Below are 56,395 nucleotides of genomic sequence, written 5' to 3'. Positions count from 1 at the left end.
GCGTGGTCATCGAGAAGCCGTTCGGCCACGACCTGCAGAGCGCCCGCGAGCTGAACGCGATCACCAACGCGGTCTTCCCCGAGGAGTCGGTCTTCCGGATCGACCACTACCTCGGCAAGGAGACCGTCCAGAACATCCTGGCGCTCCGGTTCGCGAACACGCTCTACGAGCCGATCTGGAACCGCGGTTACGTCGACCACATCCAGATCACGATGGCCGAGGACATCGGCATCGGCGGCCGCGCGGGCTACTACGACGGCATCGGCGCGGCCAGGGACGTGATCCAGAACCACCTGCTCCAGTTGCTCGCGCTGGTCGCGATGGAGGATCCGATCTCCTTCGACGCCGACGCGCTGCGCCGCGAGAAGGAGAAGGTGCTGCGGGCCGTCCAGCTTCCCGCCGACCTCGGCACCGGCACCGCCCGCGGTCAGTACGCGGCGGGCTGGCAGGGCGGTGAGCCGGTCGTGGGCTACCTGGAGGAAGACGGCATCCCACCGGAGTCGATCACCGAGACCTACGCGGCGATGCGGCTGGAGGTGGCCAACCGCCGCTGGGCGGGTGTGCCGTTCTATCTGCGCACCGGAAAGCGGCTCAGCCGCCGCATGACCGAGGTCGCCATCGTGTTCGAGCGTGCGCCGCACCTGCCGTTCAGCAAGGACGACACCGAGATCCTCGGGCAGAACGCCCTGGTCATCCGGGTCCAGCCGGACGAGGGCATCACGGTGCGGTTCGGGTCGAAGGTGCCGGGCACCGCGATGGAGGTCAGGGACGTCAGCATGGACTTCGCCTACGGCGAGTCGTTCATGGAGTCCTCCCCCGAGGCGTACGAACGCCTGCTCCTCGACGTCATGATCGGCGACCCGCCGCTCTTCCCGCACCAGCGGGAGGTCGAGCTCTCCTGGATGATCATGGATCCGGTCGAGAAGTACTGGGCGGAGCACGGCCAGCCCGAGGGGTACCCCGCCGGTGGCTGGGGCCCCGCCTCGGCCGACGCCATGCTGGCCAGGGACGGCCGCGCCTGGAGGCGGATGTGAACCGGACGACGGCCGGCCATCCGGCAGGAACGCTGAACGAGCGGAGCGCACGGTGACGACCTTCAACCTGACAGAGACGACGGCGTCGAAGATCTCTTCGACGCTGACCCGGCTGCGGCACCAGATGGGCGCGCCCGCGGTCGGCATGGTGCTGACGCTGGTGATGGTGGTCGACGAGGCCGGCCAGTACGACGCGGTCCGTGCGGCGACCGACGCGGCGCGCGAGCACCCTTCGCGCATACTCGTGGTCATCAACCGCGATCCGGCCGAGGCCAACCGGCTCGACGCCGAGATCAGGGTGGGCGAGTCCTCCCCCGGCGAGATCGTGCTGCTGCGCCTCTACGGCAAGCTGACCGGGCACGCCGACTCGGTCATCACGCCGTTGCTGCTCACCGACACGCCGGTCGTCGTCTGGTGGCCGGGCGCCTCCCCCGCGGTTCCCGCGAAGGATTCCGTCGGGCAGCTCGCCAGCCGGCGCATCACCGACTCCCGCGCGGCGCGGGACTCGGTCAAGGCCATCACCACACGGCTCGACGGCTACGTCCCCGGGGACACCGATCTGGCCTGGACCCGGCTGACGCCGTGGCGGAGCCTGCTCGCCGCGGCCTTCGACCAGCCGGTCGGCACGATCGAGTCGGGGGTCGTGGAGGCCGCCGCCGGCAACCCCAGCGCGCCGCTGCTCGCGGCGTGGTTGTCGCAGCGGCTGGGCGCCCCCATCGAGGTCGCCGAGTCCCCGGGGCCGGGCCTCACCGCGGTGCGGCTCGCCATCGCGAGCGGCGGAGAGCTCAAGGTGAGCAGGTCCGACGCCCGCCTGGCGACGTTGTCGAAGCCCGGTCAGCCCGACCGGCGGGTCGCCCTGACCCGCAGGCCGCTCTCGGAGCTGCTCGCCGAGGAACTCCGGCGGCTGGATCCCGACGAGACCTACTTCTCGGCGATCCAGCAGCTGGCGAAGGTGTCCGCCCACTGACCCGCGGCCGGGGAGCCCGCACGGGCTCCCCGGCCACCACGCACGTGAAAGAGAAATCGTCATGAGCGTTCCCACCGTCATCGTCCACCGCGACGCCGAGGTGCTGGCCCAGGCCGCGGCCGCCCGCCTGATCACCCGGCTGGTCGACACCCAGGCCGCCCGCGGGTCGGCCCACGTCGTGCTGACCGGCGGCACCGTCGGCATCGCGACGCTCGCCGCCGTGGCCGCCACCGCGGCCCGCGACGCGATCGACTGGCGGGCGCTGGACATCTGGTGGGGAGACGAACGCTTCCTCCCCGACGGCCATCCCGAGCGCAACGAGACGGGTGCCCGTCAGGCCCTGCTCGACCACGTCGACCTCGACCCGGACCGCGTCCACCCGATGCCGGGCCCCGACTCGGGCCTGACCCCCGAGGAGGCGGCCGAGTCGTACGCCATAGAGCTCGCGAAGGCGGCCAGGCCGGAGGACCACGGCCCGGTGCCGCAGTTCGACCTCCTGCTCCTCGGCATGGGGCCGGACGGCCACGTCGCCTCGCTGTTCCCGGGCCAGCCGGCGCTCTACGAGAAGGACCGCTCGGTCGTCGCGGTGCACGGCTCGCCCAAGCCGCCGCCGACCCGGATCTCGCTCACGTTCCCGGCCATCAACGCCGCACGCGAGGTGTGGGTCGTGGCGGGCGGCGGGGAAAAGGCGCAGGCCGTCCATCTGGCACTGTCGACCGCGGGCCAGATGCAGGTCCCCGCGGCCGGAGCCAGGGGGCGGCACGGCACGCTCTTCCTGCTCGACCGGGCGTCCGCCGCCAAGATCCCGGCCACGCTGGGCCGCATCGCCTCTCCCTGACGTACGGCCGGAGCGCTCGGCGCTCCCCTCGCCGGGTCAGTGCGGGTGGTCGTCCGGATGGTCGTGCGCGTGGTCGTGGCCGTGCGTGTGGTCGTGGCCGGTGGGGCGCCGGGCCAGCGCCTGGGCCCGTGCGGTGACCTCGCCGGCGGACACGGTGCCGCCGCCGGCCAGCACGTCCTCCAGCGCGCCGAGCCAGTGCCGGTAGTAGCTCCAGCACTCGCCCGCCGGTGCGGCCTCCCAGGCCGCGATCCGGGCGATCAGCGCCGCCTGGAAGCCCTGCCAGGTGAACACACCCTCCTCGTACAGGGTGACGGCCATGCCGAACGCGCGGCTCTCCCACGGTTCGGCGAACACCAGTTCGCCGTTGGACCGGGGCGGCGCGGCCGGGCCCTCGACGCTCAGCGGGGCGGTCACGGCGCCTCGACCTTGGCCACGCCGACCATCGCGTCGCGGGTGACCAGGGGAACGAGCTGTTCCTCGGTCAGGCCCTCGGTGCCGGCCGGGCGTTCGGGGAGCACCAGCCAGCGCACCTCGCTGGTGGAGTCGCGGACGATGATCTGCACGTCGCCGGGGAGCTCCAGGCCCATCTCCGACAGCACCGTGCGCGGCTCCCGGACGATCCGCGCGCGGTAGGCGGGGTCCTTGTACCAGCTCGGCGGCAGGCCGAGCACCGGCCACGGGTAGCACGAGCACAGCGTGCAGACCACCACGTTGTGGGTGGTCGCGGTGTTCTCCACGACGACGATGCACTCGCCCTGCGGTCCCCCGAAGCCCAGCTCCGCGATGGCGGCCGTCCCGTCGTCGAGCAGCCGCCGCCGATACGCCGGGTCGGTCCACGCCCTGGCGACCACCTTGGCGCCGTTGAGCGGGCCCACGTTGGTCTCGTACCGGGTGATGAGCCTGTCCATCGCGTCCGGGTCGACCAGGCCCCGCTCGGTGAGCAGCTGTTCGAGAGCCTCGGTGCGCAGCGCCGGTGAAAGGCGTTCCGCGGATCCGTCGGAGGTCATGCGATCTTCTCCAGATAGCTCTCGAACAGGTCGACGGTGACGGCGAAGGGTTCGGCGCCGGCGCCCCACAGCTCACGCGAGTCGAACCGCACCGAGTAGACGTACTGCGGGTTCTCCCCCAGGAAGTGGGCGTTCGTGTCCGGCAGCACCTCGGCGGGCTGGACGAGCTCGACGACTCCGGTGTGCCCGCGCGCGTAGGCGGGAAGCCTGGTGTGCCCGGGCGGCGACATGTCCCTGGCGCGCACCCTCTCGCCCGCGGCGAAGGCCGGGGCGGCGTCCACGGTTCGCAGCGAACCCTCGGCGGCGGGGGCGTAGCCGGGCCTGGCGGGTTCGGGTGTCGGCGGCTCCTCGACGTGTTCGCCGCGCAGGTTGCGGGCCCGGGCGTCGATCGCGTCCGGCGCCAGGATGGCGCTCTCGGTGAGCATCAGCTCCGCGCTGTTGAGCCAGCGGCCGTAGTAGCCGTCGTCCAGGTAGGCGGTTCGGTCCAGGCGCTCCGTCGCGTGCCGGAACGCGTCCACGTTCCACCCGGCCACCGGAATGGCGAGGATCCCCAGCGCGAACGCCCGGCCCTGCCAGCGCTCCTCGAAGACCGGCTCGTCGATCCTCGGCGGATGAGTGAGACCCCACCCCCGGGTGCCCCCCATGTCGGCGATCCTGTCCATGCCATCACCCCTCGATCCACGATGGCAGACAGACCTTCAACACAGCGTCTAAGCGCGGGCGCCGAGTAATCATTCGTGCAGGTCAACATGGGTGACAGAGGTCGTCGTCCGGCGTTTCCCCTATGATGGCCGCGCCGGTGCGACCCCCCGCCGGCATGGCTGTGGCGGCCCCTGCCGCGGGAGACGAGTGACCATGCCCGACGAGCCCACGACCACCCGAGACCGGTCGCGACCTGAGCCTCGCACGGAGACCGCCGAGGGTCCTGGCCCCGAGAAGCGGACGCGTCCAAGTGTCTCCGATCGCCGCGGGCGGCGGGATGTGCCTCCCTTCCCCCTCCTCACCCCGGAGCAGTGGCGCGCTCCTGAGGAGGCTCTGCGGCAGATGTACGCCGGCGCCGAGGCCAGGGCGATCGCGAACGCGGATTGGTACCTCGCCGACCGGGTCCGCAAGCGTGTGGCCTCGCGGATCCTGCGCGGCCTGGCCATCGTGCTCGGAGCGGCGGGCGCCCTCCAGCCGCTGGCGACGGCGGGAAGCTCCGGCGGCAGCCTCGCCTGGGGCTATGTGCTGCTGGCCGCCGCCGGGGTGTGCATCGCCTTCGACCACTTCCTCGGCCTGTCGTCCGGGTGGATGCGCGACATGGTGACCACACAGCGGATCCAGCACCGGCTGGTGGAGTTCCAGCTCGACTGGGCCGCGATGAACGCCCGCGACGCCATCGGCCCGGACCAGTCGTCGGTTCACGACTACCTCGCGCTGCTCCGGACGTTCATGTCCGACATCTCGGTCATCACCGCTGAGGAGACCTCGGAGTGGGTGAACGACTTCCAGACCGCGGTGGCGCAACTCAACAACCAGACCGGCAATCGCTGAGGCCGCTCGAGCCGCGCTCGACGCGATTTCGGCCAGAATGACTCGGGTGAGGATCCGCGTGCTGGTCGGCCCGCTCGTCAGCGGCACGACCTACCGGCGCGGTGTCCATCTGTTGCTCGGGGCCGTCCTGCTGCTGCCGTACGTGCTGGTGGGCGCGGCCTTCGCGCAGTTGCTGACCGCTCCGCAGATGCCCCTGCAGCTCACCCTGCTCGTGCTCGCCGTCGCGCTCGTGGTCGCCGCGGTGCCGCCGTTCCTGCGGGGCACGCGAGCCCTCGAGATCGTGGCGGCGCGCTCCCTGCTCGGCGTCTGCCTGCCTGACCCTCCCGCGACGGCCGAGCCGGTACGGGAGGCGGGGGACACCAGGCTGCGTGCCGCGTTGTGGTTCACGCTGCATCTCACGATCGGGGGGCTGGTGGCGGCGCTGCTGCTCGTCCCCCTGACGACGGCCGTGCTCTTCATCGGGCAGCACCTCGGCATCGGCGGCGAGTCGCTCGCCGGTCTTCGGCTGGGTCCGCTGGACGAGCACGACTCCGGCTGGCTGGCGTTGCTCGGTGCCGTGATGATCGTCTGCGTCGGCTACGCCGTGGCCGGGCTGGGAGCGCTCGCCGCGATCATGGCCCCGGTGCTGCTCGGCCCGTCGCCCGCCGAGCGGATCGCCGCCCTGGAGGCCAGGGCCGTACGGCTCGCCGAGCGGAATCGCCTGGCCCGGGAGTTGCACGACTCCATTGGCCACGCGCTGACGGTGACCACGTTGCAGGCGGCGGCCGCGCGCGAGGTGCTCGACGACGATCCGGCGTTCGCACGCCGCGCCCTCGCCGCGATCGAGGACACCGGGCGCGCGGCGGCCGACGACCTCGACCGCCTGCTCGGCATGCTCAGGGACGGCGAGGCCGCCGAGCGTGCGCCGGGTCACCGGCTCGCCGACCTCGACGGGCTGATGACCCACGCACGCGGCACCGGCGTCGAGGTGAGCGCCGAGATCGAGGGACCGGTGGACGATCTGCCCGCCACCGTGTCGCGTGAGGGCTATCGCATCGTCCAGGAGAGCCTCACGAACGCGCTGCGCCATGCGGGCCGGGTGCCGGTGGCGGTGCGCATCACCGTCGGCGGCCACCTGCTCGTCATCGACGTGGCCAATCCGGTCACGCGTCCGGAGCCGCCGAGGGAGGGCGGCCGCGGCCTGGAAGGGATGCGCGAACGGGTACGGCTGCTCGGCGGCACCATGACGGCCGGGCCGGAAATCGGGCAGTGGCGGGTGACGGTGCGGTTGCCTACGGGAGGACGGTCATGACGATCAGGGTGGCGATCGCCGACGACGAGGAGCTGATCCGGGTCGGGCTCCGGGTCGTCATCGACGCGCAGCCCGACCTCGAGGTGGTGGGTGAGGCGGCCGACGGGGCGGAGGTGCCCGCGATGGTCGCCCGCACCAGGCCCGGCGTGCTGCTGATGGATGTGCGGATGCCCGCCATCGACGGCATCGAGGCCACCCGCCGGTTGCTGGCCTCGTCGGGCGAGCCGCCGAAGGTGCTGGTCATCACCACCTTCGAGAACGACGACTACGTGTACGAGGCGCTCCGCGCGGGCGCGAGCGGGTTCGTGCTCAAGCGCACCCGGCCGGCCGAGGTGGTCGAGGCGATCAGGGTGCTGGCGGGCGGGGAGTCGGTGGTCTTCCCCGCCGCCATCCGGCGCCTGGCCGCCGCCTACGGCTCCGGCGGGCCGGCCGGTGACCGGCTCCGCCGGGCCCGCCTGACCGAGCGCGAGACCGAGATCCTCCGGCTGATGGCGACCGGGCTGTCGAACGCCGAGATCGCCTCGGCCCTCGTGCTGGGGGCCGAGACGATCAAGACGCATGTGGGCAACGTGCTCGGCAAGCTCGGCGCCCGCGACCGCACGCAGGCGGTCATCGTCGCCTACGAGTCCGGGTTCGTCAGCCCCGCGGGCTGAGCGCTCCCCTGCCCGCAGGTGGCACAGGCCCCACGCCGCCGCAGGTGGTAGGCGTAGGCGGCGAGCGCGAGGGCGACTCCCCACAGAGGCCACAACATGTGCGTGACGACCAGCAGCTTGCTGTATCCGGGTGTGTGCCAGATCTTGGCCGAGGTCGCGATGCTCAGGCCCGCGGAGACGACGATGGGCGCGACATAAGCGGCCGGGATCACCGCGAGCTTGATCGGCACCCGCCGTCCGGCCAGGCCGATCATCCAGCGCGGGAACACCTCGCCCCAGCGCTGGATCAGCCCAAGGGTCAGGATCGCGCCGACGACGGCGAACGCCCCGAGTCCCGCGCCGGCCCAGACGCCTCCGCTGTCACGCAACGAGCGCAACATCTCGTCGCTGATGCCGAGCGGGATTCCCGCCAGCCAGGACAGGCGGCTCGCGGCGTAGAGCAGCGGCACCACGACGGCGACGAGGGTCGCCCTGCGGCCCCACGTGACGATCCGCGCGTGGTCGGCCGTGCCTCCGCGGCGGCCGCACCGGGCGCAGGCCCCGCGGCTGCGGCGCTGCCAGGACAACACCGCGAACCCGAGCAGGTAGCCCCCGGCCATGCACCACAGTTCGTTGGCCAGGGTCCAGTCGAGGACGCGCGCGTAGTCGACGTCCGGCGGCCAGCCGAACGGGGCGCCGATGATCAGCATGGGCGCGTATCCGGTCAGGGCCAGCGCGTCCGCGCTCGGCACCACCGCCAGCAGGACGACGGCCACGGTGTACCCGAAGCCCAGCAGGAGGGCTCGGGGAGCGCCGCTCAGCCGTACGGCGTGCCGCCCGGCCATGGCCAGGGCCGCGACGGCGGCGGCCAGCAGGACGGCGGCGAAGACGGGGGCGCCCACCTCCGGCCTGATGCCGTGAAGGAGTGCCATGGGGTCGTCGCGCCCGAATGGGAATCCGCTGCCGGTCAGCGTCCAGACGAGCGCGAGGATGCCGTACGTCGCCGCCCAGACGACGGCCGCGTAGCCGGTCCAGCCGACTCGGCGCGAGTCCGGCGGCGCGGCGCCCCCGTCGAGTCTCCGGCGTGCCGCGCCGGGGTCGCCGGCGGCCGAGGCGGCAGGGGTGATCGAGGGAGTCGGCATGACGGGCCCTTTCGTGGGAGGTGTGGTGTGCACATCCCACGATCGCCACGGGGCGGTTTCCGCGACTCCCCTCACGATGGGAACCGCCTCCCCCGCACGGGGGATCCCCGCGGGCCCAGGCCGGGACGCCCTTCACGCGGGCGGGCGGGAGCCTCGCGGCAATCCGATCATCCTGTCCCTCTTGCGGCGCTTCACGCGGCTCAGTCCTCAGCAGGCGGAAGATCCCTGAGCGCCGCCTCGGCCCGGTCGGCGCGGAGGCGGGCGGACTCGGCCGCCCGCCGGGCGCGGTCCTCCTCACGCCTGGCCACGTCGAGCCGGTGCCGCGCCACGGCCTGCCGGTCCTTCGCCGCGGCGAGCTCGCCGGAAAGCTCGGCCACCCTGTCCGCCAGCCGGTCGTGCTCCCCTACGGCTTCCGCCAGCTCGGCCTCCCAGGACGAGTGGCCCTCTCCTGCCTCGGCCGCGGCGTTCCGGGCGTCGGCCGCGGCCTTCTCCCGCTCCTTGCGCTCGCGCTCGGCCTTCTCTCTCGCGGCCCTCTCCTTCGCGGCCTTCTCTCTCGGGGGCCCACCGGCACGCCGTCCGCTCGAGGGCGCTCCGGCGCCGGCCTCCGCAGGACGCGCCCGCACCGGCCTGACCACCGGTGCCGGGGCGAAGCCGCTGTAGCTCAACCCCCGGGCCAGCCGTCCCTGCCGCACCTGGTCCGAGGCGGTCTCGTCGACGACCGCGGCGTCCAGTGTCTGCTCGATCTCGGTGCCGGCCGTTCCCGAGAGCGGCTGCCCGTCGGCCTCCGCGTCCTGCCGGATCAGGCGGGCGAGCCGGGCCGTCGCCGCCGACCGCTCCTGGGTGAGGGCGGCCAGGGCCTCGGCGTCCTGCCTCCGCCAGGCCTCGCGGAGGCGCGCGCCCACATCGAGGAACTCGTCGAGCTCCTCCGGGTGTCGCCGCGCCGCCTGGTTGACCGCCCAGCCGACGACCGTGGGCCGGCGCAGCGCGGAGATCTGACGGGCGAGCGCCGCGTCACCGGCCGTCTTGGCCTCCTTGGCCAGTGCGTCACGGGCGGCGACGAACTCGCCCGGCGCGAGGCCGTACAACCGGTCGGCTGCCGCGTCGAGATCCATGGGTCCACCTGTACCCGTCGTGGTGCCTCACGTCCACCGTCCCGCCGGTCCTCGCACCGCGTTCAGGCGCCGCGTCCCTCCCACCTCGTCCCTCCCGCCGCACTTCTCCCACCTCGTCCCCCGCGCCGCGTACGCCGCCCCATCGGCCGACCAGGCCGTACGGCGAAGCTGGAACGGCATTCTCCAGCGGTTCGCGCTGCCGTCGAGGGGTCCTCCTGACGCATAGTGGAAGCACCGCCAACGACGGAGGCCTCCCGTGTTCGAGCGCTTCACCGACCGAGCCCGCCGAGTCGTGCTTCTCGCCCAAGAGGAGGCGAGGATGTTCGACCACAGCTACATCGGCTCGGAACACGTCCTGCTCGGCCTCGTCCACGAGGGCGAGGGGGTGGCCGCCAAGATCCTCCACGAGGAGGGCGTCGAGCTTGACGCGTTGCGTGAAGACGTCAGGGAGATGATCGGAAGGGGGGCCGCCCCGGGTCCCGGCGAGCACATCCCGTTCACGCCGCGGGCCAAGAAGATCCTCGAGCTCTCGCTCCGCGAGTCCCTGAACCTCCGCCACAACTACATCGGCACCGAGCACATCCTGCTGGGCCTGATCAGAGAAGGCGGCGGGGTCGGCGCCCGGGTGCTCATCGCGCGCGGGGTGGACTTCGACCGGATCCGGCAGAAGGTCGTCGAGGAGACCCGGCTCCAGCGCGAAGCGGGCGGCCACTCCGGGGCCTTCCCGTCCGTGGGGCCCTCGCTCGTGGCCAAGGTCGACCGGCTGCAGGAGGCCGTGGAGCGCATCGAGCGCCGCCTCGACGCGATGAACGCGCCGCCGGACCCCGGCCCTCCCGGCTCCGCTGAGTGATCATCCTGGCCCGGTGTTCCCTGAGCCTCACCGGACCAGGATGGATCACATGTGACGGCTCAGCTCGAAGAAGCCGCCATCACACCCACGGCGATCCGCGCCTCCATCACACCGGGATCCTCGGTGTGGGTGAGCGTCGCGCCGAGGGAGGTCAAAAGCCTGCGCATGCGGGCGTTGTCGAACAGCAGGCTCGCCCGCACCTCGGCGAACCCGAGGTCGCGCGCCTCCTGCATGATCATGCGGGCCATCGCGGTGCCGATACCGCGTCCCTGCCAGCGGTCCTCCACCAGGAAGGCGATCTCCGCGATGCCCGGATCGGGGGTGAACATCAGGGAGGCCACCGCCACGACCTGACCGTCGTGCCCCGCCACCAGCGAGTGGCCGCGGCTGCGGTCGCAGAGCCGGTCGAACACCCTCGGCGGGAGCGTCGGCATGGCCGTGAAGTAGCGGAACCGCCGCGTCTCCGGTGAACAGCGCTCGTGCAGGTCGCGCAGCGCCTCCCGGTAGAGCGAGGTGAGGGGCCTGATCAGCACCTCTGCGCCGTCGGCCAATCGCAGGGGCCCCTCGGCGGGAGCGACCTCGGCGGGCGGCTGCGCGAGCCGTACGAGGGCGGCGGCCCGGGCCGCCTCGGTCAGGGTGAAGGGCAGCCCGGCACGGCGGAGCCGGATCGCCCGGCGCGGAGCCACGGGGACGACCAGCAGCGTGGGATCGGGCAGATCCCCGGCCTCGGCGTCTCCTCGGGGCCGTCCGGGGTCGGCTCCGTAAACCCAGCGGGAGTCGTCGGCCCGGAGCAACTCCCCGAGGACCTCGGGCAGCCGCCACGGCGTCGACCGAAGCCGGGCGGCGAGCAGCAGGGCGCGGGTCGGCTCGTCGGTCAACTCGTGCGCCGTGGCCGGCACGACCTGGACCCGGCGGCCTCCCGCGGCCTCCAGCGCCTCACGCACCACATCAGGCGAGGCCGGGATCTCCGTCACGAACTCGTCGACCGTGCCGTCCGTATCCGGCTGGACGGACAGGCCGAGGATGTTCCCGCCCTTCTCGGCGAGGGCCGCCGCGAGCGCGGCGAGACGTCCCGGCCGCTCGTCGACCGTCGTCCGGACCCGTAAGAACCCCATCGGTGCCGCTCCCTCCGTTGTGCTGACCCCAGCTTGACGCACCTCTGTTACGCGATTGCTACGCAACAGTGAGCCAGTCGTTTCGGATGGATAGACACTCATATAGCTGCTGTTATCCGCATAATCATCGCGATTGGCCAACGACTTCCGTTGCGTGATGCGCTGGACAGAACGGATATAGCAGGATGTCCACCATGAGTGCTCCACTTTCTCCGGGTTTCGTCAACGGTGATGTGTCGTTCTGGTATCGCTCGCTCGGACTCCCCGTGCCCGGCGATCCCCTGGGGGGCGACATCGAGGCCGACGTGGCCATCGTGGGAGCGGGCTACACGGGCCTGTGGACCGCCTACTACCTGAAGAAGGCCAGACCGTCGCTCAAGGTCGTGGTGCTGGAGAAGGAGTTCGCCGGCTTCGGGGCGTCCGGGCGCAACGGCGGGTGGCTCACCGGCGCACTCGCCGGCACGCCGGAGAGGTATGCCAAGACCCACGGCCCGGACGCGGCCAGGCGGCTGCAGCGCTCGATGTTCGGAGCGGTCGACGAGGTGGTCCGGGTGGCCGCCGAGGAGGGCATCGAGGCCGACATCGTGAAGGGCGGCATCACCACCGTGGCCAGGTCCGCGGCCCAGGCCGGGCGGTTGCGGGAGGACCTGGCCTGGCAGCGGGATTGGGGCTGGACCGAGGAGGACGTGCGCCTGCTCCCCCCTGAGGAGATGGACGCGCGCCTCCGGGTGAACGGCGCTGTCGGCGCGACGTGGAGTCCCCACTGCGCCCGGATCCAGCCCGCCAAGCTCGCCCGTGGGCTGGCCCGGGCCGTACGGGATCTGGGGGTGGAGATCTACGAGCGGACGCCGGTGACGGAGATCACCCGCGGCCGGGCGGTCACGCCGCACGGCACGGTGACCGCCGGCCACGTGCTGCGGTGCACCGAGGGATTCACCGCGACCATCCGCGGGCATCACCGCGACTGGCTCCCGATGAACAGCTCGATGATCGTCACCGAGCCGCTGCCCGAGAAGGTGTGGGACTCCATCGGCTGGGCGGGCCGCGAGTTGCTCGGCGACATGGCGCACTACTACATGTACGCCCAGCGGACCGCCGACGACCGCATCGCCTTCGGCGGCCGAGGCAAGCCGTACCTCTATGGATCGAAGGTCGACGAGCGCGGGCACACCCACGCCTGGACGGTCGACGCCCTCTGGGACCTGCTCACCTCGTTCTTCCCCGCCGTCGGCTCGTCGCGGGTGGCGCACGCGTGGTCCGGCGTGCTCGGTGTGCCGCGTGACTGGTGCGCGACCGTCCACGTGGATCACACGACCGGCCTCGGCTGGGCCGGGGGGTACACCGGGCACGGGGTGACCACCACGAACCTGGCCGGGCGCACGCTGTGCGACCTCGTCCTGAGGCGGGACACCGAGTTGACCGCGCTGCCGTGGGTCGACCGCCGTGTCCGCGCCTGGGAGCCCGAGCCCCTGCGCTGGCTCGGCGTGCACTCGATGTACCGCCTCTACCGCCTGGCCGACGCCCGCGAGAACCGGGGAATGACCAGAACATCCACCCTCGCCAAGATCGCCAATAAGATCACCGGCCACTGACCCACCCCCACCAACCTTTCGCCGTGATCATGCACACCTTCGGAGATGGGGCCGATGACCTCGCCAAACGTCGATCGTGATCATGCGCAGATTCGGCGCCGACTACTCTGACCTGAGAAAACACCATTCGTGATCATGCAGTTCGCACCACCCAGAAGGGCACCAGGCCTGTGAGCAGTGACATCCTTTTCCGTGGCGGCCGCGCCTTCACCCCGGACGGCTTCGCCGAGGCGGTCCTCGTCAGAAACGGCCTCATCGCGGCCGTCGGCACCGAGTCCGATCTCGTACGGCTCTCGCCCGGAGCCGAGCCCGTGGATCTCGCAGGCGGCCTGCTGACGCCGGGGTTCACCGACGCCCACATCCACCCCGTGCAGGCGGGGCTCGAGCGGGCGAAGTGCGAACTGTCAGAGATCTACGGCCTGGACGCGTACGTGGCGAAAGTCGCCGAATATGCCACGACAAATCCGGATAAGGAGTGGATCGATGGCGGCGGCTGGGACATGTCTGCCTTCCCCAACGGCCTCCCCCACCGATCCCAGCTCGACTTCCTCGACCGGCCCGCCTACCTGATCCAGCGCGACCACCACGCCGCATGGGTCAACACCCACGCGCTGGAAGTGGCCGGGATCACCCGGGACACCCCCGACCCCGCCGACGGTCGCATCGAGCGCGACCCCGACGGCAGTCCCAGCGGCGTCCTGCACGAGGGCGCCATGGACCTGGTCGGCCTGCTCACTCCGCGTCCGACCCCGGCCGACGCCGACGCGGCCCTCCTCGACGCCCAGGCATACCTCTTCTCGCTCGGGATCACCGGCTGGCAGGACGCGATCGTCGGCTCGTACGCCGGATCGGACGACAACCTGCCCACCTACATCGAGGCCGCCGCCGCCGGACGACTGAAGGCACGCGTCGTCGGCGCCCTGTGGTGGGACAGGACGCGAGGCGCCGAGCAGATCCCCGACCTCGTCGAGCGACGCGCGAAGGCCGAGGGTCTCGACCGGTTCCGCGCCACAGCGGTGAAGATCATGCAGGATGGCATCGCGGAGAACTTCACCGCGGCCGTCATCGAGCCCTACTGCCGTTGCGGCGGCACCGGCCTGTCGTACGTCGATCCGGGGTTGCTCAAGGGCTACGTCCAGGAACTCGACGCCCTCGGCTTCCAGGTCCACTTCCACGCCATCGGGGAGCGTGCCGTACGGGAGACGCTGGACGCCCTGTCCGGCACGCATCCGGAGAACCGGCACCACATCGCCCACCTGCAGATCATCACGCCGCAGGACGTGCCACGTTTCGCCGCGCTCGGCGTGACGGCGAACCTGCAGCCGCTCTGGGCGACCCACCACGCCCAGATGGACGAGTTGTGCATCCCCTTCCTCGGTGAGGAGCGGTCGGCCTGGCAGTACCCCTTCGCCGATCTCGTACGGCACGGCACCCGGTTCGCGGCGGGCTCGGACTGGCCCGTCTCGTCGGCGGACCCGATCCAGGGCATGCACGTCGCGGTCAACCGGACCGAGCCGGGCAGTTCGGTCCACGCGTCCTACCCGACCGCGCAGACACCCTTCCTGCCCGGCCAGAGCATCGACCTCAGGACGGTCATGAACGCGTACACGGCCGGCTCGGCCTGGTTGAACCGGTCCCCCGCGGGCGTGATCGAGGAAGGCCGCCCGGCCGACCTCGTCGTGCTCGACCGCGATCCCTTCACGCTCGACCCCGCCGAGATCTGGACGGCGCAGGCACGGATGACCTTCGTCGACGGCGAGCAGGTCCACGGCTGAGGACGAGGGTCACACGTACGTGTAGGGGACGCCCGGGGAACTCGCGCCGCCGGCCGTGGCGACCGTGACGAGGGCCGATCCGGCGCCGGCCGGCGCCGTGGCGACGATCCGCGAGTCGGAGACGACCGAGAAGGGGGCGCGCACGGCGCCGAAGAAGACGTCGGTGGCGTCGGTGAAAACCGAGCCCGCGATGGTGACCGAGTTGCTTCCTGCGACCGGTCCCTGATTCGGGTTCAGGGCCGTGACGACGGGGGTCCCCACGGAGGTGTAGGCGGTGCAGTCGCTCACCGGACTGGTCCCCCCTGGCGTGGTGACCGTGACATGGACGGGACCCGCACCACTGGGTGCCGTCGCGGTGATCTGCGTACCGGAGTTCACAGTGAACGAGGCCGTGGCCGAGCCGAACTTCATCCGAGCGGGGTGATGCTCAGGGGGTCGCCGTGATCTCGACGTCGCTGGTAGGCGGCGTGAGAGTGCCCGTGACCCCGCCGAACTGGACCCGGTTGGTGGTCAGCAGGGTCGCGCCGGTGGGGCTGACGACGTTGACGCTCGCCGCACCGCAACCGGAGGGGATGGTGCAGGTGACGACCGTTCCGCCGACGTTGGAACTGGTGGCGACGGTGCGCGACCCGATCTTCGCGCTGGTGGTTCCGGTCAGGCCCGTCCCGTTGATGGTGAGGGTCTGACCGTAACCTCCCTGGTTGGTGTTCTGGGGAGCTGCGCTGAGTGACGTGATGACAGGCGCCATCAGAGCGGCCTTTCTCTTGGAACGCTCCAAAAACTGCGGGCTGCCTTCATTTCCCCATGGGGCTCGCCCGGCCATGCCGGATGTATTCACGGCATGGAACCCGGCGATCGAAGAATTGTCCCGCGGAAATTCCGCACGGTGTTCACGACACGGAATTCACCGGAATTCCGGCTCGTGATCGCGACAGGACGCGATCATGCCGGATCATGAACGGCGGCCGGTGGAATCGAAATCGAGCCACCAGTTGAGAGCCGCGGACACGCGGTGCTCGAGGCCGCTACGGAGGAATGAATCGCATGGTGCCCCCCGGACCTCGCAGGAACGTCAGGCCGGACTGATCGGCAGAAGCCTCGCCGACCCTCTACCCCACGCGAAGCGGCGATCATCAACCCTTGCGAGCCCCCACGATGAGCCGAGACGCCGTGTCTGCGCGACCGAGGATTACTGCTGATGCGATCAGAATCCATGCAGCAATATCGAGTAAAGAGGAAATCCACCAAACGGTATGCGTGAATTACGATGCCGCCGCCGCGGCGAAACGTCATCTGCGATGGACGGGGGAAATCGCACCTGGGACGACGTCCGGGCAGAGGCCGAACATGACGGGAGGCCGCGACATGTCGTCACCGCCTCCCGAAGAATCTTTGCGCATCCCCCTCAAATTTGGGGTTCCAAGTGGCGGTCCAAAGTCATTTCCACCGCCATTTGATGATATTCATATGAATCAGTGTTGATAACGAAATACGACAGCCCGGTGATGTGCACGTCCCGATCACCGGAACGATCGGATGTCCACCCTCCGCCCTGGCTCTGGGACGCGTGAGCCGTTGCTGCTGAGGTTGGTCACGTAGGCGCGGGTGCCGCCAGGGCTGACGGCCACCCGGGGGGAAAGCCACCGACGGGGATCGTGGTCACGATGCTGTTGGCGCTGGTATTGATCACCGACACCGTGTTGGAGGCCGCGTTGGTCACGTAAGCCCGCGTGCCGTTGCCGCTGACCGCCACCGCGAAGGGAGCGCTCCCGACGGGAACGGTGGCGATGACGCGCCTGGCGACCCTGTCGATCACCGACACGGTGTTGTCACCCCCGTTGGCGACGTAGGCCCGGGTGCCCCCAGGCGAGACCGCCAGCTCTTCTGGACTCACGCCCACGGGGATGGTGGCCACGACGCTGTCGGTCGCGGTGTCGATCATCGAGACCGTGTTCGCGGCCGAGTTCGTCACGTAGGTGTACCCACGTGTCTCGGCGACCGCCACCCCGGCCCCGACCCCGACTTCATGTACGACCCGAGGCCGCGGGACCTCGGGTATGGATTCTTGGTCGCGACTCTCATCCAACCGCCAGCACGGGGGCCTCCACATCGACGATGATCGAGTTCCCCTTCTACGTCCGACAGCACCCCATCCCGGAACGTGGCACGCTGACTTGCACTCTCATGACCTGTCGCTTGGCCAATACAGCACTACCTGCCCTGAACACGCCGAAGTCCCCGCGACCGTTCCGTCGCGGGGACTTCTTGGCTTCCGTGCCGTACGACCTAGTAGATCGGGCGGGAGGACGAACGCAGGCGCTCAAGAGCCTCGGCGAGGATCTGCGCGCCGTCCGTGTCGCTACGACGCTCCTTCACATACGCGAGGTGCGTCTTGTACGGCTCGTTCCGCGGCGGGGCGGGCGGATTGGCCTCGTCCTGACCGGCCGGCAGCCCACACCGGGGGCAGTCCCAGTGCTCAGGGACGGCCGCGTCACTGGCGAAACTGGGGCGCGTCTCGTGCATGTTGGCGCACCAGAACGAGACCCGCACGCGGGGGGCTGCCTCGCCACGCTCGGCCTCCCCCATGGGGCCGGCTCCGACTCGGCTGCCACGGATCGCGTTGCCACTACCCACGGATGAACTCCTTGCTCGATCGCCCCGGGGACACGGGGAGGTGAATCCAGGTCACGCTTTGCCAGAGGAAGCCGCTACGGCTTGAGCAGCAGACCCAGCGCGATGATGCAGACGAACCAGACCACGCCCGTGATGACGGTCAGTCGGTCCAGGTTACGCTCGACCACCGACGACCCGCCGAAGGACGACGTGAAGCCGCCGCCGAACAGGTCTGAGAGACCGCCGCCCTTGCCCTTGTGGAGCAGGACGAGCAGCACCATCAGAGCGCTCGACAGGATGAGGGCGATGGAGATTCCGATTGTCACCGTAGACCTGTTCCTATTTACGGGCGTGTACACGACGCCATCGGCGTGACGATTCAATCTTGCACTATGAGGGTACGACTTGTTGTCAACTCGTACCCCCTAAACGGCCCAGCTAGCCAGACATCTCCCCAAAGCGGCAAATCCTGACGAATTCTCCCTGGTCGAGGCTGGCCCCTCCGACGAGGGCGCCATCGATGTCGGGCTCCGCCATGATGCCGGCGATGTTGTCCGCCTTTACCGAGCCTCCGTAAAGGATACGGACCGACGCGGCCACCTCGTCCCCATACAGCCCGGCGAGTCGCGTCCGGATGGCCCCGCAGACCTCCTGGGCGTCCTCACGGGTCGCCACCTCGCCGGTGCCGATCGCCCATACCGGTTCGTACGCCACCACGAGCGACTTGGCCTGCTCGGCCGTGATGCCCTCGAGCGCCCCGTCAAGCTGCGCGAGCGTGTGCTCGACGTGGCGGTCCTCCCTGCGGATCTCGAGCTTCTCGCCGACGCACAGGATCGGCGTGATCGAGTGCCGGTAGGCCGCCTTCACCTTGGCGTTGCAGAGGGTGTCGTCCTCATGGTGGTACTGCCGGCGCTCGGAATGCCCGACCAGCACGAAGGTCGAGCCGAGCTTCGCGAGCATCGCCCCGGAGATGTCCCCGGTGTAGGCGCCCGAGTCGTGATGGGACAGGTCCTGCCCGCCATACACGATCCGGAGCTTGTCACCGTCGATCAGCGTCTGGACGCTGCGCAGATCGGTGAACGGCGGGAGCACCGCGACCTCGACGGCGTCGAAGTCCTTGTCGGTCAGCGAGAACGCCAGCTTCTGCACCAGGTTGATGGCCTCGAGGTGGTTGAGGTTCATCTTCCAGTTGCCGGCCATCAGAGGCTTGCGCGCCACTATGCCTCCAGCGCCGCGAGCCCGGGCAGCGTCTTGCCTTCGAGGTACTCGAGGCTGGCGCCGCCGCCGGTGGAGATGTGCGAGAAGCCGTCCTCGGGGAGACCGAGCAGCCGCACCGCGGCCGCCGAGTCGCCGCCGCCGACGACGGTGAACGCACCGGACCGGACCAGCGCCTCCGCGACGGCACGGGTGCCACCGGAGAACGCCTCGAACTCGAACACGCCCATGGGGCCGTTCCAGAACACCGTCTCGGCGTCCGCCAGCTTCGCGGCGAACAGCTCACGGGTCTTCGGGCCGATGTCCAGGCCCTCCCGGTCAGCCGGGATCGCGGTGGCGTCGACCACCTCGTGGGGCGCGTCCACCGCGAAATGCGTGGCGGCCAGCACGTCCACGGGGAGCACCAGGTCGACTCCACGGGACGCGGCCTCGTTGAGGAAGCCGCGGACCTGGTCGAGCTGGTCCTCCTGCAGCAGCGAGTTGCCGACCTCGTGGCCCTGCGCCTTGAGGAAGGTGTAGGCCATGCCGCCGCCGATGAGCAGGCGGTCGACCTTCGCCAGGAGGTTGGCGATGACACCGAGCTTGTCGGAGACCTTCGCACCGCCCAGGACCACGACGTACGGCCGGGCCGGGTCCTCGGTGAGCTTCTTGAGCACCTCGACCTCGGTCAGCACGAGGTCGCCCGCCGCGTGCGGCAGCCGCTGCGGCACGTCGTAGACGCTGGCGTGCTTGCGGTGCACCGCGCCGAAGCCGTCGCCGACGTACAGGTCGGCGAGAGCGGCCAGCTTGTCGGCGAACTCGCCCCTGACCGCGTCGTCCTTGGACTCCTCGCCGGGCTCGAACCGCAGGTTCTCCAGCAGCGCCACCTGGCCGTCCTGGAGTGCCTCGGTCACGCTCACCGCCGACTCGCCGACCACGTCGGTCGCGAACGCCACGTCCTCACCGAGCAGCTCCGCAAGCCGCCGGGAGACCGGGGCGAGGGAGTACTTCGGCGTGGGAGCGCCCTTGGGGCGGCCGAGGTGGGCGCCCACGATCACCTTGGCGCCACGCTCGAGCAGCTTCTTGATCGTCGGCACCGACGCCCGGATCCGCCCGTCGTCGGTGATCGTCTCCCCGTCAAGGGGGACGTTGAGGTCGGCGCGCACGAAGACGCGCCGACCCTTCACATCGAGCTCGTCGATTCCGATCATCAGAGCGAGGCGCCCACGTACTCGATCAGGTCGGCGAGGCGGTTGGAGTAGCCCCACTCGTTGTCGTACCAGCCGATGACCTTGACCTGGTTGCCGATGACCTTGGTCAGGCCGGAGTCGAAGATGCACGACGACGGGTCGGTCACGATGTCGGAGGAGACGATCTCGTCCTCGGTGTAGGACAGGTAGCCCTTGAGCGGGCCCTCCGCGGCCGCCTTCAGCGCGGCGTTGACCTCTTCGACCGAGGTCTCACGCTTGACCTCGACGGTCAGGTCGGTCGCCGAGCCCGTGGGGATCGGCACACGCAGCGCGAAGCCGTCGAGCTTGCCCTTGAGCTCGGGCAGCACCAGGCCGATCGCCTTGGCCGCGCCCGTGGAGGTCGGGACGATGTTCAGCGCCGCCGCGCGGGCGCGCCGCAGGTCCTTGTGCGGACCGTCCTGCAGGTTCTGGTCCTGCGTGTAGGCGTGGATGGTGGTCATCAGACCCTTCTCGATACCGAAGGTGTCGTTGATGACCTTGGCCATCGGGGCCAGGCAGTTGGTGGTGCACGAGGCGTTCGAGATGATCGTGTGCGCCGCGGGGTCGTAGGTCTCGTGGTTGACACCCATGACGACGGTGACGTCTTCGTTCTTCGCCGGAGCGGAGATGATGACCTTCTTCGCACCGTTGTCGGCGTGCACGCGCGCCTTGGTGGCGTCGGTGAACAGGCCGGTCGACTCCACGACGACGTCGACGCCCAGGTCGCCCCAGGGCAGCTTCGCCGGGTCACGCTCGGCGAAGGCCTTGATCGCCTTGCCGTCGACGGTGATCTCGTCCGCCGAGGCCTTCACCTCGTACGGCAGGCGGCCCAGGATGCTGTCGTACTTCAGCAGGTGGGCAAGCGTTGCGTTGTCGGTCAGGTCGTTGACCGCGACGATCTCGATGTCCTTACCGCTGGCCGCCACTGCGCGCCAGAAGTTGCGGCCGATACGGCCAAAGCCGTTGACGCCCACGCGGATGCTCACGGATCCGATCTCCTCGTACGTCGTGCGCCGGCACTCCGGCGACATGGCTGGCGTGAAACCTCAATGACAGACCTTATCGGACGCAAATTGGACTAGACCACGCGCGGGTGGGTCATGCCACGGTCAGGTAAAGCGCACACCATGAGTCAGCGTCTGGGGTAAGGTGCCCGGCTTGTCGCAGTAATCATCCTCTCCCTCAGGAATCCCCCCATGTATGAGAATCCCCCGGCCCAGAAGAGCGGGCTGGTCCCCGGCATCGTCGCCGGTCTCGTCGCCGCGGTCCTCGGAGCCGGCCTCTACGCGGTGATCATCGACGTCACCGCGCGCGAGTTCAGCTACGGCACGATCGGCATCGCCATCCTTGTCGGGTTCGCCATGATGGCCGTCAAGCCCGCCCACCCCGCTCTGCCGGCCATCGCGGCCGTCATCGCACTCGCCGGCGGGGTCATCGGCACCTTCGCCGGAGACGTCGCGCTGGCCGTCAAGATGGCGACCGAAGTCGGCCTCACGCTGTCCTACGGGCAGGCATTCACCCTGGTCTGGGACAACATCGGCGAGCTCGTCGACATCATCACCGTGCTGATCTGGGCGGTCGGCGCGTCCGCCGGCTTCTCTTTTGTGAACGCTCGCGTCAAGTCCGCCCTGCAGGGCGCCGCGCCGGTCACCGTGGCCGTCGCCGACACCTCGGCGGCGGCACAGGGCGACGCGTCCCAGGTGGCCGACAACATCGCCCAGGGCGAAGCGACGGAGGCCGCGGCAACCGAGCCCGAGGCCGCCAAGGCCGAGACCATCACGGCTGACACCGCCGAAGCTGAGGCCGCCAAGGCTGAGACTGCCGAAGCTGAGTCTTCTGAAGACGATGCGCCGGAGAGCGAGCCGACGCCTGAGCCGGTCACCGAGCCCGAGGCCGTCCCTCAGCCCGTCGCCGTCACGGGTGACGTGGCGGACAGCGAGCCCACGCCCGAGCCGGACCTCGAGCCCGTCGCCGTCACAAGCGGTGCGGCGGGCAGCGAGCCGGAGAAGGTCAAGAGCTGACGCTCAGGGAGCGAGCATGTCGGGCGTGAGGTTGGCCTCGGTGTTGGCGATGCCGATGTCCTGAGCCCGCTTGTCCGCCATGGCCAGCAACCGCCGGATCCGCCCCGCGATCGCATCCTTGGTCAGGGGCGGGTCCGCGATCTGGCCGAGCTCCTCCAGCGACGCCTGCTTGTGGTCGACCCGCAGCCGGCCCGCCACCACGAGATGCTCGGGAGCGTCTTCGCCCAGGATCTCCAGGGCACGCTGCACCCGGGCGCCCGCCGCGACGGCCGCCCGGGCCGACCTGCGGAGGTTGGCGTCGTCGAAGTTGGCCAGCCGGTTGGCCGTCGCCCGGACCTCGCGGCGCATCCGCCGTTCCTCCCAGGCGAGGACGCTGTCGTGCGCCCCCAGGCGGGTCAGCAGGGCGCTGATCGCGTCGCCGTCGCGGACCACGACCCGGTCGACGCCGCGCACCTCGCGCGCCTTGGCGTGGATCTTGAGCCGCCGCGCGGATCCGACCAGGGCCAGCGCCGCCTCCGGCCCCGGACAGGTCACCTCCAGCGACATCGAGCGCCCGGGCTCGGTGAGCGAGCCGTGGGCCAGGAACGCCCCCCGCCACGCGGCCTCGGCGTCGCACGTCGCCCCCGACACCACCTGACGCGGCAGCCCGCGGACCGGCCTGCCGTGGTTGTCGATCAGTCCCGTCTGCCGGGCGAGGGCCTCGCCGTCCTTGTAGACCCGCACGACGTACCGCGAGCCCTTGCGCAGACCGGCCGGCGCCAGCACCAGCACCTCGGCCCGGTGACCGAACACCTCGCCGATGTCCTTGATCAGCCGGCGGGCCGTCACGTTCGTGTCCAGCTCGGCCTCGATCACGATCCGACCGCCGACGAGGTGCAGTCCGCTCGCGAACCGCAGCAGCGTCGATACCTCGGCCTTACGACAGCAAGGCTTGAGCACCGAAAGGCGGCTCAGCTCGTCCTTCACCACACCCGTCATGGCCATCTGCGCGTGTCCTCCCCGAACCAGACTTACGGGAGCCAGTCTCTCGCACCTTGACAGACGGGGATCACCGCTTCTCGTGGAAAATCTCGTCCAGGACCGTGGCAAGACGTGGTCCATCGTGCCTCGGAGATCCGTCAGAAGCGGCCACATCAGCCAAAACCAAACGGCCGCCGAGGGACACGGCGGCCTTCTCCAGGGCCCGCGGATCGTCGACGACGCTCTGGTCGGCCAGCACCGCGTCGACGAGCAGGGACGGCGCGTGCTCCCTGAGCACCTCCAGATGTTTCTCCGGGGAGAAGCCGTCGGTCTCCCCCGGCTGCGGCGCGAGGTTGAGGACGACCAGCCGCCTGGCACTGGTCGCGTGCAGAGCACGGGCCAGCTCAGGCACCTTGAGGTGCGGCAGCACGCTGGTGAACCAGGATCCGGGGCCGAACACCACCCAGTCGGCCTCCTCGATCGCCTCGACCGCCTGCGGGCAGGCGGGCGGGTCCGGCGGCACCAGTGAGATCGCCTGCACCCGCCCCGGGGTCAGCGCGCAGGCCACCTGCCCGCGGACGACGGAGATCACCCCGTCCAGCTCGACCTCGGCCTCGATGTCCAGGGGAACCGACGCCATGGGCAGGACCCGGCCGTGGGCGCCGAGCAGCCGGCCCACCCACTCCAGCCCCTTCACGGGGTCGTCGAGCAGCTCCCACAGGGCCACGATCAGAAGGTTGCCGATGGCGTGCCCGTGCAGCTCGCCCTCGCTGCGGAAGCGATGCTGGACGACCTCGCTCCAGGTCTTGCCCCACTCGTCGTCGCCGCACAGCGCCGCGAGGGCCATACGCAGGTCCCCGGGCGGCAGGACGCCGAGCTCGCGCCTGAGACGGCCGCTGGAGCCCCCGTCGTCGGCGACCGTGGCGATGGCCGTGAGATCGCCCGTGACCCTTCTCAGGGCCGACAGAGACGCGTACAGGCCGTGGCCGCCGCCGAGGGCGACCACCTTGGGCCCACGTGGGGGACTCGCGAACTCCCCGGGGACGGCGGACTCACCGAGTCCAAAGGCGAGCTCGTTCATGCTCCTCCTCGCCGCACGGCTCGCCTAACCCTAACGAAGCCCTTTTCCAGAAAGCCCTACTCTACGAAAAAGCTCCGGAAGATCCACAATTGCGCGATACAGCCTCACCCGGCGAGGGCGGTGCGGAACCGTGCCGCGAGATGCGAGGAGGTTTACTCGCGGCCCATGTCGCGATGGCTGACCTGCACGTCCATGCCGTCTTCCCGGAGCCGGGACCCGATCTCCTCGGCCATGGCGACGCTGCGGTGCTTGCCTCCCGTGCATCCCACGGCGAGGGTGACGTAGCTCTTGCCCTCGCGGGTGTAGCCCGCGGCCACGACACCGAAGACGTCCTCGTACCCGTCGAGGAACTCCTTCGCGCCCGGCTGGTTGAGCACGTAGTCCCTGACGGGCGTGTCCAGGCCGTTCATGGGGCGCAGCTCGGGCACCCAATGGGGATTGGGCAGGAACCGGCAGTCGACCACCAGATCAGCGTCCACGGGCATGCCGTACTTGTAGCCGAAGGAGACGACGCTGACCTTGAGGCCGGGCCGGTCCTCTCCGCCGAAGAAGGAGACCACCTTGTTGCGCAGCTCGTGCACGTTCAGCGACGAGGTGTCGATGACCAGGTCGGCGTTGGCCCTGACCTCACGGAGGATGCCGCGCTCCCGGCCGATGCCGTCGACCAGCCGGCCGTCCCCCTGCAGGGGATGGGGCCGCCGGACGTTCTCGAACCTGCGAACCAGCTCGTCGTCGCTCGCCTCCAGGAACATCACCCGGACGCCGACACCGCGGCCGTCGAGCTCCTCGATCGCCGCGTTGAGGTCCGTCGTGAAAGCGAGGCTGCGCACGTCGACGACGGCCGCCACCTTGTCGGCGGCCAGGTTGACCTTGCCCGCCTCCTCCGCCAGGGAGAACAACAGACCGGGCGGCAGGTTGTCGATGACGAACCAGCCCACATCCTCCAACGCCTTCGCCGCTGTGCTCCTGCCCGCACCTGACATGCCTGTGACCACAACGAACGCCGGCTCAGTCGTGCTCATCGCCCGCTCACCGTCCTGCCTGATTAATGGCCTCGATAACGGCCTCGTCCCATCGGCGCCCCCGCCTGGAGACGACATGCCCCTGCCCGGAGCATGACACCGCCGCACCACGGCGCGCCACCGGCTCGCCGCAACACGCGACCGTCCCGCCACCGCACGTGACCGTTCAGAGCCGGCCACGTGCCGGGCGAACGTCCCCCGACGTTCACGCGCTCTCTTCCTTGAAGGCCGCGACGATCGCGTCTGCGGTCGCCGGACCGATGCCGGGAACCTCGAGGATCTCGGTGGCGGTGGCGTCGCGCAGTCGCTTGACCGAGCCGAAGTGGCGCAGAAGCGCCTGCCTGCGAGACGGCCCGAGCCCCGGAACCTGGTCCAGCGCGCTTTCCTTCAGCGTTTTGGAGCGCTTTGACCGATGGTAGGTGATAGCGAAGCGATGGGCCTCATCGCGTACGCGCTGCAGCAGGTAGAGACTCTCGCTGGTCCGCGGAAGGATCACCGGCAGGTCCTCCCCCGGCAGCCAGACCTCCTCCAGCCGCTTGGCCAGACCGCAGACCGCGACGTCGTCGATCCCCAGCTCGTCCAGCGCGCGCTGGGCCGCGGCCGCCTGGGCCGGGCCGCCGTCCACGACGACGAGGTTGGGCGGGTAGGCGAATTTGCGCGGGCGGCCGGTCTCCGGGTCGATGGGCATCCCGGCCGCCGAATCGCCGCGGCTCCGGTCGGCGTGCTCGTCCGGTGGCCCGTCCCCCGCGGACTCGCCGTCGAGCTCGCCGGTGGCGACGCGCTCCTCCAGATAGCGCTTGAACCTCCGGCAGATGACCTCGTATATGGAGGCGACGTCGCCCTCGGCACTCTTGATCGAGAACCTGCGGTATTCACTCTTGCGGGCCAGCCCGTCCTCGAACACCACCATCGAGGCCACCACGTCCGATCCCTGGATGTGGGACACGTCGTAACACTCGATGCGCAGGGGGACCTGGTCCAGGTCGAGGGCGTCGGCGATCTCCTGCAACGCACGGCTGCGCGTCGTCAGATCGCTCGCGCGCCTGAGCTTGTGCTGGGCGAGGGACTCCTTGGCGTTGCGCTCGACGGTCTCCATCAGGCTCTTCTTGTCCCCCCGCTGGGGGACGCGCAGATCCACCCGCGAGCCCCGCTGCTCGCTGAGAAGCTCGATGACGGCCTCCATGTCGGGCGGCGCGGCCGGGACGAGGATCTCCCGGGGGATCGTGGCCTCGCCGTACATCTGGAGGAGGAACTGCTCCACGAGATCGCCGGACGTCGTCTCCTCGACCTTGTCGACCACCCAGCCGCGCTGACCGCGGATCCGCCCGCCGCGCACGTAGAAGACCTGCACGGCCGCCTCCAGCGCGTCCTCGGCCAGGGCGATCACGTCACAGTCGGTGCCGTCGCCGAGGACGACGGTCTGCTTCTCCAGGGCCCGCTGCAGCGCCTGGACGTCGTCACGCAGGCGGGCGGCCTTCTCGTACTCCTCGACGGCGGCCGCGGCACGCATCTCACGCTCGAGCCGCTTGATGAAGCGGGTGGTGTTGCCCGCCATGAAGTCGCAGAAGTCCTCCGCCAGGTCGCGGTGCTCCTCGGGGGTGACGCGGCCGACGCAGGGAGCCGAGCACTTGTCGATGTATCCCAGCAGGCAGGGCCGCCCGATCTGGCCGGCCCGCTTGAAGACGCCGGCCGAGCAGGTGCGCACGGGGAACACGCGCAGCAGCAGGTCGACGGTCTCCCTGATCGCCCAGGCGTGCGAGTAGGGCCCGAAGTAGCGCGTCCCCTTGCGCTTGGCCCCGCGCAGCACCTGCACCCGGGGGAAGTCCTCCCCCATGGTCACCGCGAGGTACGGGTAGGACTTGTCGTCGCGGTACTTCACGTTGAACCGCGGGTCGAACTCCTTGATCCAGGAGTACTCCAACTGGAGCGCCTCGACCTCGGTCCCGACCACGGTCCAGTCGACCGAGGCCGCGCTGGTCAGCATCGTCTGGGTCCGCGGGTGCAGCCCCGCGAAGTCCGCGAAGTACGAGTTCAGTCGTTGGCGAAGGCTCTTCGCCTTGCCAACGTAGATCACCCGGTCGCCGGGGTCGCGAAAGCGATAGACGCCTGGCGACTCGGGGATCGATCCGGGCGCCGGTCGATAGGTTGCCGGATCCGCCACAACCCAAAGCCTACTTGGATCCGCCGACAATTCCGGCTTCTGGAGACCGCGGTGACCCCCCTTCGCGAGACCGCGGTGACCGCCCCTCGCGAGATCGCGACGACCACCGCTTCATGAGATCGCGATGGCCGCCGCCGGGGTTCGTCCCGAGATGGAGGAGCCCGGCGGGATCGTGGCCGGCCGCCTCGTGTGCGGCCGGTCTCCGTGATCGCGCCGGGCGCGGGACTCACGCCAGGGTGATGTCGCTCCCACTCACGTTGATCTTCATCTCCGGGAGCGGCGCCGACGCCGGGCCGTTCACCACGGAGCCGTCCTTCACACTGAACCTGCTCCCGTGACACGGGCAGTCGATCGTGCCGTCAGTGATCTTGTCCACCATGCAGCCCTGATGGGTGCACACCGCGCTGAACGCCTTGTACTCACCGGCTGAAGGCTGGGTCACGACGAGCTGCGCAGCCAAGATGATCTTGCCGCCCCCCTCGGGGATGTCCGCGGTCTTGGCGATCGCGGCGCCGGCCTTGACCTTCGACGCGGCCCCGTCACCGGCCCCGTCCGCGGGTGGAGCGGGCGGGGCCGCCGCGTCCGTGCTGCCGGTGCCGTATCCGGCGCAGGCGGTCAGCGCGACCGCGAGGCCGGCCCCTCCCGTGCCGAAGATCACCGCACGACGTGTCGTCTCCGTCATGTTCTTCCTTCCGTTCTGCGAACAGGCCCGGGTCTTTCGTCCGCCCCATGAGTGACGTGTAACCCTACGTCGACTACTACGGATCCGATCCCTGACCTGGTTCAGCATGACGGACGACTGATCTGCGGAAAGTAAGCGGGTCCCCCGCCGACCCGCCCGAGTCCGTCACATTCCGAGGATCTTGCGAAGGAACAGGGCGGTGTGGCTGTCCTCGATCCGGGCGATGTCCTCGGGCGTTCCCGTGGCGACCAGCTTGCCGCCGCGGGACCCACCCTCGGGGCCCATGTCGATGATCCAGTCGGCCGTCTTGATGACGTCGAGGTTGTGCTCGATGACGATGACCGTGTTCCCGTTGTCGACGAGCCGGTTGAGCACCCCGAGCAGGCGCCGGATGTCCTCGAAGTGCAGACCCGTCGTCGGCTCGTCGAGGACGTAGACGGTGCGCCCGGTGGACCTGCGCTGCAACTCCGAGGCGAGCTTCACGCGCTGGGCCTCGCCGCCGGACAGCGTGGTCGCCGGCTGCCCGAGCCGCACGTAGCCGAGGCCGACGTCGTTGAGCGTCTGCAGGTGCCGCCGGATCGCGGGGATGGCCTCGAAGAACTCCAGGGCCTCCTCGATCGGCATGTCGAGGACCTCGGAGATCGTCTTGCCCTTGTAGTGGACCTCCAGCGTCTCCCGGTTGTACCGGGCGCCGTGACAGACCTCACAGGGGACGTACACGTCGGGCAGGAAGTTCATCTCGATCTTGATGGTGCCGTCGCCGGAGCACGCCTCACAACGGCCGCCCTTGACGTTGAAGCTGAACCGGCCGGGCAGGTAGCCGCGGATCTTCGCCTCGGCGGTCGCCGCGAAGAGCTTCCGCACGTGGTCGAAGACCCCGGTGTAGGTCGCGGGGTTGGACCTCGGCGTGCGCCCGATCGGCGACTGGTCGACGTGGACGACCTTGTCGACCAGATCGGTCCCCGTCACCCGGGAGTGGCGCCCGGGCACGGTGCGGGCGCCGTTGAGCTCCTTCGCGAGGGCGTTGTAGAGGATGTCGTTGACCAGCGTCGACTTGCCCGAGCCGGAGACGCCCGTCACCGCCGTGAAGACGCCCAGGGGGAACTCGACGTCCACGCCGGTCAGGTTGTGCTCGCGGGCGCCCTTCACGACGAGTTGCCGCTTGCGGTCCCGCTTGCGGCGCACGTCCGGTATGGCTATCGCCTTGCGGCCCGACAGGTACGCCCCGGTGAGGGACTGCTCGCTGGCGAGCAGTTGCTCGACCGTGCCGGAGACCACCACCTGGCCGCCGTGCTCGCCGGCGCCGGGACCGATGTCCACCACCCAGTCGGCGGCCGCGATCGTGTCCTCGTCGTGCTCGACCACGATCAGCGTGTTGCCCATGTCGCGCAGCCGGATGAGCGTCTCCAGGAGTCGCTGGTTGTCGCGCTGGTGCAGGCCGATCGAGGGCTCGTCAAGGACGTACAGCACGCCGACGAGGCCGGATCCGATCTGGGTCGCCAGGCGGATCCGCTGAGCCTCGCCACCGGCGAGCGTCCCGGCGGCCCGGTCGAGCGTGAGGTAGTCGAGACCGACGTCGAGCAGGAAGCCGAGCCGCGCGTTGATCTCCTTGACCACCCGCTCGGCGACGTGCATGTCCCGGTCGGACAGCTGCAGCTTGCCCAGGAACGCGGCGCACTCGCCGATCGACAGGCCCGAGACGTCGGCGATGGACGCGTCGCTCACGGTGACGGCGAGGGACACCGGCTTGAGGCGGCGCCCACCGCAGGCCGGGCACGGGACCTCACGCATGAAGCCCTCGAACCGCTCCCGGCTGGCGTCGCTCTCCGACTCGGCGTGCCTGCGCTGCACCCAGGGGATGACGCCTTCGAAGTTCGTGTAATAGGAGCGCTCGCGGCCGTACCGGTTCCGGTAGCGGATGTGGACCTGCTCGTCGTAACCGTTGAGGAGCGCCTTCTGGGCCTTCTTGGGCAGCCGCTCCCACGCCGTGTCGAGGTCGAACCCGAGCGCGTTGCCCAGGGCCTCGATCATCCGGACGAAGTAGTCGCTCGTGTGACCGCTGGCCCAGGGGCCGATCGCGCCGTCGCCGAGCGTGCGCTCCGGGTCCGGTACGACGAGGTCGGGGTCGACCTCCATCCGGGTGCCGAGACCGGTGCATTCGGGGCAGGCGCCGAAAGGCGAGTTGAACGAGAACGACCGGGGCTCGAGCTCCTCGAACGACAGGTCGTCGTAGGGGCAGTAGAGATGCTCCGAGTAGAACCGCTCACGGTTGGCGTCGCCCTCGGGGAGGTCGACGAAGTCGAGAGTGATCGTGCCGCCGGACAACTGCAGGGCGGTCTCCACCGAGTCGGTGAGCCTGCGCCGCGCGCCGTCCTTCACCGCGAGCCGGTCGACGATCACCTCGATGTCGTGCTTCTCGTACTTCTTGAGCGTCGGCGGCTCCTCCAGCCTGACGATCGTGCCGTCCACCCTGGCCCGGGCGAACCCCTTCGTCTGAAGCTCGCGGAACAGCTCGGCGTACTCCCCCTTGCGGCCGCGGACGACCGGGGCGAGCACCTGGAAGCGGGTGCCCTCCTCCAGCTCCAGCACGCGGTCGACGATCTGCTGCGGCGTCTGCCTCGCGATCGGGCGGGCGCACTGGGGGCAGTGCGGCTTGCCGATCCGCGCCCAGAGCAGGCGCAGGTAGTCGTAGACCTCGGTGATCGTGCCCACCGTGGAACGCGGGTTGCGGTTGGTCGACTTCTGGTCGATGGAGACCGCCGGGGACAGGCCCTCGATGAAGTCCACATCGGGCTTGTCCATCTGGCCGAGGAACTGCCGCGCGTAGGCGGACAGGGACTCGACATAGCGCCGCTGGCCCTCGGCGAAGATCGTGTCGAAGGCCAGGCTGGACTTTCCGGAGCCGGAAAGCCCCGTGAAGACGATGAGAGCGTCTCGCGGAAGGTCCAGCGAGACGTCCTTCAGGTTGTGCTCACGTGCGCCACGCACGATCAGGCGGTCAGCCACGGTGGTCCCGATAGGTCGATGGAGTCAACAGGAGGTGCACGGGCAAGCTATCCGGAGCCACCGACAATTCCGGGGGCGTCTTCCGGCGGCCGGCGCGGGCGGCCCGCTGAACGCCTCCGAAACGGTCACGCCCCCACTCATCCAGGGTATGAGTTCCGTCAAACCCACGTCCCGGACTCCGGCCGGAAACTCTCTCACTAGAACCGTCCAGGCCTGCGCGCTCTTCCCTGACACCCCCGGCCGGCCGTCCGGGGCACGGTCCGCGGGGTGGTCCATGATTGCCCTATGTCCGCTGTCGAGGAGTTCCAGACCGAACTGGCCGAATCCACGAGCCGGCTGCTGGCGACCGCCGCCCGGCTCACCGACGACGACGTCCGCGCGCCCTCTGTTCTGCCCGGATGGACCCGGGGGCACGTCCTGGCCCACCTGGCACGCAATGCCGACGGCCACGTCAACCTGCTGACCTGGGCCAGGACCGGGGTCAGGACGCCCCAGTACTCCGCGCCGGGAGTGCGGGAGGCCGAGATCGAGGCGGGAGCCGTACGGCCCGCGAAGGAGTTGCTCGCCGACCTCGAGGAGAGCGCCGGACGGTTCCGGGAGGCGGTGGAGGATCTGCCTTCCGAGGCCTGGTCGGCGATGGTGATCGGCATGCGCCCGCCTGAGCACCCGGCCTGGTACATCCCGGCCCGCCGGCTCCGCGAGGTCGAGGTCCACCATGTCGATCTCGCCGCCGGGTACGGCTGGGCCGACTGGCCGGAGACCTACGTCAGGCGGGAGCTGTACGACACCATGTTGTCGTGGCCCCGCGGCGACGGCCCGATCAGCGAGATCGTCTCCCGGGACCGGCGCGACGACGGCGAGCACATCCAGGTCTGGCGCGGTCTCGGCCACGGCCCCGCCGTGCACGGCTCGCCCCGCGAGCTTCTCGCCTGGCTCGTCGGGCGGGGGGACGGGCGGGGCCTGAGCGTGAAGCCGCCCCGTCCGGAGGCCGCGGGCACGCCGGTCCCCGGGAGCCTGCCGTCGCCGCCTCCGTGGCTGGTGCTGCCCGCGCCGCCGGAGCTGCCGGCGGAGCCGCCGCGCACATGGCCGCCCGACCGTGACTAGCGTGAGCCGTGAAGGATCTCAAGGAGGATCATGAGCTACACCGGAGACGTCACCCAGGGTGGCCCCGCCGACGTGCGTGAGCTGCCCGGGCTGACCATTTCCAAGATCGAGGTCGGCGGTTTCGGCAACAACGCCTACCTTCTGCGGTGCACGGAGACCGGCGACGGGCTGCTCGTCGACGCGGCCGCGGAGCCGGATCGCCTGCTCGAGCTGATCGGCGATCGGCCGATCAGCTCGATCGTGACCACCCACCGCCACCAGGACCACTGGCTGGCCCTCGAGGACGTGGCCAGGGCCACGGGAGCGCAGGTGATCGCCCACCCGCTCGACGCCCCCGAACTGCCGGTCGAGGTCACCCGGACGGTGGACCACGGCGACCAGGTGAGCGTGGGCAACGCCACATTGGACGTCATCCACCTGCGTGGACACACGCCGGGATCGATCGCGCTGCTGTACCGGGACTCCCACATCTTCACGGGAGACTCGTTGTTCCCCGGCGGCGTCGGGAACACCCAGAAGGACCCGGAGCGGTTCAGCCAGTTGTTCACCGACGTCGCAGAGCGGATCTTCGACCGGCTGCCCGACGAGACCTGGGTGTACCCGGGCCACGGCAAGGACACCACCCTCGGAGTCGAGCGCCCGGCCCTGCCGGAATGGAAGGCGCGCGGCTGGTGATCCGCGCCTGACGATTCCGGCGACACGGCAGAACACGGCCGCGTGCCCGATCCGGGCGCGCGGTCACCCGGCCGGGGTCCCCTTGGCGTGGTCCGCGGCCCGGTCGAGGAAGAGCGCGCGCTCCCGCCCGTTCCGCGTCAGCGCCGCGGCACGTTCGAACTCCAGCCGTGCCTCGTCGAGCCTGCCCAGCCTGGCGAGAAGATCACCGCGTACGGCGGGCAGCTGGGGGTAGCCCGCCAGCGTGCGCTCGGACACGAGTGCGTCCACGATCTCCAGGCCGTCGGCCGGCCCCGTGGCCATGCCGACGGCGACGGCCCTGTTCAGCTCCACGACCGGAGACGGCGAGACATGGGCCAGCACCTGGTAGAGCGCCGCGATCCGCTCCCAGTCCGTGTCCTCCCTGGACGGCGCGCGGGCGTGGCAGGCGGCGATCGCGGCCTGCAGGGCGTACGGGCCGAACATGCCGCCGAGCGCCTCGGCCCGGTCGATCGCCTCCAGGCCGCGACGGATGAGCAGCCGGTCCCACAGGCGCCGATCCTGGTCCATGAGCAGAACGGGGTCGCCCGACGGGCCCGTCCTGGCGCGCAGACGTGACGCCTGGATCTCCATCAGCCCGACCAGCCCGTGCACCTCGGGCTCGCCGGGCGCGAGCCCGGCGAGGATCCGGCCCAGTCGGAGCGCCTCCTGGCAGAGCTCCGGGCGCGTCCAGTCGTCCCCGCCCGTGGCCGCGTAGCCCTCATTGAAGATCAGGTAGATGACGCCGAGCACCGACGCCAGCCGGTCGGCCAGTTCGTGCGGCGCCGGCAGTTCGAACTCGACCTTCTTCGAGGCGAGTGTGCGCTTCGCGCGGACGATCCGCTGGGCGACCGTGGGCTCGGCGATCAGGAATGCCCGCGCGATCTCCTCGGTGGTGAGCCCGCCGAGCAGGCGCAGTGTGAGCGCGACACGGGACTCGGTCGGCAGGACGGGATGGCAGGCGGTGAAGACCAGGCGCAGCAGGTCGTCGCCGATCTGGTCGTCGATCGCCGCGTCCAGGTCCGGTTCCGCCCGCTGCCGGACGTCGAGATCACGGCCGACCTCCTCGAGCTTGTGCGCGTACCGCGTCTGGCGGCGCAGGAGGTCGATCGCGCGATGCTTCGCAGTCGCCATGAGCCACGCGCCCGGATTGTCGGGGACACCCGACTCCGGCCACTGTTCGAGGGCGATGACCAGCGCGTCCTGCGCGAGTTCCTCGGCCAGGCCGACGTCGCGGACGAGCCGGGCGAGTCCGGCGATCACCCTGGCCGACTCGATCCGCCAGACCGCCTCGATCGCGCGGTGGGTGGCCCGGTGGGGATCGGCGACCGTCATGGTTGCCGATCCAACCACCATCAGGCCCCCGTACGGGAGGCAAGGGACGAGATCCGCCGCGCCCGGCCGGGAATCTCAACCCCGGTGGCCTCAGGTCGCAGGAGGTCCGAAGTCCTCGGGACCGAGCACCTTCAGGACCGTGGACTCACCCTCCCAGCCCTCCCAGAGATCCCGGTGCAGCTTCATGAAGCGCGAGGTCCACTCGACGGCCTCCTCCTTCGACCGCACCTCGTACAGCGCGTAGCTGATGAGCTCCTTCGCCTCGGCGAACGGCCCGTCGGTCACGCTCAGCCGTCCCCCGGCCAGCGCGACCTGGGCGCCCGCCGCGCTCGGGGCCAGCCCCGCGGTGTCGAGCAGGGCACCTGCCGCGGTGGCCTCGCCGCCGAGCTTCATGATCGCTTCCATGAGCTCGGGGGGCGGCGGGGTCGTCGGCTGCTCCGCCTTAAGTATCACCAAGTAACGCATGATCTCTCCTTGCCTTCCTACGACGCTCTCCGAATGGGGGTTCAGCTGTGCGCGGCCCGGCGGTAGAGATGAACCGCCAGCGCCGATATCCAGGCGCAGACGAGCACCACCGCCGCGGTGAAGGCCAGATTGATCCACACGCTACCGCCGCCGGACGCGATGCCGGCGAAGCCCGCGAAGAACAGCACCCCGGTGATCCGGGAGAACGCCGCCCAGCCCCGGCGCCCATCGCGGCCGAACCGGGCTCCCATCACGAAGCACGCCACGATCAGGCAGGCGAAACCGATGCCGCCCGAGACGAAGTGCAGCGTGCCGTGCCAGGAGACCTCGCCCGCGCCCGCCGGTGTCCCCGTGGGGAAGCCCAGCGCCGGATCCGCGCGGAACGCCCCGGCGGCCACCATGCTCGCGCCGTACGCGCCGACCAGGCGAGGAGCCCAGGTGGCCCCCAATCCTGGCCGCAGGGCGCGTCCCAGACCGACCGCGAAGGCGACGGTCATCAGCCCGGTCACCACCAGATCGGCGACGTGGATCCAGCCGAAGTCGCCGTTGGCGAGCAGGCTCCACGCGTGGCGGGAGAAGTCGAAGCCCTCTCGGGTGAGGCCCTCGATCACGGACACCAGGACGTAGATCGGCCCGGCGATGACACCGTAGGCCAGCAAGGTCTTGGTGACGCTCGTCGCCGGATCGCAGCCCGCTCCGGCCTCGGCGCCGTCCGCGACCGAAGTCGCCTGCTGAGCCGTCATGTCGATTCCCTTCGGTTCCGGGCCGCTCGTTTCGGCCCTCCACCTGGGCCTCGAACGGGCCCGCCGGGAATCGACACATCGCAGGAAGTTTTTTTTCCGAGCAAGGTCCCCGGCCCATGACCTGGCGGTTTGCCCGTGCCGCTACGTCAGCGTCTCTCATGCGGGCAGCCCGTACGGCCGGCCGGCCGATACCGGGGACCACCGGCTTCCCACGCCCGCCGGCCCCGCTCAGACTCAGGCGTCTTCGAGGCCCGGATGCGGGCGAGGCTCACCGGTGGTGAAGACCTTGACGATGCGATCGGCCGCGGCGGCGGGCTGGTCGGCGCTCTCCACCACGTCGCCCCAGGACCAGCGGTAGAACCAGCCGTCGGACAGGGCGACGCAGTCGACGGTCTCGGAGAAGATCGCCGCGTCCGGATCACGGACCTTCAGCGAGGGAGGGTCGGGACGCAGGAATGCTTCCAGGCCCCTGAGCTCCAACTCCCGGGCGAGTTTGCCGAGGAAGTACGTCCGGGTGTGCTCACGAGGCATGGCGACCAGGGCTCCGTTTGGACTAGGCGATCTATCCACGTGAAGAAGAAGAGCCTGGGCCCACCTGACGATCATGCCCTGCAGACATGCCCGACGCTGAAGGGCCCGAGTGACCGTAGTCCCTGGTCAGGCCCTTGTTCAGCATCGGCGTCAGCCCACGCTCTCCTCGCGTCGTTCCCTCCGCTGCTGCTGTTTGAACATCAGAACGCGCAATGGGATCGCCGACACGATGGCGATCTGCATGACGGCGCCCACAGTGATGAGCTGGTCGCCTCCGGCCAGGCGGGCCGCCCAGATGATGAGGCACGCCACGTTGATCATCATCCAGGCGAGGACGACGGCGGCGAGGTTGCCCTTCGGCTTGGGGTACTCGATCCGGCTGACCATCAGCCACGCGACCGCCATGATCCCGGCGATCGTCAGATATCCCGGCTGGAAGAGCAGCACGATCGACACGACGGTCATCGCGCCCATCGGGATCGGCAGACCCATGAAGTCGCCGCTCTTGGTCTTCACGCAGGCGAAGCGGGCCAGCCGTACGACACCGGCGAGCAGGACCGAGGCCGCGGCGAACAACACGAGCCACAGAGGCACCCTGCCGGAGAACCCGCCCCAGATCACCACCATGAAGGCCGGAGCGAAGCCGAAGCTGATCACATCGGCGAGGTTGTCCAGCTCGGCGCCCATCGCCGACGCGCGGAACCTCCTGGCCACAAGGCCGTCGAACAGGTCGCACGTCGCACCGACGAGCAGCAGGACCACCGCGGTGCCGAAGAACCGTGGGTCGGGCTCGAACTTGCCGCTGGACTGCAGATCGGTGATCGCCGACCACGCGAGCAGGCAGACGGCGAGGAAGCCGCTGAGAGCGTTTCCGAGCGAGAGCGAGTCGGCGGCCGACAGCCGGAAGGCCTTGCCGACCGGACCCTGAGGCTCGTCGGCCAGCCCTTCGACCGGCCAGCTCGCGTCCGCACCGAGATCAGATGTGGTCAAGGCGAGTCACCCCCGCCACGGTCTTGTCGCCCACGGTGACCGCGGGGGTGATGCCCTCGGGCAGGTAGACGTCGACCCGGGAGCCCAGCCGGATCAGTCCGACCCGCTCACCCTGGGTCACCTTGGCCCCCGCCTCCAGATACGGCACGATCCGGCGGGCAACGGCGCCGGCGATCTGCACCATCTCGATGTCTCCGAGGTCGGAGTCGAAATGCCAGACCACGCGCTCGTTCTTGTCGCTGTCCTTGTTGAACGCGGGGACGAACCCGCCGGCCACGTGCTCGACCGACGTGATCGTGCCGGCCACCGGCGCCCGGTTGACGTGCACGTTCAGGGGGCTCATGAAGATCGCCACCCGTGTACGGCCATCGGCCCACGGATCGATGCTCTGAACGACTCCATCGGCCGGCGAGATCACCCTGCCCCGTCCCGGCGCTCGCTCGGGGTCGCGGAAGAACCAGAGCATCCCACCCGTCAGGGCCGCCAAAGGTGCGGCGGCCAGTGCCCACTTGGGGGACCTGCGGATGAGAAGGGTGGTGACAGCCGCCGCCGTGGCGGTAGGCGCCAGCCATGGCGACACCCCACGCGCGAGCCGGATCCGACCGGGACCTCCTGCGGCCTGGACGAGGTCGCGGGAAAATTCAGAATCGTTGGACACAGGGAACCTTTGTACTCTGTAGCGACTATGGACCGGTTTGCGCCTTAACGGACGATATTACCGACCGGTCGGTCATTGCACGGCACAACGAGACAAGCAAACAGTTTCGTTGCCCGTTTCGCTACCCCTGTGAGGCTTCCTACCCCTGTGAGGCTTCTTGACCCTGCGGGGCATCCTGTCCCTGCGGCACTTGCGCCGAAGCGGCCACCGCGTCGCGCCTGACCTTGATCAGGCTGGCGACGGTCGTGATCGCCATCGTGACGCCGATGACGGACAGGGAGAGCCAGATAGGGATCTGAGGCGCCCAGGAGACCCCGGTCTCGTGCAGTGCCTCCAAAACGAGCTTAACCCCGATGAAACCCAGGATGAACGCAAGCCCGTAGCTGATGTAGACCAGGCGCTGCAGCAGACCCCCCAGCAGGAAGTAGAGCTGACGCAGTCCCATCAGGGCGAACACGTTGGCGGTGAAGACGATGAAGGCATCCTTGGTGAGCCCGAAGATCGCCGGAATCGAGTCGAGCGCGAAGAGCAGATCGGTGGTGCCGATCGCGATCATGACGATCAGCATCGGAGTGACCATCCGCCGGCCGTTCACGCGGACGAACGCGCGCGAGCCCACGTAGTCGGGCGTGGTCGGGAACACCCGGCGCGCCCAGCGCAGGACGAGGTTCTCGGTGAACTCCTCTTCCTGCTTGTTGTGGTCCCGGACCAGCGTGTAGGCCGTGTAGACGAGGAAGACCCCGAAGACGTAGAAGAGCCAGCTGAACTGGTTGAGGACGGCCGCGCCGATGGCGATGAAGATGCCGCGCATGATCAGCGCGAGCACGATGCCCACCAGCAGCACCTTGTGCTGGTAGATCCTCGGTACGGCGAAGCGCCCCATGATGATGTAGAAGACGAACAGGTTGTCCACGCTGAGGCTGTACTCGGTCAGGTACCCGGCGAAGAACTCGCCTCCGGCCTGGGTCCCACCGAAGATCAATAAGATGACGCCGAAAAGGGCGGCCAGCGAAACGTAGAAACCGACCCAGAACCCCGCCTGGCGGAGCGAGAACTCCCGGGGCTCGCCGCGGTCGACGATCCACAGGTCGATCGCGAGGACGACGAGCATGCCGACGATGACGGCGACCCATGCCCACAGAGGAACACTCAAGATGAAGACCTTCCGGCGCGCGCGAAGACACTGCCGGAGGTCTCTCCCGCCCACCGAGGTGGACCGACAGTCCCGGGCGCGGACGCCGTGATGACGAGGCTGTCGCGAAGGGATACTCCCCCCCAACCCGCTCAGTATATGGATCAGGCTTAGGTTGACCTAATCCGGCGGACTAGCACTTCCATCAGCGCAGGTGGGCGAGGTGATCGGCCGCCGGCCAAGGCGGGGCCGCGGCTACGAGGGTGTCACCCCTCCGCCATCCCGGGACACCGCCCGGTAGGCCTCCATCGCCGAGCGGACGGCGTCGGCCTCGCCGGGAAGCTCCTCCCCGCGACGCGCGGAGGCCGCCGCGAGCCGTCCGGCCAAGGCGGAGTCGCCGAGGACGCGTGCGATCTCCTCACCCAGCGCCACGGCGTCGCCGGGTGGGACGAGAAGGGCGGCGTCCCCCACCATGGCGGGAATGCCGCCCACCCGGGTCGCGATGACGGGCCGGCCCGCCTTCAGCGTCTCGTGGAGGCTCAAGGGTTGGCCCTCCCACCTGCTCGGCACGACCACGGCCGTCGCCACCTGGAGCAGGTCGGGTGTGCTCGCCCAGCCGTACAGCAGGACCGGCAGCCCTTCGGCGTCGATCCGGGCCTGAAGCTCCGGCCGCAGCGGCCCGTCGCCGGCCACGACGAACAAGGGGCGGCTGTCGTACGGCCGGGCCGACGCGTCGAGAAGCGTCTCCAGCCCCTTCTGCTGGGCGAGCCTGGCCACCGTCAGCAGCACGGGCCTGCCGCCCGGGGAGGTGTCTTCCACCGACCGGTCGCCGGCCAGGCCTGCGAGCTCCTGCCGTACCTCCTCCGGGGTCCGGGACGGCCTCCCGAGCGGCGGAGCGGGGACCACGGCCGCGCTCACGTGGCGGGCTCCCCTGGCGCGCATGCGCTCGCCGATGTCCGGCGAGACGACCAGCACCTGGTCCGCCCTGCGGGCGACGATCCGCTCCAGCGCCCCGTAGACGGCCCCGATGGCGCCCCCCGTGGTGACGGCGTTGTGCAGGGTGACCACGAGGCCGGGACGGCGGCGCCCCCCGCTCAGGGCCACCGCGGCGAGAGCGCCCGCCCGCAGGCCATGGGCGTGTACGGCATGCGCCCCCCGGGTGATCCCCCTGAGCCGGGCGATCGATCTGAGGTCGTTCACTGGATGCGGGCGATCCGCGATCGGGACGGCGGCGAAGCCGGCGCCCACGCCGGTGAAGCCGAAGGACTCCTCCACGCTCGGCGGACCGGCCACGACCACCTCGTCGCCGTTGCCGACCAGTCCTCCCGCGAGCATCCGGACGTGCCTACCCACACCTCCCGCGCTGGTCCCCAGCACGAGCGCCACCTTCATGCCCACTCCCTTTCCACCCTGACGAAGGCCGCGCCCAGGTCAGGCGATCTTCGCGGGGTCCTGCGCGTCCCGGCGCCCGCGAAGCCGTGCGACGACGGCCAGCAGGTCTCTCCTGTCGACGGCGGCCGCGGCGAGCGTCCCCACGCACACCGCGCAAACGCCCGCCAGGGCCGCGACCGCGACACCCGCCCAGAGGCCGGAGCCGCCCAGCACGTGCACGACGCCGAGGCCGGCGAGCAGGCCTCCTCCGCCGCCCACGACGGCGGCCAGCGCCGCCCGGGGAACGCCGTGCAGCGCCTCCGCACCCCGGTCCCTGAACACCGACACCAGGAGGATCACGCCCCCCACCGTCATGCCGGCGGCCTGGCCGAGGGCGAGCCCGCCCAGCTTCCAGTCCGCGGGGAAGGTCCGCGCGAACGCCACCTGGGCCACGATGACGACCAGCCACCCGATGACCATGCCGCGGGCGGCGGCACGGCCACGCCCGCTCGCGTACAGGACTCTGCTCAGGTGCGCCATGAGGCCGTAGCCGATCAGACCGGGAGCGAACAACGCGATGGCCGAGGCGAACTGCGCCGGCGCGATCTTCGTGTCGGCCTGCCCGAGGAACACCTGCGCGACAGGCTCGGCGACTGCGGCGAGCGCGCCGGCGGCCAGACCGGAGACGACCAGGACCGCTCGCGTGGTCTGCGCCGACAGCGCCGCGAAGGGCCCGCCGTCCGCGTCCTGCGCCCGGGCGGAGAGCACCGGGAAGGCACTGGTCGCGATGGGGACGGCCAGCACGGCGTAGGGGACCTGATAGATGGCCCAGGCGTAGTTGTAGGCCGCCAGCGCTCCCCCGCCGACGTCCTGGTTGGCCAGTGGGATCACGATGGCCATCGCGGCCTGCTGCGCGACCAGCGCGCTGAGCCCGGCGAGGGCCAGCCGTCGCACCTGTACGGCCACGCCGTCGGGGAAACGCAGAGTGGGCCGCCATCTCACCCCGAGCCGGGAGGCCGGCCCGATGACGGTCACGACCAGCGCGAGCACCCCGAGCGTCGTCCCGACCGACAGGGCGATCTCCGCGGGGCCGGGCACGGACGCCGGATCGCTGTCCCCGCCGCTGAGCGGCACGAAGGCCAGATAAGCGATGATCACCACCACGCTCGACACGAGCGGGGCCACCGCCGGCCCGGTGAACCGCCGGTGCGCCTGGAGCACGCCGTAGAGGACGACGGCCAAGCCGTACAGCGGGATCTGGGGGGCGAAGGCCACCAGCATCCGCGCGGCGACCGCGGCCACCGCCCCGGGGTCACAGTCCCTGACGCCGCTGGTGAGCAGCCGCATCGCCGGACCGGCGAGGAGCGCCGTCAGGAGGCCGAGTGGGACCAGCAGCACGAGCACCCAGGTGAGCAGTGCCGACGAGATCCGGCCGACCTCCGCACGCGCGTCGGCCGTCTGCCGGCCGGCGGCGCCGGCGAGCACCGGCACGACCATCCCCGCCAGCGCCCCGCCCACCACGAGCTCGAAGATGATGTTGGGCACCTGGTTGGCCGTGTAGTACGCCGTGGCCAGGCAGTTGGTCCCCACCGCTCTGGCGAAGACCAGTTGCTTGGCGAAGCCGGTGACGCGCGCCAGGATCGTGATGACCCCGATCAGCACCGCGGCCCCGGCGATCCCGGCGCCGAACCGTCTAGACATGCGGCCGCGGCCTGCCGCGCACACCGGTCGGGCGTCCGCGTCGCGGGAGGTGGCGCTGTGTCACGCGGCGGGCCGTGCGGTCCCCGCCGGAGCCTGCGGGGGGCGGCGGCCGAGCATGTCGAGGCGGTTCAGGACGGGGTTGCCGGCGATGACCTTGGTGAAGCTGATCTTCTCGGAGGCCGCCGTGAGCGCGGCCACCGTGCCGAGCAGGACAAGCCGGCCGGGCCTGCCCAACTGCACCGTCGCGGCGAGGCCGAGCAGGGCGCCCAGGGCGTTGGCCCCGGAGTCGCCGAGCATCGCCCGCTCGCCGAGGTCCTCGGGGAGGAGGGCGACGGCCGCCCCCAGGGGGATCGCGGCCAGCGCGGCGGCACGGGAGTTCGCCCGCGCGGAGGCGGCCACCAGCGGGATGCCGGCGAGCAGGCCCACCTTGATCGCACGACCGGGCCGGAGATCGAAGAGGTTGGCCAGGTTGGCGCTTCCGGCGATCAGCGCGCCGTCGACCAGCGTGCCGAACGTGCGCGACACCACGCCCGCCTTCCGCGCGCCGTTGTCCGGCGTCGCCGAGGACATCACGGCCGCCGCGAGCCCGGTGGCGCCGATGCCCAGGATCTTCACGGCCCCGCTCGTGACCTCGCCGCGGCTGAGAGCGGCCAGGTGGCCCTTGAACCCCTTGGACGAGGTCGTGCCGAAGACGTCGTCGTACGCGCCGAGGACTCCGCTGCCGACGCCGGCGAGCACTCCCGCCGCCTTGAGACGCGCGGGAACCCCGGGCGCGAGCACGATGGCCGCGCCGGCGCCCGCGACGAACGCCGGGCCCTCCAGCAGCGTGACGGGCTCTCCCCGGTGGTTGGTCCTGGTCCAGTACTCCTCGGCGGTCTTCTCGTCGCCGAGGGGAGGACGCCTCTTGAAGGCGGCGTAGGCGGCCCGTGCGGCGACGGCGCCGAGGACGGCCCCGAACACGGCACCGGCCACAGAGCCGAGCGGGGAGCGATGGGCCACAGCTGGTTCCTTCTTCGTCAGGCGCTCGTCGTCGTCATCCGGACGCTTCGCGGAGGCTTTGCAGGCAGGTGACCGGCATCCACGCGCGTTCAGCCTCGCGCCGCCGGGCTGGGGCTGGCCGCGGCCTCAGGCTCGAACGACGTCGACCCGCTGCCGACGCCGTACGCCCCGGAACGACCGGTCAGTTGCTCCCGCAGAGCGTAGACCACCACGGCACGGCCCGCGGCCATATCGACGGTGTCGACGGTGGACACGTTCGAAGCGGCCTCTCCCGTGTCATGGAGCGCCGCGATGGCCCCACCCGCGCCGGAGGCGACGGTCGTGCCGGCGAGGACGGTGCCGAGGTCGAGTGCGTCCAGCCCCGCGGCCACCGAGACCACGGCGTCGGTCGCCTCGACCGCGTTTTCGTCCTCGTAGGCCTGTGCGGGAGCCAGGACGATGGCCATCGTCGAGCGCTGTCCGGGAGCGCCGTTCATGCTGAGCAGGCCGGCGGACTGGAAGGCGTCGAGCACTCCCATCGCGGTGGGATTCTCGCGGCCCGCCATCGTCCGGTCGTTCGTCACGATCGCACCCGCCAGGACCGTCGCCGCCTTGTCGTACGGCGTGGCCTCGTCGGGGAACTTGGTCCCCAGGGGGGCGAGCGAGTTGGCGAGCCCGTCCACGATCGCTTCCTGGTCGGCCGCGATGAACTTGTCGGTCAGGCTGACACGGCCCGCGAAGACCCCGCCGGCGTCGGTCACCAGATCCTCGATCGGGTCACGCAGGCCCGCGGGAGCCCCCGGCGCCTCGACGAGCACGACCCGCTCTCCTGGCAGGGCGCCCCGGACGAGATCGGACAGATGCGCCGTGACGAGGGAGTCGTTGCCGTTCTCCCGGGTCTGGAGTTCGGAGATCTGCGACAGGTAGTTCCCGTTGTTCTGCCGCAACGACGAGGTCGTCTCCTCGGCCGACTTGTAGAAGGCGGGCTCCAGGACCGTGCTGCCGAGCACGATGCCGACCGTGAGCGCGAGAAAGATCGCCACGATCGAAACGAGGTGGTACCGGAAATCGATCACGAGAAGAGTCCGACCAGCCAGAAGATGAAGCTGTTCCAGGCGTCGCGCAGACCGTTCAGCCAGACCTGGCCGATCGGCGACACCGACAGGACCACGCCGATGGTGATCAGTGTCGTCGCCACGAGCAGGAGCAGGGATGAAGTGGATATTCGGCTGCGGTAGAGCCTGCTGACGCCCTTGGCGTCCACGAGCTTGCTCCCGATCCTCAGCCGGGTGAGGAACGTGCTCGCCATTCCGGACCTGCCCTTGTCCAGGAACTCGTCCAGCGTCCAGTGGGTGCCGACGGCGACGATCAGGGTCGCGCCCTTGTCGTCGGCCAGCAACATCGCGATGTCCTCGCTCGTCCCGGTCGCCGGGAACACGATGGCCTGCTGGCCCAGCCGCTGGACGCGCTCGAGGCCGGGGGCCCGGCCGTCCCGGTAGGCGTGCACGACCAGCTCGGCGCCGCAGCACAGCGCCTTCTCCGAGACCGAGTCGAAGTCGCCGACGATGATGTGGGGCGTGTAGCCCGCCTCGATCAACGCGTCCGAACCGCCGTCGACGCCGATCAGCACCGGCCGGTACTCCCGGATGTAGGGCCGAAGTGTCGCGATGTCCTCTTTGTAGTGGTAGCCGCGGACCACGATCAGGACGTGCCGTCCCTCGATCACCGTGCGGATGTCCGGGACGCCCACGCCATCGATGAGCAGGTCGCGCTCGCGCTTGACGTACTCCATGGTGTTGGCGGCGAACGCCTCGATCTGGACGGCCAGCCCGGCCCGGGCCTCGGTCATCGCGGCGGCGATCGTCTCGGCGGTCTGGGCCTCACCCTTGCCGACGACCTCGTCGTCGAGGTAGACCATCCCCTCGTGGACGCGGATCACATCGCCGTCCGAGACGCGCTCGAACAGTTCGGGGGTCGCGTTGTCGATCACTGGGATGCCCGCGTCCAGCAGGATCTGCGGGCCCAGGTTGGGATAGCGCCCGCTGATGCCCGTGGCCACGTTGACCACGGCCGCGGCACCGCACGCGACCAGAGCCTCCCCGCTGACCCGGTCAACGTCGACATGGTCGATGATCGCTATTTCACCGGCGTTGAGACGCTTGGTCAGCCTCTTCGTACGCCTGTCGATTCTCGCCACAGCCGTTACCCCGGGAAGGTCGTCGACCTTCCTGCGGCGGAGGCCCGGAACATTCAAGCTCAGGACCTTCATCAAGAACCATCCTGCCAGAGGCGGCGGCCGGAATGGTCACGCACCCCGCAGTGTGTTGTTTTTGTCACACGGTGTTATGCCGACGATCAAGTGTTAATCGGCGGCCTTGTCCGCCGCGGCGATGGACAGCAACTCCGTGGCGTGTGCCCGGCCGAGCTCGGAATCCTCCAGGCCCGCGAGCATCCTCGACAGCTCCCTGGCGCGGCCCTCATGGTCGAGGGCGACCACGCCGCTGCGGACCACGCTGCCGTCGCGGGCCTTCTCCACGACGAGGTGCTGATCGGCGAAGGCCGCCACCTGGGGCAGGTGGGTGACCACGATGACCTGGGCGGTACGCGCCAGCTTGGCCAGGCGCCTGCCGATCTCGACGGCCGCCTTGCCGCCCACGCCCGCGTCGACCTCGTCGAAGACGAACGTCGGCACGGGATCGGCGCCGGCGAAGACCACTTCGATGGCCAGCATGACGCGGCTGAGCTCGCCGCCGGACGCGCCCTTCGTCAGCGGCAGCGCCGGAGCCCCCGGGTGGGAGGCCAGGCGCAACTCCACCTCGTCGACGCCGTGCGGGCCGAAATCGTCGCTCTGCGACATCGCCACGCTGACCCTGGCGTACGGCATCGCCAGGGCGGCCAGCTCGGCCGTCACCGCGTCGCCGAAGCGTTCCGCCGCCGCCGTCCGGATACCCGTCAGCTCGCCGGCCAGCTCCTTGAGCCGGTCGGTCAGCTCGGTGTGCTCACGGGTCAGCTCGTCGATCCGCTCGTCGTCGCCGTCGAGGTCGTTGAGCCGCTCCGCGGCCCGCTGGGCCCAGGACAACACCGCCGTGACGTCCTCGCCGTACTTGCGGATCAGGCCGGTCAGGACCGACCTGCGCTCCTGTACGGCCGCCAGCCGCGCCGGATCGGCGTCGACGGACTCGGCGTAGGCCGCCAGCTCCGTCGCCACGTCGGAGATGAGGTAGCCGGCCTCGGCCAGCCGGTCGGCCAGACCGGCCAGGGCGGGGTCGAACTGCCGCACGGCCTCGACGGCCGACTTGGCCTCCCCCACCAGGGAGACCGCGTCGTGGACGGCCTCGGTGCTCGACATGGGATCGCCCAGGAGAGCGGTGTGCGCGGTCGTGGCCGCCGTCCGCAACGCGTCGGCGTGGGAGAGCCGCTCGGCCTCCTCCTTCAGCTCCGCGTCCTCGCCCGCCCTCGGCTCCGCCTTTTCGATCTCCTCCAGGCCGAAGCGGAGGACGTCGGCCTCCTGTGCCCGCTCCCTGGCCTTGACCGTCAGCTCGTTGAGCAGGTCGGCCACCTGCTTGTGCCGCTTGTAGGCCTGTTCATAGGCCCGGAGCGGCTTGAGGAGCTCGTCGCCGGCATAGCGGTCGAGCGCCGCCCGCTGGCGGCCCGGCTGGAGCAGCCGCTGCTGGTCCATCTGCCCGTGCACGGCGACCAGGTCATCGGCGAGGAACGTCAGGGTCCCGACCGGGACGGTGCGGCCGCCGAGCCATGCCCGCGAACGGCCCTCGGCGGAGACCGTACGGGAGATGATCAGCTCGCCTTCCTCGATCTCGCCGCCGACGTCGACCACCTGCTGGGCCACCCGGCCGTCCGGATCGACGATCAGCGTGCCCTCGACCGTGGCCTTGTCCGCGCCGGGCCGGACTCTCGCGGGATCGGCGCGGCCGCCGAAAAGCAGCCCCAGTCCCGTGACGACCATCGTCTTACCCGCACCCGTCTCACCCGTGACGACGGTGAAACCGGGTGACAGCTCCAGGACGGCTTCGTCGATCACGCCGAGTCCCTGGATGCGGACCTCCTCGACCCTTGGTCGCACTGGTCCCTCCATTCCGCCGACCGATTCCGCCAGAGATCCTACGCGCAACTCGCCAAGATTTTCGAGGACTGGGCTCCCTTGTGGGGATCGGCGGACGACCGCGCCGGGGGGTCACTGGGACCGGACCCGGCCGCGCCACCCCTCCACAGGCAGGCCGAACTTCGCGACGAGACGGTCGGTGAACGGGGCTCCCGTGGTCTCGGCCGCCAGCAGGCGGGCCAGCCGTACCGAGGTGTCGGCCCGGCGGACCTCGACCCTGGCGCCCGGCGGGATGTCGAAGCGGCGGCGGCCGTCGCACCAGAGCACGCCCGCCCCGGTCTCCGGGACGATCTCCACCGCGAGCGTGGACCGGGGAGAGACCACCATCGGCCGCGCGAACAGCGCGTGGGCGCTGTTGGGCACCAGGAGCAGCGCCTCCACCTCGGGCCAGACCACGGGGCCGCCGGCGGAGAACGCGTACGCCGTCGACCCGGTCGGCGTCGCGCAGATCACCCCGTCGCAGCCCCAGCGGGACAGGGGGCGCCCGTCGATCTCGGCGACGACCTCGAGCATGCGGTCGACCTTCTCGACTGAGGCCTCGTTGAGCGCCCAGGTCGTGGCGAGGGTCTCCCCGTTGAGGCGGATCGTCACCTCGATCGTCATCCGCTCCTCGACGTCGTAGCGGTTCTCGACGACCCGGTCCACGGCCGTGGCGAGGTCCTCCACCTCGGCCTCAGCCAGGAACCCGACATGGCCGAGGTTGACTCCCAGCAGGGGGACCCCGGCCGGACGGGCCAGTTCGGCGGCGCGCAGCAGCGTCCCGTCGCCGCCGAGCACGATGATCAGTTCGGCGTCGCCGATCGCCTCCGGTGTCTCGGGGACCATCCCCGCGCCCGCGCAGCCGATCTCCTCCGCCTCGCCGTCCAGCACGCGGACGCTCAGCCCGGCGCCGATCAGGCGGTCCATCACCAGGCGGGCGCTGCGCACCGCCGGCTCCCTGCCCGTGTGGGCCGTGACCACGATCGTGCGCTTGGTGTTCGCGGGGTCGCTCACCGGGGTCCCACCCTCATCGCATCCGTCGCCGTCATGCCGTCACCGCCGTCCGCGTGTGCCTGCTCACCGTTGTGGCCGCCGCACCGATGTCACTGGGGTCCCTCCGTCACCGCCCGTTCGATGGCCGGGTCGAGCGCCGGTACCGGATCGTGCCCCGGGCCCTTCCCGAGCCATAGAAGGTATTCCACGTTTCCCGACGGGCCGGGCAGCGGACTCGCCGTCACACCCTTCACCGTCAACCCGAGCGCCTGGGCCGACAAGGCCGCGTCCCGTACGGCTTGCGCCCGCAGAGCCGGGTCGCGGACGACGCCTCCCGCGCCGACCCGGTCCTTGCCCACCTCGAACTGGGGCTTCACGAGCATGGAGAACTCGGCGACGTCCGCCGCGCAGTTCACCAGTGCGGGAAGGACCAGGCGGAGGGAGATGAAGGACAGGTCGCCGACGATCAGCGTCGGCGGCTCCCCCACCATTTCAGGCGTCAGATCACGGACGTTCACGCGTTCCATCACGGTGACGCGGTCGTCCGTGCGCAGGGACCAGGCGAGCTGGCCGTAGCCCACGTCCACGGCGAGCACATGCGCCGCCCCGCGCCTGAGCAGCACGTCGGTGAAACCACCGGTGGAGGCGCCCGCGTCCAGGCAGCGCCGGCCCTCGACCGTCAGCCCCTCGAACGCGTCGAGCGCGCCGAGAAGCTTGTGCGCCCCTCTGGAGACGTAGTCGGGGCCCTCCGGGGCCTCGGCCACCACGATGGCGGCGGCGATGTCCACCTGGGTCGCGGCCTTGGCCGCCACCCTGCCCGACACCGACACCCTGCCCGACCCGATGAGCTGCGCCGCCTGCTCACGCGAGCGTGCGAGCCCTCGGCGGACGAGTTCGCTGTCCAGCCGCATCCGCTTCACCTGGCATGCCGCCCGTCGGCGGAGGCCGAACTCGGCATGGTCACCGCTCGCCGTCGGGAAGGGGCTCGTCCACGGACGTCAGGACCGCCTCCAGCCCCGTCAGGACGTCTTCGAAGATCCCGACGTGCTCGGAAACAGGCGCCTCCGCCAGCCGCCCCAGGGGGGACAGCGCCGACTCGACGCCACCTGCGGCGTCCTGGTCCTCACCCGGGTGGGGACCCGCGCCTGGAACCCCGGCTGGGGCCGCGCCCGGGACCGTGCCGGGGATGCCCGAGACCGTGGCCGGAAGCCCGCCCGGGGCCGCGCCGGGAACCGTGGCCGGAACCTCGCCGGGGACCGCGCCCGGGGTCTCTCCCGTCCGAGCGTTCGGGACCGCGAGCCAGGCGGGCGCTTCGCTTCCGATGTCCGTCATGGTTCCCTCCTGGGACCCGGCCCTGCCCGGTGCCGTCCGCCCTTCCGCCGGCCGTACGGCCCGCGTCCGGTGACGGCGATCGCGCGCCGGGGATGGTCCTGGGTCCTGCTCGTGCTCGTCGTCTCGGGAGCCGGGCATGCAGCGCATCCACCGGCCACCCCGACGGTATCGGACGCCGCCCGATGCCGCGCCCTCACGCCCGTACAGGCCGCGGCGGACCTGGTCGCCGGCCCGGACCCGCTGTGTAAGCTGTGCGCGGCCCGCCTCGCCATGCGAGGGGGCCCGCGTGCCCCGCGGCCGTGCCGGGAGAGGCGGTTTCCCACCGGCCCCGGACTGCGGCCGTCCACCTCCCGAGGCGCGTGACACCCCGCTCGAGAACGTTTTTCGCCGCGCCCCACGTGCCGGATCTCGCGCGCGGTTCATGTGGAACGCTACCGTCCCTGGTAGCCGGTATCTGATGTTGGTCCGTGGGAAGGGAGAGGGCGCACATGGCGACCGTCGAGGAGTGCCGGGCGGCGCTGGAGAAGCTCGTCGAGCAGTTCGGCGAGGTCAGCGCGGAAGATCGCGCCAAGCACGTGGTCGAGCGCAGGCTGGCCTGCCGCATCTCCGACCTCGGCGTGACCTTCTACGGCCGGATCCACCGCAACGGGCTCGACCCGTTCAAGGAGGTCGCCCCCGAGGACGGCCGCCCGGCGGAGGTCAAGCTCACCATCTCCAGCGAGGACCTGATCTCCCTGGTCAACGGCGAGCTCGACATGGGACGCGCCCTGCTCGGCGGCCGCGTCAAGATCGACGCCAGCCTCGGCGACCTCCTGCGCCTGCGTAAGCTCCTCTGACCGCCCGTTCTCCCGGGGGTCAGAATCCCAGGGTCGCGGGCACGTCCTTGACCGCGTCCTCGTCCGCGCGTCCGTCGCCCGCCGCCTCCCAGGCGGCGGCGCAGGCGGCACGCAGGCCGTCCACGGGGTCTCCTCCTCCGTCGATGTCGAGGTGCCCGTCCTTCCAGGTCGCGGTCCAGCCGCCGCACGCCCAGCCCGAGCCCTGCCCGTGGACGTCGGCCGCCGGTGCGTGCAGGCCCGACAGGTCGGCGGCGACGTGCGACGGGCGGTGTTCGGGCCCGGCGGTGAGCAGGTCGAGGGGACCGGTCACCCCGGTGAGGACGAGGAGGCTGTCCACTCCCGCGCGGGTGGCTCCCTCGATGTCGGTGTCCAGGCGATCCCCGATGATCAGAGGCCGCTTCGCGCCTGTCCGGATCATGGACTCGCGGTGCAGCGGGGGCTCGGGCTTGCCCGCCACCACCGGTTCGACTCCGGCGGCCGCGGCGATGACCCGGCTCATCGCGCCGTTCCCCGGCAGTTCGCCCCTTTTCGTGGGCAGGGTCGTGTCGCCGTTGGCGGCCACGAACCACGCGCCCTGCCGTACAGCGAGGGCGCCTTCCGCGAGCAGGCCGTAGGACAGGCCCTGCCAGATGCCCTGGATCACCGCCGCGGGGGCGTCCAGGGCCGTGGTCACCGGGCGGAGGCCGTGCGACCGCACGGCGACGCGCAGCCCCGTTCCCCCCACGACGAGGACGGCCGAGCCCGGCGGCACGTGTTCCGCCACCAGACGGGCGGCCGCCTGCGCGGAGGTCACCACGTCCTCGGGGTCGGCGGTCACGCCCAGACGGCGCAGATGCTCGGCGATCGCTCCGGGGGTGCGCGAGGCGTTGTTGGTCACGAACGCCAGGCGCACGCCCTCCTTCCTGGCCAGTTCCAGCGCCTCGGGAGCGCCCTCGACGGCGTGGTCGCCGAGATAGACCACGCCGTCCAGATCAAGGAGGAGCGTGTCGTACCCACCGAGCAGCGCCTCGGCACCTGCCGCCTCATCCCGCCCGTTCGTCATGCCTGCCTCGCCCGCAGCGTGGCGCGGACCTGGCTGAGCGCCGAAACATAGTGGCGCAGGGGACGCATGGCGACGGCCACGGCGAGCGGCTCCTGGGCGGCCTCGATGTCCCCGGCGCGCCACAGGGCCATTCCGAGCCCGTAGTAGGCGTAGTCCTCTGTCGGGTTGGCCTCGACGATCAAGCGGAAACTCCCTGCTGCCTCGGTGTACTGACGAGAGTTGAACTGGGCACGAGCCAGGGCCTCTCGGATGCTGCGTGATTCGGGCTCGGCCTGTGCCGCCCGCTCGAGTATGGCGGCGGCCGCGGCCGGGCTTCCGTCCGTGAGGAGCTTCACGCCACGCTGGAACCACTCATAGACATCACCGGACGGGCCGCCGGGTGGATAGCCGGCAGCGTCAGACGCTCCGTTTCGTCCCTGGATCATGGGGAAAGGCCTCCTGCAACCGATTTCCTGAAGAACCGGGCACCGCAGCATCGGGGAGCCGGGCCTTATGGCAACATGCCCGGTATGGAGAGTTCTGAACGGGCGGGACTGGTGCTACGTCCGTTCCACGGCGTGCGATTCGCAGTGGACGATCTGCCTGCGGTCACCTCCCCGCCCTACGACCTCATCTCCCCGGACGACATGCGGGATTTACTCGCTCGTCATGCGAACAACGTGGTACGTCTGATCCTTCCCGGAACGGGACATTACGGCGAGGCCAGGGCCCTGCTGAGCGAGTGGCTGACCTCCGGCGTGCTCACGACCGACGACCTGCCGGGACTGTACGTCTACGAGCAGAGTGGACCGCGGTTGTTGCAGCGCGGTTTGATCGGCGCGCTCGGGGTCGGCTCTTCCTCCGTGCTGCCGCACGAGAACGTCATGCCCGGGCCCGTCGCCGACCGCCTGGCGCTCATGCGGGCGACCGAGGCCAACCTCGAGCCGATCTTCCTGCTCTACGAAGGCGGCGGAGCGGCGTCGCGGTTGGTCGACGACGTGGCCGTCCAGCGGCCGCCGCTCGCCGACCTCCGGACCGCCGACGGGATCCGCCACCGGCTCTGGGCCGTGACCGATCCGGATGAGATCGCCGCGGTGGAAGGGGATCTGCGTGACCGGCAGGCGCTGATCGCCGACGGGCACCACCGCTACGCGACCTACGAGGCGTTGCGGGGCGACCACGACGAGGCCGGCCCGTGGGATTACGGGCTCGCCTTCCTGGTCGACTCCCTGGCCTACCCTCCGGAACTGCGGGCGATCCACCGGGTGATCCCGGGGTTGCCGCTGGAAGAGGCGGCGGCCCGAGCCAAGGGCGCCTGGCAGGTCCACGAGTTCGCCTCCCTGGACGAAGCGCTGTCCGAACTCGCGGCCGCAAGCGGCCCCGCGTTCGTGCTGGCAGGGGAGGGCGCCGCGCACCTCCTCACCGATCCGGACCCGATGCAGCTCGACCATGCCCTGCCGGCCGATCATTCGGCGCGCTGGCGGTCGCTCGACACCGCGATCCTCACCACGTTCCTGTTCCCCAAGGTCTGGGGCATCGAGGACAGCGAGGAGGCCGTGCTGGTCGTCCATCACGATCCCCTCGCCGCCGTACGGCTGGCGCGGCAGCACTCGGGAACGGCTGTGATCCTCAACCCGCTCTCCACCGTCGACGTCCTCGCGGTGGCGGCTCAGGGCGAACGGGTGCCGCGCAAGTCCACCTCGTTCGGCCCCAAGCCGCGCACCGGGCTCGTTCTGCGCGTCTTCGCGGCGAATTGACAGTCGAATCCGCTCGTCCGCGCCACGAACCGACCGTCGACCCCACCCGTCGCCGCCACGAACCGGCGATCGGATGTCCGCGTCCTCGCCGCCGGGTTTCGCATCCTCACGCGAACCCGGCGGTCGGGATCGTCGTATAGAGAGCGGTCCAGTCCTATCTGGCCGCGTCATCGATGCTCGTCCCGCGTACGTTCTCGGGGTCTGCCGCAGTGCCCGCGCCCCGGGCACCCGGCGGCGTATCCGGGGCCGGTCGCGATCGGCGCAGGCTTATCACCGGCCGGCGGCGGGATCCCTTCCTGGACCTCCTCGCCGCCTGGGCTTCCTCGCTTTCGGCTCGTTTGTCCTGATCGACTTGGTCTTCCGGATCGGCTTGATCGGCGGAACCGTCCGGCGCGTGGGCGACACGCCGGGCCGTCCGGACCTCGACCTCATAACGGCTGCCGCCCCGCCACCAGCGGCGGCGGAGGGCGCCCTGGACCTCGATGACGTCGTCGACCAGCCAGCCGGTGAGCATGTCGCGCACCTCGTCGTCGAACGTCGCGCACTCGATCGCGTCGGACCGCTGGCGGCCGGGATGGTCATCCGGACGGCGGACGGCGAGCCGCCACTGCGTGAGCAGGCTGCCACTGGGCAGTTCCCTGCCGACCGGCTCCATGGACAGCCGGCCCACCAGCATCACCTCGTTGCGGTGCATCTGATCCCCTCTCCTTCGTGGAGATCACTGTGGATGAATAGGCTGGGGCGTCGATGAGCTGAATGCGATTCTGTGTGAACCGGTTCTGATTACTGGGGTGGCCTGTGGACAACGTGACGCCGCTCGGCGGGGACGTATACGAGATCGACACCAGGATGGCCGGGTATTCGGGCATCACCGCCGGCTACCTCATCCTCGGGGACCGTCCCTGCCTGGTGGAGACGGGAACCTCCACCTCGGCACCGGTCGTCCGGGATGCACTCGCTTCTCTCGGCGTGGGTCCGGACGATCTGGCCACCGTGGTGGTGACCCACATCCATCTCGACCACGCGGGAGGCGTCGGGGACATCGCCGGCTTCTACCCCTCCGCCGAGATCGTCGTGCACGAGAAGGGCGCGCGGCATCTCGCCGACCCGGCGCGGCTGATGGCCAGCGCGAAAATGGTCTGGGGCGACAAGCTCGACACCTTGTTCGGCACACTCGCGCCCACTGACGCGGCCAGGATCCGAGCCCTCGGCGACGTCGGCACCGTCGACCTGGGCAACGGCCGCGCCCTGTCCAGCCACTACTCCCCCGGGCATGCCAAGCACCACGTGGGACTGCTCGACTCGCTCACCGGCGATCTCTACGTGGGAGACGCCGCCGGGGTCTACCTGCCGGAGACCGGGGACCTTCGCCCGGCGAGCCCGCCCCCGGACTTCGATCTGGAGGTGGCCCTGAGATCGATCGAGCTCTTCGGAGCGCTCGGCCCTCAGCGGCTGCTCTTCAGCCATTACGGCCCGGTCGATGACGTGCCCGCGACGCTCGAACGGTCGGCGGAAGAGCTCCGTGTGTGGGTGGACCTCACCAAGCAGGCCCGCGCGGAGGGTCTCGACCTCGATCACGCGGTGGCCATGGTCCGTGACCGGACGCGCGAGCGGTACGCCGCGCTCCAGACCGATACGGCCACCGCCGAACGGTTCGAGCTGCTCAGCGGCGCCCAGTCGAACGTGGGCGGGATCATGCACTGGCTCGACCGCTCCGGCACCTGAGCTCGCCCGATCGAACCCGTCGGTGTCTGGACGAACCTGTCGGCGTCTGGACGCGAACCGCGGGCGTGTGGGCACGCCCGAACCGGTGTCGATGCCGTATCGTCCCGACGCCGTCCGGCCTCGACGAAGACGTTCTGACACCGAAAAGCGCCGCCACCGAGTGATCATTCACTCGGTGACGGCGCTCTCAGGTTGATATCAGGGCTGGCGCTTCACGCCGCCGTCGGCGTCCTCAGCGTCCTCGTCATCTTCGGCGTCCTCGATCACGTCACCGAAGTCGGGTTCGATGAAGGCCGGACCGAACGCGCTGACCTCGTTCTTCGGCTCCACAACAGCACCTGTCTGCTCTGCCGCCACCTTGCCGGTGTCAACCGCTGCGGCCTTCTCGGCTTCCACTGATACGGGCTTGACCGCTTCTGCCGGCAGATCCGCGACCCCGTCCTCAGCCTGGGCCGAGCCGGGCTCGACTTCATCGGCCTTGGTCTCCGGAGCCTGCGGGGCGGTCGCGATCGGCGTCTCATCAGCGGCGCGAGAAGCCGATGATCCACGCTCCTGCGGAAGATCGTCGAGGATGTCACCGACCATCCTCACTTCCCCGGGCTCGTCCTCGTCGTCCTCGTCGTCCTCGTCGTCCTCGTCATCATCGAGGTCGTCATCGAGGTCGTCGTCGGCCCCGGCGTCCGAACTGTCGGCTTCGAGGTCACGCGGCTTCGTGGCAAGGTCGCCGACGGCATCGGCCGCCGCCTCGTCACCGAGGTCGCCTGTGAGGTCGCCTTCGCCTTCGCCTTCGATTTCGTCATCGCCTTCGTCGAAGTCCTCTTCGAGGTCTTCGATCACGGCGCCGGTGAGTTCCGCGTACCGTTCGGCAGCGTCGGTCTCACCGTCCTCGTCGAAGGTCATCGCCCGCTCGAACCAGTCGGTCGCCGCAGTCTCGTGGCCTGCCGCCGCCAGGGCGTCCGCATAGGCGTACGCCAGACGCACCGACCACGCCCTGCGCTGCGGATCCCGCAGCTCGGTCAGGCGCTGCAAGGTGACCACGGCCGCGTCGAACTGGCCCATGTCACGTCGTGCGCCTGATTCGACGATCGCGAGCTCGATCTTGCCCTCACGGTCCAGGCGCTCGGCCTCCTTGGAACGGACGAGGTCAAGAGCCCTCTCCGGACGTCCCAGACCACGCTCGCAGTCCGCCATGACGGGCAGGTAGGCGTCAGAGCCCGTCATCCGCCTCGCCGCACGCAGGTCGGCGAGCGCTTCGGCGTACTGCCCGGCGCGATAGGCCGCGATACCAGTGGCCTCCCTGATGATGCCGATCCTGCCCGCGAAACGGCGGGCGACCTTCGCGTGCTCGTACGCTCGCTCGGGCTCGTCGTCGCTCATCGCCCGAGCGGCCGCGACGAGATGGGACGCCACCAGGTCGGCGAGGTCGGTGGGCAGGGAGCGCAACTCCGCCCGCGTCTCCTTGTCCAGCTCGTCGGGAGTGATGTCCGCCTCAAGCTCTGGGAGCGTCTCACGCTCTCGCGGCGGCTCTTCGTTTCTCCCGTACCTGGCGCGGCTTCCGGCACCATCCTCCTGGCGGAAGGGCCGAGATCCGCCGCGATCGTCGCGGTCGCCGTACGGACGTGGTGCACGGTCGCGTGAGTCGGAACGCTCGCGATCACGGAACGGACGCGAGTCGCGGTCGTGATCACGCTGGGGACGGGCCTGCTCCCGGCCTTCTCCACCGCGGCGATCGTCCCGGAAGCCACCGCCTCCGCGCTGGTCGCTGTCGCGGGAGCCGTATCGGCCGCCGAAGCCGCCGCCGCCCTCACGTGGCGGCCGGCCGGCACCACCGTCGCGGTCGCGCGAGCCGTAGCCGCCGCGTGGCGCATCGCGATCCTCAAACGAGCGGCGCGGACGGTCACCGTAGCTGCCGCGGTCGCCACCGGCCCGCTGTGGGCGGTCGCCTCCGCGGAATCCGTCCCGGTCCCCATAGGACCGCTGAGGACGATCGGAACGCCCCTCACCACGCGGCCCGCGGTCGCCGGCAGAGCTGCCGCGGTCATCGCGGCTCTGGAACGGCCGACCACCACGATCGTCG

Annotated in this window: 57 protein-coding genes (1 of these 57 cut by a window edge); 17 read left to right on the top strand and 40 right to left on the bottom strand. The window is 70.4% G+C overall.

The annotated features are described in order from the left end of the window. The 3 genes from zwf to pgl form a co-directional block, all read left to right on the top strand. Positions 1–1,034 carry the 3' portion of a glucose-6-phosphate dehydrogenase gene (zwf, locus tag Pmi06nite_RS27140; protein WP_203955965.1) on the top strand. 634 nt of this gene lie to the left of the window's left edge, so only the last 1,034 of its 1,668 coding nucleotides appear in the window; its start codon lies off the left edge, out of view; it ends in the stop codon at positions 1,032–1,034. A 52-nt stretch (positions 1,035–1,086) separates the two neighbouring features. Next, the gene (locus tag Pmi06nite_RS27135) at positions 1,087–2,001 is read left to right on the top strand and encodes a glucose-6-phosphate dehydrogenase assembly protein OpcA (protein WP_239114235.1); all 915 of its coding nucleotides are present in this window, start codon (positions 1,087–1,089) and stop codon (positions 1,999–2,001) included. Positions 2,002–2,062: 61 nt separating this feature from the next. After that, positions 2,063–2,839, top strand: coding sequence for a 6-phosphogluconolactonase (pgl, locus tag Pmi06nite_RS27130; RefSeq protein ID WP_203955964.1), 777 nt, complete (start codon positions 2,063–2,065; stop codon positions 2,837–2,839). Positions 2,840–2,875: 36 nt separating this feature from the next. Here pgl and Pmi06nite_RS27125 read toward each other — a convergent pair whose 3' ends face one another. From Pmi06nite_RS27125 to nthB, 3 genes are read right to left on the bottom strand one after another with little or no spacing between them, the layout of a single operon-like run. Then, entirely contained in the window at positions 2,876–3,253 is a 378-nt protein-coding gene (locus Pmi06nite_RS27125) for a nitrile hydratase accessory protein (RefSeq protein WP_203955963.1), read from the bottom strand. Further along, positions 3,250–3,846 (bottom strand): nitrile hydratase subunit alpha, encoded by a 597-nt coding sequence (nthA, locus tag Pmi06nite_RS27120; RefSeq protein WP_203955962.1) that lies wholly within the window; start codon positions 3,844–3,846, stop codon positions 3,250–3,252. The genes Pmi06nite_RS27125 and nthA overlap by 4 nt, the downstream gene beginning before the upstream one ends. Then, entirely contained in the window at positions 3,843–4,508 is a 666-nt protein-coding gene (gene nthB, locus Pmi06nite_RS27115) for a nitrile hydratase subunit beta (protein WP_203955961.1), read from the bottom strand. Before nthB ends, nthA begins: the two co-directional genes overlap by 4 nt. A 319-nt stretch (positions 4,509–4,827) precedes the next feature. Here nthB and Pmi06nite_RS27110 point away from each other — a divergent pair, with 319 nt between their 5' ends. Genes Pmi06nite_RS27110 through Pmi06nite_RS27100 form a run of 3 tightly spaced genes read left to right on the top strand, consistent with a single transcriptional unit; the run spans position 4,828 to position 7,323 of the window. After that, positions 4,828–5,379, top strand: coding sequence for an SLATT domain-containing protein (locus tag Pmi06nite_RS27110; protein WP_203955960.1), 552 nt, complete (start codon positions 4,828–4,830; stop codon positions 5,377–5,379). 46 nt (positions 5,380–5,425) lie between these two features. Then, positions 5,426–6,670 (top strand): sensor histidine kinase, encoded by a 1,245-nt coding sequence (locus Pmi06nite_RS27105; protein ID WP_203955959.1) that lies wholly within the window; start codon positions 5,426–5,428, stop codon positions 6,668–6,670. Continuing rightward, positions 6,667–7,323: a response regulator transcription factor gene (locus tag Pmi06nite_RS27100; RefSeq protein WP_203955958.1), complete on the top strand. Its 657-nt coding sequence runs from the start codon at positions 6,667–6,669 to the stop codon at positions 7,321–7,323. Before Pmi06nite_RS27105 ends, Pmi06nite_RS27100 begins: the two co-directional genes overlap by 4 nt. On the opposite strand, the gene Pmi06nite_RS27095 is transcribed toward Pmi06nite_RS27100, so the two are convergent. Then, positions 7,290–8,444 carry a hypothetical protein gene (locus tag Pmi06nite_RS27095; RefSeq protein ID WP_203955957.1) on the bottom strand — a complete coding sequence of 385 codons (1,155 nt, stop codon included), beginning with the start codon at positions 8,442–8,444 and terminating at the stop codon, positions 7,290–7,292. The genes Pmi06nite_RS27100 and Pmi06nite_RS27095 overlap by 34 nt on opposite strands. Before the next feature lie 200 nt (positions 8,445–8,644). Further along, the gene (locus tag Pmi06nite_RS27090; RefSeq protein WP_203955956.1) at positions 8,645–9,556 is read right to left on the bottom strand and encodes a hypothetical protein; all 912 of its coding nucleotides are present in this window, start codon (positions 9,554–9,556) and stop codon (positions 8,645–8,647) included. A gap of 256 nt (positions 9,557–9,812) precedes the next feature. Here Pmi06nite_RS27090 and Pmi06nite_RS27085 point away from each other — a divergent pair, with 256 nt between their 5' ends. Further along, positions 9,813–10,406, top strand: a complete 594-nt coding sequence (locus Pmi06nite_RS27085; RefSeq protein WP_203955955.1) for a Clp protease N-terminal domain-containing protein — start codon at positions 9,813–9,815, stop codon at positions 10,404–10,406. Between the two features lie 59 nt (positions 10,407–10,465). Here the strand turns inward: Pmi06nite_RS27085 and Pmi06nite_RS27080 are convergent, their stop codons facing one another. Next, on the bottom strand, positions 10,466–11,521 hold the full coding sequence (locus tag Pmi06nite_RS27080; protein ID WP_203955954.1) for a GNAT family N-acetyltransferase: 1,056 nt from the start codon (positions 11,519–11,521) through the stop codon (positions 10,466–10,468). Positions 11,522–11,706: 185 nt separating this feature from the next. On the opposite strand from Pmi06nite_RS27080, the gene Pmi06nite_RS27075 reads away from it, so the two are divergent. Both Pmi06nite_RS27075 and Pmi06nite_RS27070 read left to right on the top strand, forming a co-directional pair. After that, complete coding sequence (locus tag Pmi06nite_RS27075) at positions 11,707–13,113, top strand: NAD(P)/FAD-dependent oxidoreductase (RefSeq protein ID WP_203955953.1); 1,407 nt, start codon at positions 11,707–11,709, stop codon at positions 13,111–13,113. A 170-nt stretch (positions 13,114–13,283) separates the two neighbouring features. Then, positions 13,284–14,888 carry an amidohydrolase gene (locus Pmi06nite_RS27070; protein ID WP_203955952.1) on the top strand — a complete coding sequence of 535 codons (1,605 nt, stop codon included), beginning with the start codon at positions 13,284–13,286 and terminating at the stop codon, positions 14,886–14,888. Positions 14,889–14,897: 9 nt separating this feature from the next. Here Pmi06nite_RS27070 and Pmi06nite_RS27065 read toward each other — a convergent pair whose 3' ends face one another. The 8 genes from Pmi06nite_RS27065 to gap all read right to left on the bottom strand — a co-directional run bounded on the left by Pmi06nite_RS27065 (position 14,898) and on the right by gap (position 20,910). Continuing rightward, positions 14,898–15,299 carry an IPT/TIG domain-containing protein gene (locus Pmi06nite_RS27065; protein WP_203955951.1) on the bottom strand — a complete coding sequence of 134 codons (402 nt, stop codon included), beginning with the start codon at positions 15,297–15,299 and terminating at the stop codon, positions 14,898–14,900. A gap of 16 nt (positions 15,300–15,315) precedes the next feature. Beyond that, entirely contained in the window at positions 15,316–15,636 is a 321-nt protein-coding gene (locus tag Pmi06nite_RS27060; protein WP_203955950.1) for an IPT/TIG domain-containing protein, read from the bottom strand. Positions 15,637–16,479: 843 nt separating this feature from the next. Further along, the gene (locus tag Pmi06nite_RS27055) at positions 16,480–16,893 is read right to left on the bottom strand and encodes a YncE family protein (protein ID WP_203955949.1); all 414 of its coding nucleotides are present in this window, start codon (positions 16,891–16,893) and stop codon (positions 16,480–16,482) included. A 281-nt stretch (positions 16,894–17,174) separates the two neighbouring features. Continuing rightward, positions 17,175–17,522 (bottom strand): RNA polymerase-binding protein RbpA, encoded by a 348-nt coding sequence (locus Pmi06nite_RS27050; protein WP_203955948.1) that lies wholly within the window; start codon positions 17,520–17,522, stop codon positions 17,175–17,177. A gap of 74 nt (positions 17,523–17,596) precedes the next feature. Then, the gene (gene secG, locus Pmi06nite_RS27045; protein WP_142572490.1) at positions 17,597–17,827 is read right to left on the bottom strand and encodes a preprotein translocase subunit SecG; all 231 of its coding nucleotides are present in this window, start codon (positions 17,825–17,827) and stop codon (positions 17,597–17,599) included. A 112-nt stretch (positions 17,828–17,939) separates the two neighbouring features. Continuing rightward, a complete protein-coding gene (tpiA, locus tag Pmi06nite_RS27040) occupies positions 17,940–18,722 on the bottom strand; it encodes a triose-phosphate isomerase (protein WP_203956104.1) in 783 nt (260 codons plus the stop codon). After that, positions 18,719–19,906 (bottom strand): phosphoglycerate kinase, encoded by a 1,188-nt coding sequence (locus tag Pmi06nite_RS27035; RefSeq protein WP_203955947.1) that lies wholly within the window; start codon positions 19,904–19,906, stop codon positions 18,719–18,721. The genes tpiA and Pmi06nite_RS27035 overlap by 4 nt, the downstream gene beginning before the upstream one ends. Next, entirely contained in the window at positions 19,906–20,910 is a 1,005-nt protein-coding gene (gap, locus tag Pmi06nite_RS27030; protein ID WP_203955946.1) for a type I glyceraldehyde-3-phosphate dehydrogenase, read from the bottom strand. The genes Pmi06nite_RS27035 and gap overlap by 1 nt, the downstream gene beginning before the upstream one ends. 210 nt (positions 20,911–21,120) lie before the next feature. Between gap and Pmi06nite_RS27025 the strand changes: the two genes are divergently transcribed. Then, positions 21,121–21,945 carry a hypothetical protein gene (locus tag Pmi06nite_RS27025; protein ID WP_203955945.1) on the top strand — a complete coding sequence of 275 codons (825 nt, stop codon included), beginning with the start codon at positions 21,121–21,123 and terminating at the stop codon, positions 21,943–21,945. Positions 21,946–21,948: 3 nt separating this feature from the next. Here Pmi06nite_RS27025 and whiA read toward each other — a convergent pair whose 3' ends face one another. The 6 genes from whiA to uvrA form a co-directional block, all read right to left on the bottom strand. After that, entirely contained in the window at positions 21,949–22,929 is a 981-nt protein-coding gene (gene whiA / locus Pmi06nite_RS27020) for a DNA-binding protein WhiA (RefSeq protein ID WP_203955944.1), read from the bottom strand. Between the two features lie 64 nt (positions 22,930–22,993). Beyond that, complete coding sequence (locus Pmi06nite_RS27015) at positions 22,994–23,911, bottom strand: gluconeogenesis factor YvcK family protein (protein WP_239095073.1); 918 nt, start codon at positions 23,909–23,911, stop codon at positions 22,994–22,996. 227 nt (positions 23,912–24,138) lie between these two features. After that, positions 24,139–25,008: an RNase adapter RapZ gene (gene rapZ / locus Pmi06nite_RS27010; protein ID WP_203955942.1), complete on the bottom strand. Its 870-nt coding sequence runs from the start codon at positions 25,006–25,008 to the stop codon at positions 24,139–24,141. 205 nt (positions 25,009–25,213) lie between these two features. Then, on the bottom strand, positions 25,214–27,169 hold the full coding sequence (uvrC, locus tag Pmi06nite_RS27005; RefSeq protein WP_203955941.1) for an excinuclease ABC subunit UvrC: 1,956 nt from the start codon (positions 27,167–27,169) through the stop codon (positions 25,214–25,216). A gap of 226 nt (positions 27,170–27,395) precedes the next feature. Beyond that, on the bottom strand, positions 27,396–27,851 hold the full coding sequence (locus Pmi06nite_RS27000) for a Rieske (2Fe-2S) protein (RefSeq protein ID WP_203955940.1): 456 nt from the start codon (positions 27,849–27,851) through the stop codon (positions 27,396–27,398). 165 nt (positions 27,852–28,016) lie between these two features. Next, positions 28,017–30,857, bottom strand: a complete 2,841-nt coding sequence (uvrA, locus tag Pmi06nite_RS26995) for an excinuclease ABC subunit UvrA (RefSeq protein WP_203955939.1) — start codon at positions 30,855–30,857, stop codon at positions 28,017–28,019. 285 nt (positions 30,858–31,142) lie between these two features. Here uvrA and Pmi06nite_RS26990 point away from each other — a divergent pair, with 285 nt between their 5' ends. Together Pmi06nite_RS26990 and Pmi06nite_RS26985 are read left to right on the top strand one after the other, a co-directional pair. Next, on the top strand, positions 31,143–31,961 hold the full coding sequence (locus Pmi06nite_RS26990; RefSeq protein ID WP_203955938.1) for a maleylpyruvate isomerase family mycothiol-dependent enzyme: 819 nt from the start codon (positions 31,143–31,145) through the stop codon (positions 31,959–31,961). 30 nt (positions 31,962–31,991) lie between these two features. Then, positions 31,992–32,636 carry an MBL fold metallo-hydrolase gene (locus Pmi06nite_RS26985; RefSeq protein ID WP_203955937.1) on the top strand — a complete coding sequence of 215 codons (645 nt, stop codon included), beginning with the start codon at positions 31,992–31,994 and terminating at the stop codon, positions 32,634–32,636. Between the two features lie 63 nt (positions 32,637–32,699). Here Pmi06nite_RS26985 and Pmi06nite_RS26980 read toward each other — a convergent pair whose 3' ends face one another. The 16 genes from Pmi06nite_RS26980 to Pmi06nite_RS26905 form a co-directional block, all read right to left on the bottom strand. Continuing rightward, complete coding sequence (locus tag Pmi06nite_RS26980; RefSeq protein WP_203955936.1) at positions 32,700–33,986, bottom strand: RNA polymerase sigma factor; 1,287 nt, start codon at positions 33,984–33,986, stop codon at positions 32,700–32,702. A gap of 90 nt (positions 33,987–34,076) precedes the next feature. Continuing rightward, positions 34,077–34,451 carry a YciI family protein gene (locus Pmi06nite_RS26975; protein ID WP_203955935.1) on the bottom strand — a complete coding sequence of 125 codons (375 nt, stop codon included), beginning with the start codon at positions 34,449–34,451 and terminating at the stop codon, positions 34,077–34,079. 41 nt (positions 34,452–34,492) lie between these two features. Beyond that, positions 34,493–35,194, bottom strand: a complete 702-nt coding sequence (locus tag Pmi06nite_RS26970) for a DUF998 domain-containing protein (protein ID WP_203955934.1) — start codon at positions 35,192–35,194, stop codon at positions 34,493–34,495. A gap of 234 nt (positions 35,195–35,428) precedes the next feature. After that, entirely contained in the window at positions 35,429–35,725 is a 297-nt protein-coding gene (locus Pmi06nite_RS26965) for a hypothetical protein (protein ID WP_203886251.1), read from the bottom strand. A 150-nt stretch (positions 35,726–35,875) separates the two neighbouring features. Further along, positions 35,876–36,715 carry a CDP-diacylglycerol--serine O-phosphatidyltransferase gene (gene pssA, locus Pmi06nite_RS26960; protein WP_203955933.1) on the bottom strand — a complete coding sequence of 280 codons (840 nt, stop codon included), beginning with the start codon at positions 36,713–36,715 and terminating at the stop codon, positions 35,876–35,878. Beyond that, positions 36,702–37,373: a phosphatidylserine decarboxylase gene (locus Pmi06nite_RS26955; protein WP_373317336.1), complete on the bottom strand. Its 672-nt coding sequence runs from the start codon at positions 37,371–37,373 to the stop codon at positions 36,702–36,704. Before Pmi06nite_RS26955 ends, pssA begins: the two co-directional genes overlap by 14 nt. 139 nt (positions 37,374–37,512) lie before the next feature. After that, positions 37,513–38,526 (bottom strand): TerC family protein, encoded by a 1,014-nt coding sequence (locus tag Pmi06nite_RS26950; RefSeq protein ID WP_203955932.1) that lies wholly within the window; start codon positions 38,524–38,526, stop codon positions 37,513–37,515. Between the two features lie 234 nt (positions 38,527–38,760). Further along, positions 38,761–39,897 (bottom strand): glycosyltransferase, encoded by a 1,137-nt coding sequence (locus Pmi06nite_RS26945; RefSeq protein ID WP_203955931.1) that lies wholly within the window; start codon positions 39,895–39,897, stop codon positions 38,761–38,763. A 39-nt stretch (positions 39,898–39,936) separates the two neighbouring features. Beyond that, positions 39,937–41,577: a murein biosynthesis integral membrane protein MurJ gene (murJ, locus tag Pmi06nite_RS26940; protein WP_203955930.1), complete on the bottom strand. Its 1,641-nt coding sequence runs from the start codon at positions 41,575–41,577 to the stop codon at positions 39,937–39,939. Between the two features lie 60 nt (positions 41,578–41,637). Then, a complete protein-coding gene (locus tag Pmi06nite_RS26935; RefSeq protein WP_203955929.1) occupies positions 41,638–42,576 on the bottom strand; it encodes a hypothetical protein in 939 nt (312 codons plus the stop codon). 89 nt (positions 42,577–42,665) lie between these two features. Beyond that, a complete protein-coding gene (locus Pmi06nite_RS26930; RefSeq protein ID WP_275409605.1) occupies positions 42,666–43,631 on the bottom strand; it encodes a copper transporter in 966 nt (321 codons plus the stop codon). Further along, a complete protein-coding gene (gene steA / locus Pmi06nite_RS26925) occupies positions 43,628–44,824 on the bottom strand; it encodes a putative cytokinetic ring protein SteA (protein WP_203955927.1) in 1,197 nt (398 codons plus the stop codon). The genes Pmi06nite_RS26930 and steA overlap by 4 nt, the downstream gene beginning before the upstream one ends. Positions 44,825–44,917: 93 nt before the next feature. Continuing rightward, positions 44,918–46,636, bottom strand: a complete 1,719-nt coding sequence (recN, locus tag Pmi06nite_RS26920; protein WP_239114234.1) for a DNA repair protein RecN — start codon at positions 46,634–46,636, stop codon at positions 44,918–44,920. Between the two features lie 111 nt (positions 46,637–46,747). Then, on the bottom strand, positions 46,748–47,668 hold the full coding sequence (locus Pmi06nite_RS26915) for an NAD kinase (protein ID WP_239114233.1): 921 nt from the start codon (positions 47,666–47,668) through the stop codon (positions 46,748–46,750). Positions 47,669–47,757: 89 nt separating this feature from the next. Then, complete coding sequence (locus Pmi06nite_RS26910; RefSeq protein WP_203955926.1) at positions 47,758–48,558, bottom strand: TlyA family RNA methyltransferase; 801 nt, start codon at positions 48,556–48,558, stop codon at positions 47,758–47,760. 49 nt (positions 48,559–48,607) lie between these two features. Then, positions 48,608–48,979, bottom strand: a complete 372-nt coding sequence (locus tag Pmi06nite_RS26905) for a hypothetical protein (RefSeq protein ID WP_203955925.1) — start codon at positions 48,977–48,979, stop codon at positions 48,608–48,610. A 488-nt stretch (positions 48,980–49,467) separates the two neighbouring features. On the opposite strand from Pmi06nite_RS26905, the gene Pmi06nite_RS26900 reads away from it, so the two are divergent. Further along, complete coding sequence (locus tag Pmi06nite_RS26900) at positions 49,468–49,815, top strand: SCP2 sterol-binding domain-containing protein (RefSeq protein ID WP_203955924.1); 348 nt, start codon at positions 49,468–49,470, stop codon at positions 49,813–49,815. 19 nt (positions 49,816–49,834) lie between these two features. Here Pmi06nite_RS26900 and Pmi06nite_RS26895 read toward each other — a convergent pair whose 3' ends face one another. Together Pmi06nite_RS26895 and Pmi06nite_RS26890 are read right to left on the bottom strand one after the other, a co-directional pair. Beyond that, positions 49,835–50,857, bottom strand: coding sequence for an HAD-IIA family hydrolase (locus Pmi06nite_RS26895; protein ID WP_203955923.1), 1,023 nt, complete (start codon positions 50,855–50,857; stop codon positions 49,835–49,837). Continuing rightward, entirely contained in the window at positions 50,854–51,282 is a 429-nt protein-coding gene (locus Pmi06nite_RS26890; RefSeq protein ID WP_203955922.1) for a tetratricopeptide repeat protein, read from the bottom strand. The genes Pmi06nite_RS26895 and Pmi06nite_RS26890 overlap by 4 nt, the downstream gene beginning before the upstream one ends. Before the next feature lie 84 nt (positions 51,283–51,366). Between Pmi06nite_RS26890 and Pmi06nite_RS26885 the strand changes: the two genes are divergently transcribed. Next, the gene (locus Pmi06nite_RS26885) at positions 51,367–52,593 is read left to right on the top strand and encodes a DUF1015 family protein (RefSeq protein WP_239114232.1); all 1,227 of its coding nucleotides are present in this window, start codon (positions 51,367–51,369) and stop codon (positions 52,591–52,593) included. A 154-nt stretch (positions 52,594–52,747) separates the two neighbouring features. Here the strand turns inward: Pmi06nite_RS26885 and Pmi06nite_RS26880 are convergent, their stop codons facing one another. Continuing rightward, complete coding sequence (locus Pmi06nite_RS26880) at positions 52,748–53,287, bottom strand: single-stranded DNA-binding protein (protein WP_203955920.1); 540 nt, start codon at positions 53,285–53,287, stop codon at positions 52,748–52,750. Between the two features lie 104 nt (positions 53,288–53,391). Here Pmi06nite_RS26880 and Pmi06nite_RS26875 point away from each other — a divergent pair, with 104 nt between their 5' ends. Further along, positions 53,392–54,318 carry an MBL fold metallo-hydrolase gene (locus Pmi06nite_RS26875; RefSeq protein ID WP_239095071.1) on the top strand — a complete coding sequence of 309 codons (927 nt, stop codon included), beginning with the start codon at positions 53,392–53,394 and terminating at the stop codon, positions 54,316–54,318. Positions 54,319–54,516: 198 nt separating this feature from the next. Here the strand turns inward: Pmi06nite_RS26875 and Pmi06nite_RS26870 are convergent, their stop codons facing one another. Continuing rightward, a complete protein-coding gene (locus Pmi06nite_RS26870) occupies positions 54,517–55,377 on the bottom strand; it encodes a hypothetical protein (protein ID WP_239114231.1) in 861 nt (286 codons plus the stop codon). Between the two features lie 282 nt (positions 55,378–55,659). On the opposite strand from Pmi06nite_RS26870, the gene Pmi06nite_RS42110 reads away from it, so the two are divergent. Then, a complete protein-coding gene (locus tag Pmi06nite_RS42110) occupies positions 55,660–55,956 on the top strand; it encodes a hypothetical protein (RefSeq protein ID WP_239114230.1) in 297 nt (98 codons plus the stop codon). Between the two features lie 42 nt (positions 55,957–55,998). Beyond that, on the top strand, positions 55,999–56,395 hold a 397-nt coding region (locus tag Pmi06nite_RS26865; protein WP_203956121.1), incomplete at its 3' end, for a hypothetical protein.

Source organism: Planotetraspora mira, from assembly GCF_016863275.1.
Classification (GTDB): domain Bacteria; phylum Actinomycetota; class Actinomycetes; order Streptosporangiales; family Streptosporangiaceae; genus Planotetraspora; species Planotetraspora mira.
The sequence above is the reverse complement of the archived record's forward strand: the minus strand, read 5'-3'. Positions and strand labels throughout refer to the sequence as shown.

Bases quoted from the DNA above. Each gene is read 5' to 3' on its own strand.
- pgl (WP_203955964.1), top strand. From the start codon at position 2,063: ATGAGCGTTCCCACCGTCATCGTCCACCGCGACGCCGAGGTGCTGGCC.
- nthA (WP_203955962.1), bottom strand. From the start codon at position 3,846: ATGACCTCCGACGGATCCGCGGAACGCCTTTCACCGGCGCTGCGCACC.
- nthB (WP_203955961.1), bottom strand. From the start codon at position 4,508: ATGGACAGGATCGCCGACATGGGGGGCACCCGGGGGTGGGGTCTCACT.
- Pmi06nite_RS27100 (WP_203955958.1), top strand. From the start codon at position 6,667: ATGACGATCAGGGTGGCGATCGCCGACGACGAGGAGCTGATCCGGGTC.
- Pmi06nite_RS27095 (WP_203955957.1), bottom strand. From the start codon at position 8,444: ATGCCGACTCCCTCGATCACCCCTGCCGCCTCGGCCGCCGGCGACCCC.
- Pmi06nite_RS27090 (WP_203955956.1), bottom strand. From the start codon at position 9,556: ATGGATCTCGACGCGGCAGCCGACCGGTTGTACGGCCTCGCGCCGGGC.
- Pmi06nite_RS27080 (WP_203955954.1), bottom strand. From the start codon at position 11,521: ATGGGGTTCTTACGGGTCCGGACGACGGTCGACGAGCGGCCGGGACGT.
- Pmi06nite_RS27075 (WP_203955953.1), top strand. From the start codon at position 11,707: ATGTCCACCATGAGTGCTCCACTTTCTCCGGGTTTCGTCAACGGTGAT.
- Pmi06nite_RS27065 (WP_203955951.1), bottom strand. From the start codon at position 15,299: ATGAAGTTCGGCTCGGCCACGGCCTCGTTCACTGTGAACTCCGGTACG.
- Pmi06nite_RS27060 (WP_203955950.1), bottom strand. From the start codon at position 15,636: ATGGCGCCTGTCATCACGTCACTCAGCGCAGCTCCCCAGAACACCAAC.
- Pmi06nite_RS27035 (WP_203955947.1), bottom strand. From the start codon at position 19,906: ATGATCGGAATCGACGAGCTCGATGTGAAGGGTCGGCGCGTCTTCGTG.
- Pmi06nite_RS27025 (WP_203955945.1), top strand. From the start codon at position 21,121: ATGTATGAGAATCCCCCGGCCCAGAAGAGCGGGCTGGTCCCCGGCATC.
- whiA (WP_203955944.1), bottom strand. From the start codon at position 22,929: ATGGCCATGACGGGTGTGGTGAAGGACGAGCTGAGCCGCCTTTCGGTG.
- rapZ (WP_203955942.1), bottom strand. From the start codon at position 25,008: ATGAGCACGACTGAGCCGGCGTTCGTTGTGGTCACAGGCATGTCAGGT.
- Pmi06nite_RS27000 (WP_203955940.1), bottom strand. From the start codon at position 27,851: ATGACGGAGACGACACGTCGTGCGGTGATCTTCGGCACGGGAGGGGCC.
- Pmi06nite_RS26990 (WP_203955938.1), top strand. From the start codon at position 31,143: ATGTCCGCTGTCGAGGAGTTCCAGACCGAACTGGCCGAATCCACGAGC.
- Pmi06nite_RS26985 (WP_203955937.1), top strand. From the start codon at position 31,992: ATGAGCTACACCGGAGACGTCACCCAGGGTGGCCCCGCCGACGTGCGT.
- Pmi06nite_RS26980 (WP_203955936.1), bottom strand. From the start codon at position 33,986: ATGACGGTCGCCGATCCCCACCGGGCCACCCACCGCGCGATCGAGGCG.
- Pmi06nite_RS26975 (WP_203955935.1), bottom strand. From the start codon at position 34,451: ATGCGTTACTTGGTGATACTTAAGGCGGAGCAGCCGACGACCCCGCCG.
- Pmi06nite_RS26970 (WP_203955934.1), bottom strand. From the start codon at position 35,194: ATGACGGCTCAGCAGGCGACTTCGGTCGCGGACGGCGCCGAGGCCGGA.
- Pmi06nite_RS26965 (WP_203886251.1), bottom strand. From the start codon at position 35,725: ATGCCTCGTGAGCACACCCGGACGTACTTCCTCGGCAAACTCGCCCGG.
- Pmi06nite_RS26945 (WP_203955931.1), bottom strand. From the start codon at position 39,897: ATGAAGGTGGCGCTCGTGCTGGGGACCAGCGCGGGAGGTGTGGGTAGG.
- murJ (WP_203955930.1), bottom strand. From the start codon at position 41,577: ATGTCTAGACGGTTCGGCGCCGGGATCGCCGGGGCCGCGGTGCTGATC.
- steA (WP_203955927.1), bottom strand. From the start codon at position 44,824: ATGAAGGTCCTGAGCTTGAATGTTCCGGGCCTCCGCCGCAGGAAGGTC.
- Pmi06nite_RS26910 (WP_203955926.1), bottom strand. From the start codon at position 48,558: ATGCGGCTGGACAGCGAACTCGTCCGCCGAGGGCTCGCACGCTCGCGT.
- Pmi06nite_RS26905 (WP_203955925.1), bottom strand. From the start codon at position 48,979: ATGACGGACATCGGAAGCGAAGCGCCCGCCTGGCTCGCGGTCCCGAAC.
- Pmi06nite_RS26900 (WP_203955924.1), top strand. From the start codon at position 49,468: ATGGCGACCGTCGAGGAGTGCCGGGCGGCGCTGGAGAAGCTCGTCGAG.
- Pmi06nite_RS26895 (WP_203955923.1), bottom strand. From the start codon at position 50,857: ATGACGAACGGGCGGGATGAGGCGGCAGGTGCCGAGGCGCTGCTCGGT.
- Pmi06nite_RS26890 (WP_203955922.1), bottom strand. From the start codon at position 51,282: ATGATCCAGGGACGAAACGGAGCGTCTGACGCTGCCGGCTATCCACCC.
- Pmi06nite_RS26885 (WP_239114232.1), top strand. From the start codon at position 51,367: ATGGAGAGTTCTGAACGGGCGGGACTGGTGCTACGTCCGTTCCACGGC.
- Pmi06nite_RS26880 (WP_203955920.1), bottom strand. From the start codon at position 53,287: ATGCACCGCAACGAGGTGATGCTGGTGGGCCGGCTGTCCATGGAGCCG.
- Pmi06nite_RS26870 (WP_239114231.1), bottom strand. From the start codon at position 55,377: ATGGGCCAGTTCGACGCGGCCGTGGTCACCTTGCAGCGCCTGACCGAG.